Annotated in this window: 53 protein-coding genes and 1 pseudogene (2 of these 54 running past the window's edge); 40 read left to right on the top strand and 14 right to left on the bottom strand. The window is 67.0% G+C overall.

What is annotated here, in order from left to right:
• The 4 genes in view from shn_RS23940 to shn_RS23955 are tightly spaced (at most 2 nt apart) and all read left to right on the top strand, a layout consistent with a single transcriptional unit that may run on beyond the window.
• Positions 1-368: the end of a carbohydrate ABC transporter permease gene (locus tag shn_RS23940; RefSeq protein ID WP_064333020.1), read on the top strand. Its footprint begins 478 nt before the window's first position; the window shows 368 of its 846 coding nt (coding positions 479-846); its start codon lies off the left edge, out of view; the stop codon is at positions 366-368.
• A 2-nt stretch (positions 369-370) separates the two neighbouring features.
• A complete protein-coding gene (locus tag shn_RS23945) occupies positions 371-1387 on the top strand; it encodes an SIS domain-containing protein (RefSeq protein ID WP_145926046.1) in 1017 nt (338 codons plus the stop codon).
• Complete coding sequence (locus shn_RS23950) at positions 1388-2311, top strand: carbohydrate kinase family protein (RefSeq protein ID WP_064333022.1); 924 nt, start codon at positions 1388-1390, stop codon at positions 2309-2311.
• On the top strand, positions 2308-3372 hold the full coding sequence (locus shn_RS23955; RefSeq protein WP_064333023.1) for an ABC transporter ATP-binding protein: 1065 nt from the start codon (positions 2308-2310) through the stop codon (positions 3370-3372). Before shn_RS23950 ends, shn_RS23955 begins: the two co-directional genes overlap by 4 nt.
• 59 nt (positions 3373-3431) lie before the next feature.
• Here shn_RS23955 and shn_RS23960 read toward each other — a convergent pair whose 3' ends face one another.
• The 3 genes from shn_RS23960 to shn_RS23970 all read right to left on the bottom strand — a co-directional run bounded on the left by shn_RS23960 (position 3432) and on the right by shn_RS23970 (position 7532).
• Positions 3432-5741: a TonB-dependent receptor gene (locus tag shn_RS23960; protein WP_245337432.1), complete on the bottom strand. Its 2310-nt coding sequence runs from the start codon at positions 5739-5741 to the stop codon at positions 3432-3434.
• A 132-nt stretch (positions 5742-5873) separates the two neighbouring features.
• Positions 5874-6854: a FecR family protein gene (locus shn_RS23965; RefSeq protein WP_168168962.1), complete on the bottom strand. Its 981-nt coding sequence runs from the start codon at positions 6852-6854 to the stop codon at positions 5874-5876.
• A 93-nt stretch (positions 6855-6947) separates the two neighbouring features.
• On the bottom strand, positions 6948-7532 hold the full coding sequence (locus shn_RS23970) for an RNA polymerase sigma factor (RefSeq protein ID WP_084438414.1): 585 nt from the start codon (positions 7530-7532) through the stop codon (positions 6948-6950).
• 364 nt (positions 7533-7896) lie between these two features.
• On the opposite strand from shn_RS23970, the gene shn_RS23975 reads away from it, so the two are divergent.
• From shn_RS23975 to shn_RS24045, 15 genes are all read left to right on the top strand, one after another.
• Complete coding sequence (locus shn_RS23975; protein ID WP_064333024.1) at positions 7897-8196, top strand: DUF2218 domain-containing protein; 300 nt, start codon at positions 7897-7899, stop codon at positions 8194-8196.
• Positions 8197-8229: 33 nt separating this feature from the next.
• Positions 8230-9132 (top strand): siderophore ABC transporter substrate-binding protein, encoded by a 903-nt coding sequence (locus shn_RS23980; RefSeq protein ID WP_064333025.1) that lies wholly within the window; start codon positions 8230-8232, stop codon positions 9130-9132.
• Entirely contained in the window at positions 9129-10106 is a 978-nt protein-coding gene (locus shn_RS23985) for an ABC transporter permease (protein ID WP_064333026.1), read from the top strand. The genes shn_RS23980 and shn_RS23985 overlap by 4 nt, the downstream gene beginning before the upstream one ends.
• Positions 10099-11040 carry an iron chelate uptake ABC transporter family permease subunit gene (locus shn_RS23990; protein ID WP_064333282.1) on the top strand — a complete coding sequence of 314 codons (942 nt, stop codon included), beginning with the start codon at positions 10099-10101 and terminating at the stop codon, positions 11038-11040. Before shn_RS23985 ends, shn_RS23990 begins: the two co-directional genes overlap by 8 nt.
• A complete protein-coding gene (locus shn_RS23995) occupies positions 11037-11795 on the top strand; it encodes an ABC transporter ATP-binding protein (protein WP_064333027.1) in 759 nt (252 codons plus the stop codon). The genes shn_RS23990 and shn_RS23995 overlap by 4 nt, the downstream gene beginning before the upstream one ends.
• A 203-nt stretch (positions 11796-11998) precedes the next feature.
• Positions 11999-12772 carry an SDR family NAD(P)-dependent oxidoreductase gene (locus tag shn_RS24000; protein WP_064333028.1) on the top strand — a complete coding sequence of 258 codons (774 nt, stop codon included), beginning with the start codon at positions 11999-12001 and terminating at the stop codon, positions 12770-12772.
• 10 nt (positions 12773-12782) lie between these two features.
• On the top strand, positions 12783-13532 hold the full coding sequence (locus shn_RS24005) for an SDR family NAD(P)-dependent oxidoreductase (protein WP_064333029.1): 750 nt from the start codon (positions 12783-12785) through the stop codon (positions 13530-13532).
• A gap of 109 nt (positions 13533-13641) precedes the next feature.
• A complete protein-coding gene (locus shn_RS24010) occupies positions 13642-14730 on the top strand; it encodes a D-TA family PLP-dependent enzyme (protein WP_064333030.1) in 1089 nt (362 codons plus the stop codon).
• Positions 14731-14804: 74 nt separating this feature from the next.
• Positions 14805-15197 (top strand): RidA family protein, encoded by a 393-nt coding sequence (locus shn_RS24015; RefSeq protein WP_064333031.1) that lies wholly within the window; start codon positions 14805-14807, stop codon positions 15195-15197.
• 199 nt (positions 15198-15396) lie between these two features.
• Entirely contained in the window at positions 15397-15936 is a 540-nt protein-coding gene (locus tag shn_RS24020; protein WP_064333032.1) for a flavin reductase family protein, read from the top strand.
• A gap of 124 nt (positions 15937-16060) precedes the next feature.
• Complete coding sequence (locus tag shn_RS24025) at positions 16061-17413, top strand: LLM class flavin-dependent oxidoreductase (RefSeq protein ID WP_064333033.1); 1353 nt, start codon at positions 16061-16063, stop codon at positions 17411-17413.
• A 9-nt stretch (positions 17414-17422) separates the two neighbouring features.
• Positions 17423-18274: an ABC transporter permease gene (locus shn_RS24030; protein WP_064333034.1), complete on the top strand. Its 852-nt coding sequence runs from the start codon at positions 17423-17425 to the stop codon at positions 18272-18274.
• 32 nt (positions 18275-18306) lie between these two features.
• Positions 18307-19281: an ABC transporter substrate-binding protein gene (locus shn_RS24035; protein ID WP_064333035.1), complete on the top strand. Its 975-nt coding sequence runs from the start codon at positions 18307-18309 to the stop codon at positions 19279-19281.
• A gap of 8 nt (positions 19282-19289) precedes the next feature.
• Complete coding sequence (locus tag shn_RS24040; RefSeq protein ID WP_064333036.1) at positions 19290-20060, top strand: ABC transporter ATP-binding protein; 771 nt, start codon at positions 19290-19292, stop codon at positions 20058-20060.
• Between the two features lie 129 nt (positions 20061-20189).
• Complete coding sequence (locus shn_RS24045) at positions 20190-21506, top strand: replication-associated recombination protein A (RefSeq protein ID WP_064333037.1); 1317 nt, start codon at positions 20190-20192, stop codon at positions 21504-21506.
• Positions 21507-21509: 3 nt separating this feature from the next.
• Here the strand turns inward: shn_RS24045 and shn_RS24050 are convergent, their stop codons facing one another.
• On the bottom strand, positions 21510-22106 hold the full coding sequence (locus shn_RS24050; RefSeq protein ID WP_064333038.1) for a CDP-alcohol phosphatidyltransferase family protein: 597 nt from the start codon (positions 22104-22106) through the stop codon (positions 21510-21512).
• A 119-nt stretch (positions 22107-22225) separates the two neighbouring features.
• On the opposite strand from shn_RS24050, the gene shn_RS24055 reads away from it, so the two are divergent.
• Genes shn_RS24055 through shn_RS24080 form a run of 7 tightly spaced genes read left to right on the top strand, consistent with a single transcriptional unit; the run spans position 22226 to position 27853 of the window.
• Positions 22226-23962 carry a bifunctional alpha/beta hydrolase/class I SAM-dependent methyltransferase gene (locus shn_RS24055; protein ID WP_064333039.1) on the top strand — a complete coding sequence of 579 codons (1737 nt, stop codon included), beginning with the start codon at positions 22226-22228 and terminating at the stop codon, positions 23960-23962.
• A 7-nt stretch (positions 23963-23969) separates the two neighbouring features.
• Entirely contained in the window at positions 23970-25304 is a 1335-nt protein-coding gene (locus shn_RS24060; protein WP_064333040.1) for a phosphatase PAP2/dual specificity phosphatase family protein, read from the top strand.
• Positions 25301-25738, top strand: coding sequence for a hypothetical protein (locus tag shn_RS24065; protein ID WP_064333041.1), 438 nt, complete (start codon positions 25301-25303; stop codon positions 25736-25738). The genes shn_RS24060 and shn_RS24065 overlap by 4 nt, the downstream gene beginning before the upstream one ends.
• A complete protein-coding gene (locus tag shn_RS24070) occupies positions 25735-26388 on the top strand; it encodes a lysophospholipid acyltransferase family protein (protein WP_064333042.1) in 654 nt (217 codons plus the stop codon). The genes shn_RS24065 and shn_RS24070 overlap by 4 nt, the downstream gene beginning before the upstream one ends.
• Positions 26388-27317 (top strand): phosphatidate cytidylyltransferase, encoded by a 930-nt coding sequence (locus tag shn_RS24075; RefSeq protein WP_064333043.1) that lies wholly within the window; start codon positions 26388-26390, stop codon positions 27315-27317. Before shn_RS24070 ends, shn_RS24075 begins: the two co-directional genes overlap by 1 nt.
• Before the next feature lie 49 nt (positions 27318-27366).
• The gene (locus tag shn_RS37470) at positions 27367-27492 is read left to right on the top strand and encodes a hypothetical protein (RefSeq protein ID WP_256388522.1); all 126 of its coding nucleotides are present in this window, start codon (positions 27367-27369) and stop codon (positions 27490-27492) included.
• Between the two features lie 22 nt (positions 27493-27514).
• Positions 27515-27853 carry a RidA family protein gene (locus shn_RS24080; protein ID WP_064333044.1) on the top strand — a complete coding sequence of 113 codons (339 nt, stop codon included), beginning with the start codon at positions 27515-27517 and terminating at the stop codon, positions 27851-27853.
• Between the two features lie 54 nt (positions 27854-27907).
• Here the strand turns inward: shn_RS24080 and shn_RS24085 are convergent, their stop codons facing one another.
• Positions 27908-29224: an aspartate aminotransferase family protein gene (locus shn_RS24085; RefSeq protein ID WP_064333045.1), complete on the bottom strand. Its 1317-nt coding sequence runs from the start codon at positions 29222-29224 to the stop codon at positions 27908-27910.
• Positions 29225-29226: 2 nt separating this feature from the next.
• Positions 29227-30276, bottom strand: a complete 1050-nt coding sequence (locus shn_RS24090) for a phosphotransferase enzyme family protein (RefSeq protein ID WP_064333283.1) — start codon at positions 30274-30276, stop codon at positions 29227-29229.
• A 282-nt stretch (positions 30277-30558) separates the two neighbouring features.
• On the opposite strand from shn_RS24090, the gene shn_RS24095 reads away from it, so the two are divergent.
• The 6 genes from shn_RS24095 (at position 30559) to shn_RS24120 (ending at position 36569) form a co-directional block, all read left to right on the top strand.
• Positions 30559-31239: a GntR family transcriptional regulator gene (locus shn_RS24095; protein WP_064333046.1), complete on the top strand. Its 681-nt coding sequence runs from the start codon at positions 30559-30561 to the stop codon at positions 31237-31239.
• A 72-nt stretch (positions 31240-31311) separates the two neighbouring features.
• Positions 31312-32052 carry an SDR family NAD(P)-dependent oxidoreductase gene (locus shn_RS24100; RefSeq protein WP_064333047.1) on the top strand — a complete coding sequence of 247 codons (741 nt, stop codon included), beginning with the start codon at positions 31312-31314 and terminating at the stop codon, positions 32050-32052.
• A 235-nt stretch (positions 32053-32287) separates the two neighbouring features.
• Positions 32288-33316, top strand: a complete 1029-nt coding sequence (locus tag shn_RS24105) for an ABC transporter substrate-binding protein (protein ID WP_064333048.1) — start codon at positions 32288-32290, stop codon at positions 33314-33316.
• Between the two features lie 218 nt (positions 33317-33534).
• Complete coding sequence (locus shn_RS24110) at positions 33535-34608, top strand: ABC transporter ATP-binding protein (protein WP_064333049.1); 1074 nt, start codon at positions 33535-33537, stop codon at positions 34606-34608.
• Positions 34605-35783: an ABC transporter permease gene (locus tag shn_RS24115; protein ID WP_064333050.1), complete on the top strand. Its 1179-nt coding sequence runs from the start codon at positions 34605-34607 to the stop codon at positions 35781-35783. Before shn_RS24110 ends, shn_RS24115 begins: the two co-directional genes overlap by 4 nt.
• 3 nt (positions 35784-35786) lie before the next feature.
• Positions 35787-36569 carry an ABC transporter permease gene (locus tag shn_RS24120; protein WP_064333051.1) on the top strand — a complete coding sequence of 261 codons (783 nt, stop codon included), beginning with the start codon at positions 35787-35789 and terminating at the stop codon, positions 36567-36569.
• Here the strand turns inward: shn_RS24120 and shn_RS24125 are convergent.
• Positions 36566-37960, bottom strand: a complete 1395-nt coding sequence (locus shn_RS24125; RefSeq protein ID WP_064333284.1) for a PLP-dependent aminotransferase family protein — start codon at positions 37958-37960, stop codon at positions 36566-36568. The two genes, shn_RS24120 and shn_RS24125, sit on opposite strands and share 4 nt — an antisense overlap.
• 339 nt (positions 37961-38299) lie before the next feature.
• On the opposite strand from shn_RS24125, the gene shn_RS24130 reads away from it, so the two are divergent.
• The 3 genes from shn_RS24130 (at position 38300) to shn_RS24140 (ending at position 40758) form a co-directional block, all read left to right on the top strand.
• Positions 38300-39163: a DMT family transporter gene (locus tag shn_RS24130; RefSeq protein WP_064333052.1), complete on the top strand. Its 864-nt coding sequence runs from the start codon at positions 38300-38302 to the stop codon at positions 39161-39163.
• A 177-nt stretch (positions 39164-39340) separates the two neighbouring features.
• The gene (locus shn_RS24135; RefSeq protein WP_064333285.1) at positions 39341-40360 is read left to right on the top strand and encodes a GlxA family transcriptional regulator; all 1020 of its coding nucleotides are present in this window, start codon (positions 39341-39343) and stop codon (positions 40358-40360) included.
• Positions 40361-40434: 74 nt separating this feature from the next.
• Entirely contained in the window at positions 40435-40758 is a 324-nt protein-coding gene (locus shn_RS24140) for a hypothetical protein (protein WP_064333053.1), read from the top strand.
• Between the two features lie 113 nt (positions 40759-40871).
• Here the strand turns inward: shn_RS24140 and shn_RS24145 are convergent, their stop codons facing one another.
• Complete coding sequence (locus tag shn_RS24145; RefSeq protein ID WP_064333054.1) at positions 40872-41177, bottom strand: hypothetical protein; 306 nt, start codon at positions 41175-41177, stop codon at positions 40872-40874.
• A gap of 174 nt (positions 41178-41351) precedes the next feature.
• Here shn_RS24145 and shn_RS24150 point away from each other — a divergent pair, with 174 nt between their 5' ends.
• Genes shn_RS24150 through shn_RS24160 form a run of 3 tightly spaced genes read left to right on the top strand, consistent with a single transcriptional unit; the run spans position 41352 to position 46742 of the window.
• Positions 41352-42113 carry an ImuA family protein gene (locus shn_RS24150; protein WP_064333055.1) on the top strand — a complete coding sequence of 254 codons (762 nt, stop codon included), beginning with the start codon at positions 41352-41354 and terminating at the stop codon, positions 42111-42113.
• On the top strand, positions 42025-43548 hold the full coding sequence (locus shn_RS24155) for a DUF6504 family protein (protein WP_064333056.1): 1524 nt from the start codon (positions 42025-42027) through the stop codon (positions 43546-43548). Before shn_RS24150 ends, shn_RS24155 begins: the two co-directional genes overlap by 89 nt.
• The gene (locus shn_RS24160) at positions 43545-46742 is read left to right on the top strand and encodes an error-prone DNA polymerase (RefSeq protein ID WP_064333057.1); all 3198 of its coding nucleotides are present in this window, start codon (positions 43545-43547) and stop codon (positions 46740-46742) included. The genes shn_RS24155 and shn_RS24160 overlap by 4 nt, the downstream gene beginning before the upstream one ends.
• A 161-nt stretch (positions 46743-46903) precedes the next feature.
• On the opposite strand, the gene shn_RS24165 is transcribed toward shn_RS24160, so the two are convergent.
• A complete protein-coding gene (locus shn_RS24165) occupies positions 46904-48901 on the bottom strand; it encodes a CocE/NonD family hydrolase (RefSeq protein WP_064333286.1) in 1998 nt (665 codons plus the stop codon).
• 92 nt (positions 48902-48993) lie between these two features.
• A pseudogene (locus shn_RS35195) lies at positions 48994-50560 on the bottom strand (ABC transporter substrate-binding protein).
• A 141-nt stretch (positions 50561-50701) separates the two neighbouring features.
• On the opposite strand from shn_RS35195, the gene shn_RS24170 reads away from it, so the two are divergent.
• Together shn_RS24170 and shn_RS35200 are read left to right on the top strand one after the other, a co-directional pair.
• On the top strand, positions 50702-51496 hold the full coding sequence (locus shn_RS24170) for a helix-turn-helix transcriptional regulator (protein ID WP_064333058.1): 795 nt from the start codon (positions 50702-50704) through the stop codon (positions 51494-51496).
• A gap of 357 nt (positions 51497-51853) precedes the next feature.
• Positions 51854-52105, top strand: coding sequence for a hypothetical protein (locus shn_RS35200; RefSeq protein WP_084438418.1), 252 nt, complete (start codon positions 51854-51856; stop codon positions 52103-52105).
• 127 nt (positions 52106-52232) lie between these two features.
• Here the strand turns inward: shn_RS35200 and shn_RS24175 are convergent, their stop codons facing one another.
• The 4 genes in view from shn_RS24175 to shn_RS24190 are tightly spaced (at most 1 nt apart) and all read right to left on the bottom strand, a layout consistent with a single transcriptional unit that may run on beyond the window.
• A complete protein-coding gene (locus tag shn_RS24175) occupies positions 52233-53531 on the bottom strand; it encodes a hypothetical protein (protein WP_064333059.1) in 1299 nt (432 codons plus the stop codon).
• Positions 53521-54282: an ABC transporter ATP-binding protein gene (locus tag shn_RS24180; protein WP_064333060.1), complete on the bottom strand. Its 762-nt coding sequence runs from the start codon at positions 54280-54282 to the stop codon at positions 53521-53523. The genes shn_RS24175 and shn_RS24180 overlap by 11 nt, the downstream gene beginning before the upstream one ends.
• Positions 54275-55324: an iron ABC transporter permease gene (locus shn_RS24185; RefSeq protein WP_064333061.1), complete on the bottom strand. Its 1050-nt coding sequence runs from the start codon at positions 55322-55324 to the stop codon at positions 54275-54277. Before shn_RS24185 ends, shn_RS24180 begins: the two co-directional genes overlap by 8 nt.
• Before the next feature lies 1 nt (position 55325).
• Positions 55326-56218 carry the 3' portion of an ABC transporter substrate-binding protein gene (locus shn_RS24190; RefSeq protein WP_245337433.1) on the bottom strand. The gene runs 121 nt beyond the window's last position, so 893 of the gene's 1014 nt are visible here — the last part of the coding sequence; the start codon falls outside the window, past its right edge; it ends in the stop codon at positions 55326-55328.

Consider the following 56218-nt stretch of genomic DNA (forward strand, 5'->3'; position numbering starts at 1 on the left):
GGCTGATGAAGTCCGGCTTCGACGGCATTCCGCGCGAGATCGAGCAGGCGGCGATGATGGACGGGGCGAGCCTTCTTGCCACGCTGCGCATTATCACCCTGCCGCTCGCCATGCCGATCGTCGCCACCGCGGCGCTCTTCGCCTTCCTGCTCGGCTGGGACGAGTTCTTCTATGCGCTGCTCTTCACCTCGGACCAGCGCGCCCGCACGCTGACGGTCGCAATCGCCGATCTCGCGGGCGGCCGGGTTTCCGACTACGGGCTGATCGCGACGGCTGGCGTGCTTGCCGCGCTACCGCCGGTCCTTGTCGGCCTCATCATGCAACGGGCCCTGATCTCGGGCCTTACCAGCGGCGGTGTGAAAGGATGACGATGAACACGACTGCATCCCGGCCGGAAGGCCTCAGGGCGATCGATCGGGAAATGGCGCGCCAGCATGCCGATGCGCTCGCCTCCTTCCGCAACAACGGCGCGATGGCCGAAAGGGCCGCCGCCAGCCTGAAACGCACCGGCCGGCTGCTGCTGCTCGGCATGGGCGGCTCGCAGGCCGTCGGCCGCGCCGTCGAGCCGCTCTACCGCCGCCTCGGCATCGAGGCGATTGCCCTGCCGCTCTCCGAGCAGCTCGGCGCGCCGCTCGCCCTCGACGGGCGCACGGTCTTCGTCACCTCGCAGTCCGGGGAAAGCGCCGAGGTGCTGCGCTGGTTCGAGGAGACCGGCGGCAATGACGAAACCTTCGGCTTCACGCTCGAAGGCGGCTCCTTCCTTGCCCGCACCGCACCCTGCCTCATCGGCCATGGCGGCACGGAGCAGGCCTTCGCCGCGACCCGCAGCCTGACGGTGAGCTTCTCGCTGCATCTGGCGATCCTCGCCGCCCTCGGCGAAGACGTCGCGCAGGCGATCCATGCCCTGGAGAACCCGCGGGAACCGGCCATCGACGCGGCGCTGGCCGAACTTTCCGGTGTGCGCTCCGTCGTGACGTCCGGGCGGCGGCTGCAGGGGCTCGCCGAGGCCATCGCGCTCGGCTTCACGGAACTGTCGCGCCTGCCGTGCTTCTCGCTGGAGGGCGGCCAGTTGCGCCACGGGCCGATGGAAATGCTCTCGCCCGATGTGGGCGTGGTTCTCTTCCGCAGCGACGACGCGACGACGGATCTCGTGACGGCGATGGCGACCTCCGTGGTCGAGGCGGGTGCGAAGCTCGTCATGTTCGATGCGTCCGGCCGCCCGCCGGTCGAGGGCGCGGCGACGATCGCCTTCCCGCCGCTGACCGGGCTTGCCGCCGTCTTCGCCATGCTGCCGACGGCGCAGCGGCTGATGATCGCCTTCGCCGCCGCGCGCGTCGCCGATGCCGGCACGCCGGTGCGCTCGACGAAGATTACCCGGAGTGAATGAGTGAAGCCGCTTGCCGTCGTCGGAAACGTCAATATCGACCTGATCATGGGCCCGGCCGCGCCCTGGCCGCAGCCGGGCACGGAAAGCATCGTCGACCATGACGAGCTGCGCGTCGGCGGTTCGGCGGGCAATGCCGCGCTCGCCTGGATGGCGCTCGGCACGCCCTTCGAGATCGCCGCCAGCATCGGCCGCGACCAGTTCGGCCGCTGGCTCGCGGAAAGTTTCGGCGCGCGCGCAAGCACCTGGCCGGTGCACGGCGACAGCACGACGCTCTCCGTCGGCATCACCCATCCGGACGGCGAGCGCACCTTCTTCACGACGCGCGGGCACCTGCCGCTGTTCAGCCTGGAGGATGTCTTCGCGGTGCTCGACGGGCCGCGGCTTGCCGGCGGCATCGTGCTCCTGTGCGGCTCCTTCCTGACGGAGAAGCTGGTGGAGGATTACGACCGGTTCTTCGACTGGGCGGATCGCCACGACATTACCGTCGCCCTTGATACCGGCTGGCCGCTGGACGGCTGGACGGGAGCGAACAGGCGGGCGGCGAAAGGCTGGCTGTCGCGCTGCCGGATCGCGCTGTTCAACGAGGTGGAGACGACCAGCCTGGCCGGCGTTGCCGATCCCGCCGAGGCGGGGCGCATCCTGCGGCAGGGCATGCCGGACGGAAGCATCGTCGTCGTCAAGTGCGGCCCGAAGGGGGCGATCGCCGTGGATGCCGACGACCAGGTTGTCCGCGCTGCGGCGCCTTCCGTGCGGGTCGTCGATACGATCGGCGCGGGCGACGTCTTCAACGCCACCTTCCTCGCCGCCCATGCGGCCGGGGAGGCGCTGCAGGCGAGCCTTGCCGCCGGCACGGCGGTGGCCTCGCGCGCCATTTCCACCCATCCCCGAAGCTACGCACCGACCGCGCAGGACGTTCCGGCATGAGCACGCTGACCATTGACGCCATCCGCAAGAGCTACGGCGCCGTCGAGACGCTGAAGGGCATCGACATCGCGCTCGAAAGCGGGGAATTCCTCGTGCTGCTCGGCGCCTCCGGCTGCGGCAAGTCCACGCTGCTCAACATCATCGCCGGCCTTGCCGAGCCGACGAGCGGCGACATCCGCATCGACGACCGCTCCATTGTCGGCGTGCATCCAAAGGACAGGGACATCGCCATGGTGTTCCAGTCCTACGCGCTCTATCCCAATCTCACCGTGCACCGGAACATCGGTTTCGGCCTCGAAATGCGCAAGGTGGACAGGGCGGAACGCGACCGGGCCGTGCGCGAGACGGCGAAGCTGCTGCAGATCGAAAACCTGCTGGAGCGCAAGCCCGGCCAGCTTTCCGGCGGCCAGCGCCAGCGCGTGGCGATCGGCCGGGCGCTGGTGCGCAACCCGAAGATCTTCCTGTTCGACGAGCCGCTGTCCAATCTCGATGCGAAGCTGCGCATGGAAATGCGCACCGAGCTGAAGCGCCTGCACCAGATGACGAGGACGACCGTCGTCTATGTCACGCATGACCAGATCGAGGCGATGACGCTCGCCACCCGCATCGCCGTCATGCGTGGCGGCCGGATCGAACAGCTCGACACGCCGGAGAACATCTACAACCGGCCGGCGACGCTCTACGTCGCCACCTTCGTCGGCGCGCCGCCGATGAACCTTCTGGCCGCGACGGCGGGCGAGGGCGGCTTGCGGATCGACGGCACTGACATCATCGTGCCCGTGCCTGATCTGGACGGTATCGCGCCGGGCCGCCGGCTCGTCCTCGGCATCCGGCCGGAGGCGATCGAACGGTCGGGTGCGGGCGTGCCGCTCACGGCGCGCTGCGAGGTCGCGGAGCTGACCGGGCCGGAGCTGGTCGTCACGGCGGCGATGGGCAGCCAACGCCTCGTCGCCGCCCTGCCGGCGACCGCCCGCATCGCGGCTGGCGACGAGATCGCCCTTGCCGTCGCGCCCGCCGCCTTCCACGTCTTCGACGCGGAGACGGAGCAGCGCCTGAACTGACACACTCGGGCGGAATCGCCCGAGTGTGGAATGCTCCGGGTGCCGCCCGCGCCGTGTCGTCAGAACGTGGCGCGTACGCTCAGCAGGAACGCGCGGCCCGGCTGGTAGAGCGGCTTCACCTCGCCGAATTCCTGGCCGTAGGTGGCGCGGTCGGCATAGGTCTCGTTGAAGATGTTCTTCACCTCGGCGCGCAGCGTCAGGTTCTGGTGGCTCGGCGGCTTGTATTCGACGAAGCTGTTGACGACCTGGTAGGCCTTGAAGGCGGGGCTGCCCTCCGGGACCTTGTCGTATTTCGGCGCGATCTCGATATCGCCGCCGACGGTGAGGCCCCAGTCGGCGAAGGTATGGGCGGCGGAGACCGTGATGATCTCGCCGACCGGCGTCGTGAGGTAGGTGCCGGTATCGGAATCGGCCGGCTTGCCGTCGATCAGCGTGTCGATATTGGCGTATTTCACACGGATGTAGCCGTCGGTCCAGTCATAGCCGGCGCCGATCGAAAAACCCTCCGATTCCACATGCCGCCTCTCGAAGGCATATTTGTAGCGCGCCGCGCGGGCATTCTCCATTTCCGTGCGGAACACCGAGCCCTCCAGCGAGAAGCCGGCATATTTCGCGACGAGGCCGACCGTGTAGTTGTCGGACGTCGTCGGCTTCGGCTCGGGCGAATAGACCCAGGCGGGGTTCATGATGAAGTTCTCGGCGAGCGGGATGCCGGCCCAGACATGGGAGTAGCCGGCCTTGGCGGTCAGGAAATCCGCGATGAGGTCGTATTCGCCGGAAATGTTGCCGCTGAGACCGGAATTGTCCCATTCCTCGCTGGTGGTGCCGGTGAACCATTGCCGGTCCGCACGACCGCCGAAGGAGAGGCGCGCCCGCTCGAAGGGCTCCAGCCGCGCCTGCACATAGGCGCCGACATTGCGCGCCTTCTCGGTAGCGGGTTCGTAGAGGTCTTCCACTTCCGCCTTGTCGCTGTAGAAGTCGACGCCGGCCGTCACCGTGCCGAGGTCGAAATGGAAGCGGTTCTCGAACTTGCCGTTGAACGTGCCGGTGATGCCGGTGACCGGATAGGTTTCCGGCGTGCTGCCGGGCTTGAGATAGACGGTCGTGCCGACCTCCGTCTGGCCATAGGCGAGCACCAGCTTCGGATCCCACCAGCCCTCGGGCGTCGCGTCCGTGTAGGTGAAGACCGTGTTGGTGCGGTTGAGTTCATAGTCGCGCACCAGCGGCTCCCAGGGTTTTGCCCCGGTCGTCGTGCCCATATTGGCGCGGAACGGGCGCGGCGCATTGTCCTTGATCGCCTCGTGGCTCAGCTCGATGCGATCGCCGCTCTCGAATTCATAGGCGATTTTGCCGAGGCCGCTCTGGAAATGCGTGCGCGTGCCGAGCACCTCGTCGCCATTGCCGGCGGAAAACTCCTGGCCGCGGCCGATGTTGAAATAGCCGAGATATTCGAAACCGTCCTGCTTGCCGAAGGTCGAAAGGCCCGTGGTGAAGATGTTGCCGTTGGTGTTGAAGCCGGAATTGACGAAACCGCCGTAACCGTTGCCGTCGAGGAAATCGCCGACATCCTTGGTTTCGTAGACGATGGAGCCCGCAAGCGCGCCCGGGCCGGCATCGGCCGGCGCCACGCCCTCGTCGACGCTGACGGCCTTCAGCAGCGTCGGGTCGATCAGCGTCGTCGCATTGTGGTGGAAGACCTTGTTGTTCTGGCGGCTGCCATCGATGGAGATCGCAAGATTGGTCTCCTCGATGCCGTTGACATAGACCTTCTGCGACATGGGCAGAGAGGAGCCCACCTTGACGCTCGGCTCCTCACGGAAGACGTCCTGGATGGTGGCGGGGTTCTTGCGTTCCAGGTCCCTGGCGGAAATGTTCAGCTCGCTGACGTCGCCATCGCCGACCTTTTCGCCCTCGACCGTGATCCGGTCGAGCGTCGTCGATCCGTCTTCCACGGAACCGGTGACGAGCGGGGAGAGATGCGCGGCGGTGACGATCGCCGTGCCGTCGGTGGTGACCGAATGGCGCGTGTCGGTGCCTTCGAGAAGGCGGGAGAGCGCCTCCTGTGGCGTGAACGTGCCCTTGACCGGCCGGGATGTCAGCCCGCGCGAGGTGGCGGCGGCAAGCGAGACCTGCAGGCCGGATTGCCGGCCGAAGGCGTTGAGCGCGCCCGCCAGCGGCTGCGCGGGAATATCGAATACCATGGTGCCGACGCGGGCGGATTTCGCCTGGGCGGCTGCCGGCTGCAGGACCGCCTGCGGCAGGCTGAAGACGAGCGCGGCCGCGGTGGAGACCATCAGCCTGGCCATGAAGACGGTGCGCGTGCGCGCCCCGGCGCGCGACGTGGTCGATCGATCGATATGCAAACGCATTTTACCCCCGGTATATCCTCGGGATGCGCCGCCCCTGAAGCGCGCATTCCCGGTGCAGAGACGATCGCCTCGGGAATCTTTTTCACGCTCCCGGCAAATTTCCTGAATTTTTTGGAAAACTTTTCGAAAGGCTCAATAACGGGAGACGATCCGCGCGTAGGGGGAGACCGAGCGCACCTTGCCGCCATAGGGTTTGACGAGCGCCTTCAGCGCCCGGTCGGGATCGCGGAGGTCGTAGAGGCCGGTCACGCGCTGGCGGCCGAGCGTGCGATCCGGCACGCTGATCCAGGCGGAATGGTAGCGTTGCAGGCGCGCGACGACGCTGTCGACGGTGACGTCGTTGACGAAGAGCAGGCCGCTTCGCCAGGCGCCGATCTCCTCCAGCGGAACCGTCGCGCGGGTGATCGCGCCGGTCGCGCCATCGACCGTCGCCATGTCGCCCGGCGCCATTTCGGCGACGGACTGCCCGTCACCCTCGCCGGAAATGCCGACCACGCCGCGGGCGAGCTGCACCGTCGTCGCGGCATCGTCGAGCGCCACGTCGAAGGCCGTGCCGAGCACGACCACGCGGGCATTGCCGGCCTCCACGGTGAAGGGGCGCTGGCCGTCATGCGCCACGTCGAAGAAGGCCTGGCCGGAGAGAAGGCGCACATGGCGGCCCTCGGGCGTCAGCTCGACATCGATGGCGCTGTCGGCGGAAAGGTTGACGGTGCTGCCATCGGCGAGCGTCACCACCCGGCTTTCGCCGGTGCCGGTGCGGAAATCGGCCTGGAGCCAGATCATCAGGGCAGGGGCGGCGAGCATGAAGAGGAGCACGGCGGCGAGGGCAAGCGCGGCGCCCGTCGCAAAGGCCCTGCGGCTGCGGCGGCGGGGCGGGGCGGCCACCGCGACCGGGCGGGGCGGCCACAGGTCCGCGTGGCGCGGGGGCACTTCGCCGAGAGCCTCCCATGCCTTGAGCGCGTCGCGCCAGGCGGTGCGGTTGCTTTCTGCGCGTGCGAGCCAGTGCTCGATGTCCCGCGCGACCTGCGGACAATCGGGGTCGGCCTTCAGCCGCAACAGCCAGTCCATCGCCTCTTCGAGCGTGCGGCGCTTTTCGTTGTCGTCCTGGATCAAGTTCTTACCCGTGCCCCGGCTGCCCATGCCGCGCATGGCGTTCTAGCCGAATATCAAATTGCTGCGTAGGGACGATTTGCGCGCGGATTTTTTTCACGGGGCATCATTGCCGAGCCGAAGCGCGATCTCCACAAGCGCGGCGCGCACATGGCGGTGGGCGGTGGCGACGGAAATGCCGAGATGGGTCGCGACCTCCTCCAGAGTGTAGCCGCCGAAGCGGTGCATCTCCACCGCCACGCGCACATCCAGTGGAAACCGGTCGAGCACTTCGGTGATCGCCCGCACCTCGTCGGAGACGAGCACGGTCTCCTCCGGCGTCTCGACGGCGCGGGGCATCGACCAGAACGGCGGCTCGCCGTCCTGCTCCCTCATCTCGATCCTGCGCCGCTTGATGAGGTCGAGGCAGAGATTGCGCACGATGCGGTAGAGATAGGCGAGCGTCTGGCTGGCGGAGGCGCCATAGGTGTTGGCCGGCGAAAAGCGCAGGAAGGCATCCTGCACGATGTCCTCTGCCGCCTCGCGCGAGCCGAGGATCCGCGTCGCATAGCGGACGAGGGCAGGGCGGTGGGCGGCGTAGAGCAGCGAGGTGGCATCTCCCTCCTTCACGGCGCGGCCTTTTCGATGCAGCTCCTGCGGCAAGCCGTGGGCGAGGTACGACCCCGGCGCATCAGGCCGCATGCCAGAACCTCTCCCGTCCGCTTTTCGGCATCGCCGCGCGTCGCCGCCATTTCCAACCCTTCAGAATCGCCGTGCCCCAGGCGGCGGCCGTGTATTCATGAGACATAGCTTAACATGATTTATCGGGTCAAGTTTAACGGCGAAACGTGACCGTCTGCCACGCCTGTTCCCTGTCGCGGTCCTGCCGGCAGCCGCGACGATCTGGTCCGGCGGGGCGCCATCCCGGACGGGTTGATTGCGCTTTTCGGCGGGGACCGGCTGTGACAGCCGGCTTCCCTTGTCAGAAAAACATGAGTAAGGACGTTATGTTTTCGGTGCTGCCGGCAGGCAGGCCGGTCGCCGAACAAGGATGAAAGGGAAGGCCATGCTCGAATCCGTCGCCTATCTGGAGACCGCTCACGGCCGGAAATACCTGGCCCAACTGTGCAAGCATTTCGCGCACAAGATCGAGGTCACCGCGTCGGAAAACCACGGCGAGTGCCGGTTCGCCTGCGGCCTCGGCATTCTGGATGCCGATGACGATGGCCTGCGCATGACCGCTCGGGCCGGGAACGGCGAGGACCTTGCCCAGACCCAATCGGTCATCGAATCGCATCTTGCACGCTTCGCCTTCCGCGAGGCGCTTCAGCCGCTCGACTGGCAGTGGCAGAACAAGGCCGTCTGAGCTTTCGCATCCCATCAGCATGACAGGTAGACCATGAAACAGTTCCATCCGCTCGCGGCCTTCGCCGCCCTTGCCCTTTCCATCCTGCCGGCCAGCGCCATGGACGTGGCGACGGCGCAGGGAACGGTCGCGGTCGACGGCGTGCCGAAGACCATTGCCGTCTACGACATGGCCGCGCTCGACACGCTCGACCGGCTCGGCATCCGTCCGGCGGGTGTGCCGGACAAGCTCTACGTTCCCGAGCTGGAGCCGATCAAGGCGGGCGCGACGGTGGTCGGCACGTTGTTCGAGCCTGACCTTGAGGCGCTGAGCGCGCTCGGTCCCGATCTTGTCATCGTCGGCGGCCGGTCCGCCGCCAAGGCGGACGTCACGGTCAAGGTCGCGCCGACCATCGACATGACGATCGACGGCGACGACCTGTTCGGGCAGGCGAAGCTGCGTCTTGAGACCTATGGCGACCTGTTCGGCAAGGTGGAAGAGGCAAAGGCGATTGCCGGCGAGCTCGACGCGAAGCTTGCGGCCGCCAGGGCCGCGGTCGCCGGCAAGGGCAAGGCGCTGATCGTCATGACCAACGGGCCGAAGGTCTCCTCCTACGGTCCCGGCTCGCGCTTCGGCTGGGTGCATGCGGCGCTCGGCCTGCCGCCGGCGATCGCCGAGATCGAGACGGCGACCCATGGCGAGGCGGTGTCCTTCGAGTTCATCCGCGAGGCGAACCCGGACTGGCTGCTGGTCCTCGACCGCGCCGCCGCCATCGGCTCCAGCGAACAGGCCGCGAAGGTGACGCTCGACAACGAGCTCGTCGCGGCGACGACGGCATGGAAGAAGGGCCAGGTCGTCTACCTGCCGGCTCCGGATTTCTACATCGCGGCCGGCGGCGTGCAGTCGCTCGAACGCGTGCTGGCGACGATCACGGAGGCCTTCTCCGCCGCGAAATGAGCGCCAGCGTCCTGCACCCCTCCTTGCGGACCGGAACGATCGCGGGCCTCGGGCTCGCGGTCCTTTTCGTGCTGAGCCTTGCCGTCGGCGTCAGCCCGCTGCCGCTCGGCCGGGTGCTGAGCGATCCCGAAGCACTCCAGCTTCTCCTCGTCAGCCGCCTGCCGCGCACGCTCGCCGCGATCCTCAGCGGCGCCGGGCTGGCGATCGCCGGCCTCATCATGCAGACGCTGGCGCGCAACCGCTTCGTCGAGCCCGCGACCGCCGGCACGGCGCAGAGTGCCGAACTCGGCATCCTCCTCGTCACGCTGCTCTTTCCCGCCGCCGCCCTGCCGGTGAAGACGCTCGTTGCCGGCGGCGCGGCCCTGCTCGGCACCTCGATCTTCCTGGCGACCGCCCATCGCCTGCCGCCCGCCCAGCCCTTCCTCGTGCCGCTCTTCGGCATCGTCTATGGCGGGGTCATCGGTGCGGCGGCGACCTATGCGGCCTGGCAGGCGGATCTCCTGCAGTTCCTCGCCGTCTGGACCAACGGCGACTTCTCCGGCGTGCTGCGCGGGCGCTACGAACTGCTGTGGATCTCGGCCGTGATGGTCGCCATCGCCTGGTTCGTCGCCGACCGGCTGACCATCATGGCGCTCGGGCGCGAGGCGAGCATCGGGCTCGGCATCGACTATGCCCGCATGATGCAGATCGGCCTCGTCCTCGTCTCCGTCATCACGGCGCTGGCCGTCGCGGTCGTCGGCATGATCCCCTTCGTCGGCCTTGCCGTGCCCAACATCGTCTCGCGCCTGATGGGCGACAATGTGCGCGGCACGCTGGGCTGGGTCGCCGCCGGCGGGGCGGGGCTGGTTCTCGCCTGCGACATCGTCGGGCGCCTCATCCGCTACCCTTACGAAATCCCCGTCGGCACGGTGATGGGCGTGGTCGGCGGCGCGATCTTCCTCTGGCTGCTCTTCCGGCGTGGCGCCCATGCCTGACCGTCGTCTTCTCGGCCTTGCCGCCGCGGCCCTGGCCGCTGCCGTCGCGTTCCTGGCGATCGGCCTCAAGGGCAATATCGCCTTCGTGCTGGAATTGCGGCTGCTGAAGCTTGCGGCGCTGGTGCAGGTGGGCGTGGCGATCGCCATTTCCACCGTGATCTTCCAGACCGTCACCGGCAACCGCATCCTGACGCCGTCGATCATGGGGCTCGATGCGCTTTATCTCTTCGGCCAGATGCTGATGGTCTTCCTGCTCGGCGGGGTCGGTTACGTGGCGCTCGATCCGCAGCTGAAGTTCGGCCTGGAGGTGCTGGTGCTGATGGCGCTCGCCTCTGCGCTGCTGCTGCCCATGCTGAAGAGCCGCCTCGACATGGGGCTGATGCTGCTGGCCGGCGTCGTCTTCGGCGTCCTGTTCCGCAGCCTGCATTCGCTGCTCGCCCGCCTCATCGACCCCAACGAATTCTCCGTCGTGCAATCGGCGAGCTTCGCCAATTTCAATGCCGTGCGCACCGACCTCCTGGTCTTCGCCGCCATCGTCACGGTCATCGCCGCCGTCATCGCCTGGCGGGCGCGCCACGTGCTCGACGTCGTCTCGCTTGGGCCGGATACGGCAACGGGCCTCGGTGTCGGCTGGGCGGGCACGGTGACGGGCCTGCTGCTGCTCGTCTCCGCTCTGGTCGCCGTCTCCACGGCGCTCGTCGGGCCGGTCGCCTTCTTCGGGCTTCTCGTGGCGGCGCTGGCCGAGCGCATCGTCGATACCCGCCGCCACGGCGTGCTGCTGCCGGCGGCCGCCCTTGCGGGCATCGTCGTGCTCGTCGGCGGGCAGACGCTGTTCCAGCACGCGCTCGGAAACGCGACCGCGCTCGGCGTCGTCATCGAATTCGTCGGCGGGCTCGTCTTCCTCCTGCTGCTGGTCCTCGGGAGCCGCAAATGATCCGGATAGAAAACGTCTCCTTCAAGCATCGAACGACGCCGATCCTCACGGATGTCAGCCTGACGATCCCGAAGGGCGGCGTCGTGGCGCTGATCGGGCCGAACGGCGCGGGCAAGTCCTCGCTTCTTTCGCTCGTCGCACGGCTGCAGCAGCTCCAGGCGGGCGCCATCGACATCGACGGCCTGCCGGTGGATACCACGCCCGGCCGGGAGCTTGCCCGCGTCATCGCCATCCTGCGGCAGGACACGACGGTGGCAAGCCGTCTCAAGGTGCGCGAGCTCGTCGGCTTCGGCCGTTTTCCCCATGGCCGCGGCCGCCTCACCGAGGCCGACCACGCCATCATCGATGCGGCCATCGCCCAGTTCGACCTCGCCGATCTCGCCGACCGCTTCATCGAGACGCTGTCCGGCGGCCAGCGCCAGCGCGCGCTGGTCGCCATGGCCTTCGCGCAGGGCACGGATTACCTGCTGCTCGACGAACCGCTGAACAATCTCGACATGTATTACGCCCGCGAACTGATGCGCTCGCTGCGCAGCGTCGCCGACGGCAAGGGCAAGACGGTCGTCATCGTGCTGCACGACATCAACCAGGCAAGCGCCCATGCAGACCGCATCGTCGCGATGAAGGGCGGCCGTGTCGTCGCTGATGGCACGCCGGCGGAGATACTGACGCCGGAAACATTGGAGGCCGTCTTCGGCTTCCGCATGCGGGTGGAAACGATCGCGGACAAACCCTTCGTGCTGCATCAGCTCTGACGCTTGTCGCGCAAGAATGTGCGGCGGTTTCGCGATAGCGACATGCGTGGAACCAGGAACCCGGAGAGCGTGTGGCCGGCGGCCTAGCGGAGCTGGCGGCGGCGGTCGCCATTGAGCGGTGGGTTGTCTGAATTGCGGTGTTGACTATCGTCGCCGCGGCCCCTCCTCTTCGAAGAGGACATCGCATCGAGGCAGAGGCAACCATGACCGACCAGATCCGAGTAGCGCTCATTGCCGGCGGGGCCGGCGGCATGGGCGCGGCGATCGCCGTACGGCTTTCCGCCGATGGCTATGCCGTCGTTCTCGCGGACCTCGAATCCGAACGTCTGACGGCGGCGGTGGAGGCGGTGCGGGCCAGGGGCGGCGCGGCGCTTGCGGTGCCGCTCGACATGCGCAAGGTCGCTTCCTGTGCTTTTGCGGTGGAGGAGGCGCTTGCCTGGCATGGGCGCCTCGACGTGGTCGTCAATGCCGCAGGCGTCTGGCGCGAGGGCGCGGCCGAGGCGATGACGGAAGAGGACTGGGACATCGTCCTCGACGTCAATCTCAAGGGGGCGTTCTTTCTGATCCAGGCCGCCATTCCGCATCTGGAAAACGGTGCCTCCATCGTCAACATCGCCTCGGACGCCGGCCTCGTCGGCAACAACGGCGCTTCGATCTACTGTGCCTCGAAGGGTGGGCTGGTGCTGCTGACCAAGGCGCTGGCGCTGGAACTCGCTCCGCGCCGGATCCGCGTCAACGCCGTGTGCCCCGGCGATGTCGCGACGCCGATGATCGAGTTCCAGGCCGAGCGCTATGGCGGCGGAGACCCGGACGGTTACAAGGCGAAACTCCTGTCCAACTATCCCCAGCAGGCGGCGGCGCGCTTCATCCGGCCGGAGGAGATCGCCCGCATGGTCGCCTATCTCTGCGAGCCGGATGCCGCGGCCATCACCGGGGCCGCGCTTTCCATCGATTTCGGCGTGACGGCCGGTTATTGAGGAGGGACGGATGCAGCGCAAGACGGCGATCATCACCGGAGCAGGGGCCGAGGACGGCATCGGCTTCGCCTGCGCGCGGAGCCTGGCGGAGGAAGGTCATGCCGTCCACCTCGTGGCGACGAGCGAACGGATCTTTGCCCGCGCGGAGGAATTGAGGCGCGCCGGGTTTTCCGCGACCGGCCATGTCTGCGACCTTACCGTCAAGGCCGAAGTCGAGCGCTTGCGGCAGGCGACGGGACCGGCCGCGGTGCTCGTCAACAATGCCGGCATGGGCAGCCTCGCGCAGCCGGCGCTGCAGCGGGATTTCGCGATGCTGGAGGAGGCGGATTGGGACCGCGGCATCTCCGTCACGCTCAAGACGACGTTCCTTTCGACCCGCCTCTATCTGCCGGACATGCTGGCGGACGGCTACGGCCGCATCGTCAATGTGGCATCGGTGACGGGACCCTATGTCGCCAATCCCGGCGAGACGGCCTATTCCGCCGCCAAGGCCGGCATGGTGGGCCTGACGCATGCGCTCGCCCTCGAAGCCGGTCCGCATGGCGTTACCATCAATGCCGTGGCGCCTGGCTGGATCGACACCGGTGCCTCCACGGAGGAGGAGCGCCGCGCCGCCAGGGCGACGCCCTGCGGCCGCGCGGGCCGGCCGGACGAGGTCGCCGCGGCCGTCGCCTTCCTCGCCTCGCAGAAGGCGAGCTATATCAACGGTGCGGTGCTGGTGGTCGACGGCGGCAACATCCTCCAGGAGCGCAAGGCCTGAACCCCGCCGAGGACGGGCGCGGGATTTTCGGTTTCACCGCGCCGCCATTTTGACCATAGTGACCGCACCCCCAACGGGCGCCGCAGGCGCCAAGACTGGAAGGTTTTCCATGACATATCCCTGGCCCGACGCCGGCACGCCGCTCGAAGACGTCATCACCCCCATGCCTGTGATCGATGAGGACCGGCTGGCCGCCAACATCGCCCGCGCGCAGGCCTATTTCGACGGGCTCGGCAAGGCCTTCCGTCCGCACATCAAGACCCACAAGATCGTCGCGGTCGCCGAGGCGCAGCGCGCGGCGGGCGCCGTCGGCCTCAACTGCCAGAAGATCAGCGAGGCCGAGGTTTTCGCCGATGCCGGTTTCGAGGACATCCTGATCACCTACAACATTCTCGGCGCGGTAAAGCTCAAGCGCCTGCGCGCGCTGCACGAGCGGGTGCCGCGCCTTGCTGTGGTCGCCGACAGCGCCGCGACCGTGGACGGCCTTGCCGGCGCCTTCGACGCCGCCCGTCCGCTGACCGTGCTCGTGGAATGCGATACGGGCGGGCGCCGCTGCGGCGTGCAGACGCCCGAGGCGGCGGCGGAACTGGCGGCCCGGATCGCCGCTGCGCCCGCCCTCCGCTTCGGCGGCATCCTCACCTATCCGGCAACCGGCGGGGCGAGCGCCGTTGAGGCCTTCATGGCCGGGACCATGGCCCTGCTTTCGGCCCGTGGCCTCGATTGCCCGGTGCGCTCCAGTGGCGGTTCGCCGGACCTGTGGAAGGCCCATCTCGTGCCCTCCGCCACCGAGCACCGCGCGGGAACCTATGTCTACAACGACCGCAGCATGGTGCGCGCGGGCCATTGCACGCGGCAGGATCTTGCCATGCACATCCTTGCGACCGTCGTCTCGCGCCCGGCGGAGGATCGCGCGGTGCTGGATGCCGGCTCCAAGGCGCTGACCTCCGACCTGCTCGGTTTCAGCGACTATGGCGAGATCGAGGGCCACGAGGGCGCCCGCATCGTCTCGCTCTCGGAGGAGCATGCGGTCGTCGACCTCAAGGATTGCCGGGACGAATTCCCCGCCATCGGCAGCGTGGTGCGCATCGTGCCGAACCACACCTGCGTCGTCAGCAACCTGTTCGACCGCATGGTCTTCCACCGCGGCGGCGTCGTCACCCGCGTGGAGGACGTCGCCGCGCGCGGCACGGTCTGGTGAGGCGGGATTTCGGTTGACGGCGCGCGGCAAAGCCGCTCGTGCTGAAAGGCAAACGCATTCAAGGAGAATCGGCCATGGCTGAAAACGACGCCCCCTTCTTCATCGAGGACACCGACGAGACGGAGATCTCCTCCGACACCGCCGGCCTCGGCAACCTTCTCGTCACCACGCATATCCCGCTGCGCGCCGACGGATCGCTGGAGACCGGCGATATCAAGACGCAGAGCGTGGCGACGCTGGAAAGCCTGAAGGCCTCGCTGGAAAAGGCCGGCAGCAGCCTTGCCGACGTGATCCACCTGACGATCTACCTCACCGACATGGCCGAGCGCCCGGCCTTCAACGAGGTCTACTGCGCCTATTTCAAGAAGCCTTATCCGGTGCGCTGCGCCGTGGGCGTCGCCGCGCTCGCCGATCCCGGCATGCGCGTCGAGGTGACGGCGATGGCGGCGCGGCGCAGGCGCGCCTGAGCTCATGCCGGACGCACCGTCCTGCTTCCTGGTGCGTCCGGCTGCCTTTTCGCCCGTCGGCAAATGCTCCTGCAGGCGCCGGGCAATCCAAATTCATATTTTCTATAAAAATAGTGAAATAAGAAATGGCGTGCCTGCTGTCTCCGACTTTCGCTTGTTATCCCTATCACCATCAAGGGTCTCAAGCGGAGCGGGAACGATGAATGCCCATGTCGAAAACACGCATTTCAACCTTCACGGCACGTCGGTGATCGAGCAGCCTGCCGATGCCGACACGTTGAAGGCGGCGCTGCGCACCCTCGGCGGCGGCGTCAGCATCATCACGGCCGGCGAGGGCGAGGCCCGCACCGGCGCCACCGTCACCTCGGCGACGGCGCTTTCCGTCGAGCCGGCGCGCATGCTGGTATCCCTCAACCGCTCCTCCTCCACCTGGCCCGTCGTCGAGCGCTACGGCCATCTCGGCATCAACATCGTCGGCAGCACCCATGAGGCGCTCGCCAACCAGTTCGCCGGCCGCGGCGGCCTTCGCGGCGCCGATCGCTATCGCGGCGCGGAGTGGACCACCGCCGTCAGCGGCGCGCCGCTCCTGGTCGATGCCGTGGCGGCGATCGATTGCGTCGTGGAGGAAGCCATCGAACGGCACAGCCACGTCATCGTCATCGGCAAGGTTCTGGCGATCCGCCTCGGCGCCGGCCATTCGCTGCTCTACCAGGACGGCCGCTACCATGCCCTGTCCTGACGCATGCTGAGCGGCGCCCCGCCGCACCGACTTCCCCATCCATGCACTGCCATCCCCCGCCGCGGGCGGGATCGAGACCCCGTGGCCGACGCGGCCCTTTCCAGATGCGATGAAAGGAAACACGATGACACGCAAGATCAGGCTTGGCGCATTCCTTCCCGGCGGCGGCCAGCACGTCGCTTCCTGGCGCCACCCGGACCAGCCGGCGGACGGCGCCACCAGCTTCGAGTTCCACAAGCAGCTCGCCCAGACCGCCGAACGCGGCCTGTTCGACGCCTATTTCCTGGCGGATAACCTTGCCATCGGCTTCGGTGGGGCGCGGGAAGGGGGCAATGCCCGCGTTGCCGGTTTCGAGCCGGTGACGCTGTTTTCTGCGCTCGCACCCTTCACCAAGAATCTCGGTTTCATCGCCACCGCCTCGACGACCTACGAGGAGCCCTATAACACGGCGCGCAAGTTCGCTTCGCTCGACCTCATTTCCGGCGGCCGTGCCGGCTGGAACGTCGTCACCACGACGGGCGATCCGACCGCGCAGAACTTCAACCGCGAGACCCAACTGCCCCACGCCGCGCGCTACCGCCGTGCCGCCGAGCATGTCGAGGTGGTCAAGAAGCTCTGGGACAGTTTCGAAGACGACGCCTTCCTGCGCGACAAGGAGCGCGGCGTCTTCTACGATCCGGAAAAGCTGCATGAGAGTGACCACCGCGGCGAGCATTTCCAGGTGCGCGGACCGCTCAACGTCTCCCGCTCGCCGCAGGGCCATCCGGTCATCGTGCAGGCCGGCCAGTCGGATGACGGCCGCGGGCTTGCCGCCGCCACGGCGGAAGTGATCTTCACCGCCCACCAGCATATCGGGACGGCGCAGGAGTTCTACCGTGACATCAAGGCGCGCGCCCGCGGCCTCGGCCGCAATCCGGACCATATCCTCGTCATGCCCGGCGTCTCGCCCTTCGTCGGCCGCACGCTGGAGGAGGCGCGTGAGAAATACGACCGCCTGACCGCGCTGATCGTCGAAGAGGACGGCATCGGTCTCCTCAACGGGCTCACCGGAGGCACGCTGGACCTCAGGGGCTACGACCTCGACGGCCCGCTGCCGCCCGCCCCGCCGACCGAGGGTATGAAGAGCCGCCAGGCGCTGATCCGCCAGATCGCCGACGAGAACAACTTCACCATCCGCCAGCTCTACCAGTGGATCGCCTCCGCCCGCGGCCACTACACAATCGTCGGCACGCCCGAGACGATCGTCGACACGCTGCAGGAATGGTTCGAGAACGAGGCGGCCGACGGCTTCAACATCCTGCCGCCGTGGCTGCCCACCGCGCTCGACGATTTCGTCGACCTGGTCATTCCCGAGCTCCAGCGCCGCGGCCTGTTCCGCACCGCCTACGAGGGCACGACGCTGCGTGAAAACCTCGGCCTGCCGTTTCCCGTCAACCGCTGGGCCGGCGCACGCGCCGCCGTCCAGGCCGCCGAATAGGAGACGACCATGTCCTATGAGAACGTCAACTCTACCCTCGGCGCGGATTTTCGCCTGGCCAGCCGGCCACCGGCGGCGCCAAGGGTGACGTCGCGGCTGAATGCGCTTTTGCCATCGTTCCTCGCCCGCTATGGCCTGGTTCTGGCCTTCCTGGCGCTCTGGCAGATTTCGAGCACGCAGGGCTGGGTCAACCCTGCCGTCTTCCCGCCGCTCCACACCATCGTCGTGGCCCTCTGGGACAGCCTTGCCAGCGGCGCGCTGCTCGATGACATCGCCATCAGCCTCCAGCGCTCCGGCATCGCCTTTGCCGCCGCCGTCGCGATCGGCATCCCGCTCGGCCTCGTCATGGGACAGGCCAAGATCGTCGAGCAGGCGCTCGACCCGCTGCTGCAGTTCTTCCGCCAGACCTCGGCGCTCGCGCTCTATCCCGTCTTTATCCTGCTGCTCGGGCTCGGCGAAACCTCGAAGGTCTTCGTCATCTTCTGGGCGACGCTCTTCCCGATCCTGCTCGCCACGATCGGCGGCGTGAAGGAGGTTGACGGCAAGCTTGTCGAGATGGCGCGGACCTATGGCGCAGGGCGGCTGACGATCTTCCGCCGCGTCATCCTGCCGGCCTCGGTTCCCGCGATCTTCGTCGGCCTGCGCCTCTCGGCCACCACGGCGCTGCTGCTCCTCATCGCCGCCGAGATGATCGGCGCCAACAAGGGCATCGGCTTCCAGGTGATGAACGCCCAGTACAATTTCCAGATCCCGCTGATGTTCGCCGCCATCCTGCTTCTCGCCCTGCTCGGCCTCATCGCCAATGCGGTGCTGGTCCTCCTCCAGAAGAAACTCTGCCGCTGGTCGCAGCCCAACGCCTGAATTCCTCATTCTCTTTGTCAAAGGACACCGTCATGACCTTCCATTCGAAGAAGCTTCTCCTCTCCGCCGCCTTCGTGCTCGGCCTTGCCGGCGCGGCTTCCGCGGAAGACGTCAACCTGCGTTACCTCGCCAGCCAGGGCGGCCTGACCGCCCATGAGCTTGCCGCCGAACTCGGCTATTTCGAGGGAACCGGCATCACGCTGGAAAATGTCGGTTACGCGGCCGGCGGCCCGGCCTCGCTGATCGCGCTCGCCTCCGGCGACGTGGAGCTCGGCAGCGCGGCCACCTCCGCCGTGCTGAACTCGATCATCAGCGGCAACGACTTCGTCGCCGCCTATCCCTCGAACGGCATCAATGCCGAGGTCCAGTCGATCTTCTACGTGCTGGAGGACAGCCCGATCAAGGAGATCAAGGACATTGCCGGCAAGAGCATCGCCGTCAACACGCTCGGCGCCCATCTCGACTACACGATCCGCGAGGCGCTGCATTCGGCCGGCCTGCCGACGGATGCGGCCAACCAGGTCGTCGTGCCCGGCCCGCAGCTCGAGCAGGTTCTGCGCTCCGGCCAGGTCGACATCTCGGCCTTCGGCTACTGGCAGACGACCTTCGAGGGCGCGGCCAGCAAGAACGGCGGCCTGCGCGCGATCTTCGGCGATACGGACGTGCTCGGCGAGATCGCCGGCGGCTTCGTGGTGCTGCGCCGCGATTTCGTCAAGGCGCATCCCGAGGCGGCGAAGACCTTCGTGGAACAGTCCGCCCGCGCGCTCGACTATGCCCGCGAACATCCCGAGGAAACCCGCAAGATCCTGGCAAAGGCCTTGCAGGAGCGCGGCGAGAACCCTGACATCGCACAGTATTTCCGTGGTTACGGCGTTCGTGCCGGCGGTCTCCCGGTCGAGCGCGACGTGCAGTTCTGGATCGACGTGCTGGTGCGCGAAGGCAAGCTGAAGGAAGGCCAGCTCGCGGCCAAGGACGTGCTCTATTCGCCCGACGCGGCGACGAACTGAGGCCCACAATGAGCCTTGCCCCCGCGACGATCCGTGGAGAGGTGACGATCCGTCACCTCTCGAAATCCTACACCCTCGATGGCCGGCCGCTGCCGGTTCTCGACAACATCAACCTGAAGATCCGCTCGGGCGAGAGCCTCGCCATCGTCGGCGCCAGCGGCTCCGGCAAGACGACGCTGCTGCGCATCCTCGCCGGGCTGGAGGATGCCGACGGCGGCGAGGTGCTGATCGACGGCAAGGCCGTCTCGGGCGTCGGCGCGGAACGGGCGGTCATCTTCCAGGAGCCGCGCCTGCTGCCCTGGCTGACGGTGCTCGAAAACGTCGCCTTCGGCCTCGATACGCGCGGTGTTTCCCGCGAGGAGGCGAAAGCCCGCGCGCGGCGCTATGTCCAGCTCGTCGGCCTGCAATCCTTCGAGAACGCCTATCCGCGCCAGCTTTCCGGAGGCATGGCGCAGCGTGTCGGCATTGCCCGGGCGCTTGCCGTCCAGCCGGAGATCCTGCTGCTCGACGAACCGCTCGGCGCGCTCGACGCCATGACGAAGATCGGCATGCAGCAGGAGCTGACGCGCATCTGGCGCGACGAGGACGTGACGACCATCCTCGTGACGCACGACCTGGAGGAGGCGATCTACCTTGCCGACCGCATCCTCATCCTGCCGCGCGAGAAGAACGCCGCGCCCCGGCTGATCGAGATCGACCTGCCGCGCCCGCGCGACCGCAGCGCGCCGGAATTCGTGCGCCATCGCGAGGAACTGCTGACCCTCTTCGGCCTGCACTGACCGCGATCGTGCACGATTGCCTTTGACCCCGCCTGCTCCGGCCGATAGACGAACGTCATCCGGCCGGGCAGGCGGGCTTTTGCGTCAGGCCGCCGGGTTGGACAGGACCGTTCAAGACCGGAGGATGCCATGACCGATCTTTTCGACGCCGCGCCGCGCCCCGGCGCCATGCCGCTCGCCGCGGAGCTGCGCCCGGCGAGCCTGGACGACGTGATCGGCCAGGAGAAGATCATCGGCGAGGGCACCATGCTGCGCCGGCGCATCGCGGCCGGACGGCTCGGCAGCATCGTGCTCTACGGCCCGCCCGGCCTCGGCAAGACGTCGATCGCGCGCGCCATCGGCAACATGCTCGGCAAGAACTTTCGCCCGCTGCACGCCGCGCACAACAACGTGGCCGACATCCGCAAGATCGCCGACGAGGCGCGCATGCGGCCGACCCTGCTCTTCGCGGACGAGGTGCATCGCTTCAGCGCGACGCAGCAGGACCATCTCCTTGCGCTCTGCGAGGAGGGCGTCGCCGACTTCATCGGCGCAACGACCGGCAATCCCTACCACACGCTGACGCCCGCGCTCATCTCCCGTTCGACCATCCTGAAGCTGGAGCCGCTGACGCTGGAAGAGATGGAGGAGGTGGTGCGGCGGGGGCTTCGCCATCTGGCGGCGCGGGGCATCGCGGTGGAACTGGAGCCCGCCCAGTTGCGCCGCATCGCGGGCCGCTCCGGCGGCGACGCGCGGCGGGCGCTGACGGTTCTCGAAAGCCTTGCCGTCGGGCACGCGCCGGGAAAACCCGTCATCATCACCGAGGCGATGGTCGAGGAGGCCTATGCAGCCGCGCCCGTCAACCACGACCGGTCGGGCGATGCGCATTACGACGTGGTCTCGGCCTTCGTGAAATCGATGCGCGGCTCCGATCCCGATGCGACGCTCTACTGGCTTGCCCGGCTGATCCATGGCGGCGAGGACCCGCGCTACATCGCGCGCCGCATCATGATCCATGCCTCCGAGGATGTCGGCCTTGCCGACAACACGGCGCTGCAGACGGCGGTGGCCGCGCTGCATGCGGTGGAGAAGATCGGCTATCCCGAGGCGCAGATCATCCTTGCCCATGCCGCCCTGCACGTCGCCCGGGCGCCGAAGTCGAACTCCGCCTGCCGCGGCATTTCGCTGGCGCTCGCCCATGTGGCGAATGAGGCGCCGTCGGCGGTGCCGATGCATCTGCGCGATGCGCATTACAAGGGCGCGGCGGCGCTCGGCCATGTCGGCTATGCCTTCCCGCATGACGACGGGCGGGGCTGGAGCGAGCAGGTCTACGCGCCGGACGTGCCGCGCGGCGCCTTCTACCAGAGCGACGCCCGAGAGGCGGGGACCTTCGAGCGGCGGGCCGACGAGCACTGGGACCAGGTCACCGGCCGGCCGACGCCGCGCCGCTTCGGCGAGAAGCGCTGACGGCTACGGCCCGGCAAGGCCCGCCCGCACCCGGTTGGCGACCGTCCAGGCGAGCAGCACGCAGGCGATCGGCTGGATATGCCATGTCCAGGCCGGCAGCGCGCCGAAACCGGCGACGAGGGCGCCGAGCGCGCCGAAGAGGAGGGCCCGGTCGCTCTTGCCCATCGGCCCCTCGTAGCTGCGGCCGTTGCCATGGGCGACGCCGAGCACGCCGGCGAACTCCGTCAGCGCCGCGAGGAAGACGATGGCGGTGAACCACGGCAGGGAAAAGGGCGCCACCAGCGCGAAGGGCAGGTAGAGCGCGGCATCGGAGACGACATCGGTGATCTCGTTGAGATAGCCGCCAAGCGGGCTCTTCTGGCCGTGTTCGCGGGCGAGCATGCCGTCGATGGCGTTGAGCCCCATGCGCAGCAGCATCCAGACAGGCACGAGCGCGAAGAGGGCGGGCGCCGGATTGACGAGGAGCAGCGCGCCGATCCCCACCGAGACGAGCGCGGCGATCAGCGTCACCTGGTTGGCCGTGACGCCCATGGCCGCCAGCCGTCCCACCAGGGGGCGAAGCAGGTTCTGGAAGGACGATTTCAGTTTATAGATCGACATGTCAGCTCGAATCCGCTCGATTGCGTGCAACAAAAGAGGATGCAATCGACATGAAATCAACTGCAAACATGCGTCCTCATCCGTATAGGTGCTGAGGTTTCCGCAGGAGAGATGACAGCATGATCGAATCCGCCTTTGCGAGCCATGACGGCGTGGAGCTTTTCTACCGTGCCTGGCCCGCCCGGTCCGGCGCGGCGAAAGGCGCGGTCGTTCTGCTGCACCGAGGCCATGAGCACAGCGGCCGGGTGGCGCATATCGCCGAGGAACTCGGGCTCGACGACTTCGCCTTCTACGCCTGGGATGCGCGCGGCCATGGCCGGTCGCCCGGCGAGCGCGGCCATTCGCCGTCCTTCGCCCATTCGGTGCGCGATCTCGACTGCTTCGTCCGCCATATAAGCGAGACCGGCGGCTTTTCCATGGACCAGGTCGCCGTCGTCGCCCAGAGCGTCGGCGCCGTGCTGGCCTCCACCTGGGTGCATGACTATGCGCCGGATATCCGTGCGCTGGTGCTGGCCTCGCCCGCCTTCGACGTGAAGCTCTACGTGCCCTTCGCCAGGGAGGGCATTGCGCTCTGGCAGAAGCTCAAGGGCACGTTCTTCGTCAATTCCTACGTCAAGGCCCGTTTCCTGACGCATGATCCGGAGCGCATCGCCTCCTTCGAGGCCGATCCGCTGATCACCCGCCCCATCGTCTCCAACATCCTCCTGGAACTCTACGAGGCGGCGGACCGGGTGGTCGCCGATGCACGCGCCATCACGGTGCCGACGCAGCTTCTTGTCTCCGGCAGCGATTTCGTCGTGCGCCATGCGCCGCAGCACCGCTTCTTCGAAAATCTCGGCAGCACGATCAAGGAGCGCCATGTGCTGCCCGGCTTCTACCATGACACGCTCGGCGAGCGGGACCGGGCGAAGGCGCTCGAAAAGGTGCGGAGCTTCCTCCTTGAGCGTTTCGCCGAGCCGCCCGTCGTGGCGGACCTGCGGCGCGCGCATCTTTCCGGCCATACCCGCGACGAGGCCGACCGGCTGGCGACGCCGCTGTCGCTGCTCTCCCCGCGCGGGCTCTACTGGGCGCTGACGCGCGCCTCGATCCGCCTCGGCGGCCTCTTCTCCGGGGGCATCGAGACGGGTTTGCGCACCGGCTTCGATTCCGGCTCGACGCTCGACTATGTCTATGAGGACGAGGCCCGCGGCCTCGGCCCCGGCGGACGGCTGATCGACCGGCAGTTCCTCGACGCGATCGGCTGGCGCGGCATCCGCCAGCGCAAGGTCCATCTGGAGGAACTGATCGGCAAGGCGCTGGCACGCCTGAAGGCCGAGGGACGGCCGCTGCGCGTGCTCGACATCGCCGCCGGCCACGGGCGCTACGTGCTCGATGCGGTCGCGGCGTCCGAGGCGAAGCCGGAGAGCATCCGCCTGCAGGACTATTCGCCGATCAACGTGGAGAAGGGCACGGCGCTGATCGCCGGGCGCGGCCTCTCGGCCGTGGCGGAATTCCACCGGGCGGACGCCTTCGACACGGAGGGACTTGCCGCGATCACCCCGCGGCCGACGCTCGCCATCGTCTCCGGCCTCTACGAGCTCTTCCCGGACAATGCCCTGATCGAGGCCTCGCTGGCCGGCCTCGCGCGGGCGATGGAGCCGGGGGCGCTGCTCCTCTATACCGGCCAGCCCTGGCATCCGCAGCTCGAAATGATCGCCCGGGCGCTGACCTCGCATCGTGACGGCGAGGCCTGGATCATGCGCCGGCGCAGCCAGCAGGAGATGGACCAGCTCGTGGCGGCCGCCGGCTTCCGCAAGGTCGAGCAGCGCATCGACAAATGGGGCATCTTCACTGTCTCGCTGGCCGAGCGCATCTGAGGCGGCCATGGGGGAGGGCGTCGCATCTGTCCTTGCCGTCGATCGCCGCGCGGTTTTTCGCGCCGCGGCGCTGTGGCTCGTCTTCCTGGCGCCGTTCTTCTACCTGACCTACGGCTTTTCCAACTGGCTGGCCGCGCAGCGGGCGGACGTGGCCAATCTTGCCTTCGGCTGGGAGCGGCACATCCCCTTCCTCGCCTGGACGATCCTGCCCTACTGGTCGATCAACGCCTTCTATGCGCTCTCGCTCTTCGTCAACGAGACGCCGGCGGAGGTCGGCCGGCTGGCGCGGCGCTACCTCACGGCGCAGGTCGTCGCCGTCCTCTGCTTCATCGCCTTTCCGTTGCAGGCGATCTTCGTGCGGCCGGAGACGCAAGGGCTGCCGGGTTTCCTGTTCGACGTGCTCGGCGGCTTCGACAAGCCGTTCAACCAGGCCCCTTCGCTGCATGTCGCCCTGCTGGTGATCATCTGGGATCACTGGCGCGGGCGGCTACGGGGAACGATGCTGGCGGTCTGGCATGTCTGGTGCGTCCTGATCGGCGTCTCCGTCCTCACCACCTGGCAGCATCACGGCATCGATATCCCGACCGGCGCGCTGCTCGGCCTCTTCGCCCTCTGGCTGTTCCCGGCCGGCCGGCCGTCGCCGCTGGCAGGGTTCCGCCTGACGGTCGATCGGAAGGCGCGGCGGCTCGCCCTCTATTATGCCGCCGGTGCGCTGGTCTTCCTGTTCCTTACGGTGTGGACGACGTTCGGCTCCGGGGCGGGGTTGCTGCTGCTCTGGCCGGCGCTTGCCCTCGCCATCGTCGCGCTCGCCTATGCCGGTGTCGGGCCGGATGTGTTCCAGAAACAGGGCGATGGCCGCATCAGCCTCGCAAGCCGCTGGCTGCTGATGCCCTACAGGCTGGGGGCGCGGGTGAATGCCTGGTGGTGGACGCGGCGCCTGCCTGATGCCGTCGAGATCGCCGACGGCGTCTTCCTCGGCCGGGTGCCGACGCGGCGTGCCCTTTCGACCTATGCCGCCGTCATCGACATGACGGCGGAACTGCCGGGCCTTGCCGTTCCCGGCCTTTCCTGGCGCGCCTTCCCGACGCTCGATCTGCTGCCACTCTCCGCCGCCCGCATCCGCGACGCGGCGCTTGCCGCCGAGGAAGCGGGACGGCATGGGCCGGTCCTCGTCTGCTGCGCGCTCGGCTTCCAGCGCAGCGCGCTCGTCGCCGCCTGCGTCCTGATGCGGACGGGGCTTGCGGCCAGTGCCGCCGCGGCCGTCGCCCAGATCCGGGCGAAGGGGCGGCCGGTGTATCTTGCGCTGGAAACCTATGCCGCGATCGAGGAGGCGGCGCGATGACCGACTGGCGGACGATCGTCGCGGATGCCATCCGGCGCCTGAAGCGCAACGGCCTTGCCGGCGGGGCGGCGGCGCTGCTGATCCTCGCCGCGGCGCCGCCGACGGCCGGCGCCGATGGTTTTTCCGGGCCGCTCGCCTGGGGGCTGCTGCTCGCCTTCTGCCTCGTGCCGCTGGCGCTTTCGCTGCATCTCCTGTTCGATGCCGCGCTCTTCCGGCTCGCGGCCTCCCATGACGGGGAAGCGGCGGGGCTTGCGGCCATCGATGACGTTCTGGCGCGCATGGGACTTCGCGCCATGGGCGCCGTTTCGGCAACGCTGCCGGAACGCCTCCGGGGATGCCGGCGGCTGCTCTGGCTGCAGCGGATCGCATTGGCGGTCGCCGTCGTGCTCTACCTCATCCTGCTCCTCGACGGGATGGAGGGAGGCGGGGCATGAGCGCGAACGGCGCATCCTTGTTGCAGACGGTATCCGGCGCAGTGCTCGCCGGCCTTTCGCGCGCCGTCACCGGCGTGCGGCCGATCTGGGCCGGCTCGGCGCCCTACGGCCGGCAACGCATCTATTTCGCCAACCATGCGAGCCATGGCGATTTCATCCTGGTTTCCACCTGCCTGCCCTTCGCCGAACGCCGCCGCACGGCCGCCGTCGCGGGGGCGGACTACTGGAATGCCGGCCCGATTCGCCGCTTCATTTCCGGCAGGATGCTGCACACGGTGCTCGTCGAGCGCAACTGGGTGGAGCGCACCGCCGATCCGATGCAGGTGATGCTGGCCGCGCTCGATGCAGGCCAGTCCCTGATCTTCTTTCCCGAGGGCACGCGCAACATGACGGAGGAGCCGCTCCTGCGCTTCCGCTCCGGCCTCTACAATCTCGCGGCGCTTCGCCCGGATGTCGAGCTGGTGCCCTGCTGGATCGAGAACATGTCGCGCGTCCTGCCGAAGGGGGCTCTCTTGCCGGTCCCGCTGCTCTGCCGCGTCGTCTTCGGCGCCCCGCTGGTGCTGGAGGAAGGGGAGGAGCGAAAAGCCTTCCTCGAGCGCGCCCGCGCGGCGCTTCTCGCCCTTGCGCCCCGAAAGGATGGAACCCGCTGATGAGCGACGACACGCGTCTTTTCCTCGGCCTCGCCTCGGTGCTCGTCATCGCGAGCCTCGTTGCCGGCGTGATCTCCTGGCGCAGCGAGAAACCGCTGCCGGCAACGCTCGAAAACCTGAATGCCCGCATCAAGGCCTGGTGGATCATGGTGGCGGGCATCAGCCTCGCCTTCCTGTTCGGCGCGGGCGGCGTGATCCTGCTCTTCGCCTTCGTTTCCTTCGCGGCGCTGCGCGAATACGTCACCCTCACCAACACGCGCCATGCCGACCGCTGGACGCTGCTCGGCATGTTCCTGATCATCGTTCCGGCGCAGTACTACCTGATCTGGATCGACTGGTACGGGCTCTATTCGATCTTCATCCCCGTCTACTGTTTCCTCGCCATGCCGGCGCTGACGGCCATGCGCGGCGACACGTCCCGCTTCCTCGAACGGGTCAGCGAGCAGCAGTGGGGCATCATGTTGTCGGTCTATTGCATCAGCCATGTGCCGGCGCTGGTGACGCTGCCCATTCCCGGCAACGAGGGGCGGGGCCTGCTGCTCATCGCCTTCCTCATCGCCACCGTGCAGGGCAGCGACGTGCTGCAGTACATTTTCGGAAAGCTCTTCGGCAGGCACAAGGTCGCGCCGAGCATCTCGCCGTCGAAGACCTGGGAGGGGCTGATCGGCGGCATTGCCAGCGCCTCGCTGCTCGGTGCCGGGCTCTACTGGCTGACGCCGTTCTCGCCGCTCGAAGCCGGCGCGCTTGCGGCGCTCGCCTGCATCATGGGCTTCTTCGGCGGTCTCGTCGCCTCCGCCATCAAGCGCGACCGCGGGGTGAAGGACTGGGGCCACATGATCGAGGGCCATGGCGGCATGCTCGACCGCGCCGACAGCCTCGTCTTCGCCGCCCCCGTCTTCTTTCACATCGTGCGTTATGCCTGGACGTAGTGTCTGGCCGCTGGTGGCAGGGCGGCGCGAGCCTTTGCTAGCTCTGGAAATGGCGAGGCTCAGCGGCAAGTTGCGCTCGCCCGGCGTTTCGGGCATTGATGCCGCGCTGCCATCGCCGATCGGCGCGGAATGCGCCGGCTTCATCCCGTTGGCTTTCGGCAAAACCAATCTGTGATCAACACCATGGGAGATTTTTCATGATCCAGCGTATCAAGCCCGGCAAGCGCTTCTGCCAGGCCGTCGTCGTCAACGGCGTCGTCACCACGGCCGGCGTCACCGGCAGCGGTGCCGACACGGTCGCCCAGACCCGCGACATCCTGGCCACGATCGACAGCCTTCTGGCCGAGGCCGGCACTTCCAAGGCCAAGCTGATCAGCGCCAACATCTGGCTGCGCGACATCGCCCATTTCGCCCAGATGAACGACGTCTGGGACCAGTGGGTCGATCCGGACAACCTGCCGGTCCGCGCAACGGTCGAGGCCCGCCTCGCCGCGCCGGAACTGCTGGTCGAAATCCAGGTCACCGCGCTCGTCTGAGCCTTGTGACGAAAAGTGAAAGCCGGGGCTGCCGACGCAGTCCCGGCTTTTTCGTTACAGCGTCTTCAGGGTGTCGCCCAGAGCGTCCACCAGCATGTCGGCATTCTCGCGGGAGAAGACAAGGGGCGGACGGATTTTCAGGATGTTGGCGTTGGGGCCGGAGGCACTGATCAGGACGCGGCGCTCGCGCAGGCCGTTGACGATGCGGGTTGTCAGGGCGGCGTCGGGCTGTTTCGTCGCGGGGTCGGCGACGATCTCGACGCCGATGAAGAGGCCGGAGCCGCGGATGTCGCCGAGGGCCGGGTGGAGGCGGGCGAGGCCTTTCAGACCGTCCATCAGGTACTGGCCGACCTCCAGGGCGTTCTGCTGCAGGCCTTCCGTCCGGATCGTGTCGAGCACGGCCTTGCCGGCGGCGGCGGCGACCGGGTTGCCGCCGAAGGTGTTGAAGTAGCGGGCGCGGGGGCCGAACTCGGCGACCACGTCCGGGCGCAGCACGATGCCGGCCATCGGGTAGCCGTTGCCCATCGGCTTGCCGATCGTCACCATGTCGGGGGAGACGCCGTGGCGCTCGAAGCCCCACATGGCCTCGCCGGTGCGGCCGAAGCCGGGCTGCACCTCGTCGGCGACGAAGAGGCCGCCTGCGGCATGGATCGCATCCACCGCCGGCTTCAGGAAGCCTTTCGGACCGGCGAAGATACCGTCGCTGGAAAAGATCGTGTCGGTGATCAGCATGGCCGGCTTGATGCCGTGGCGCTTCAGGTCGGCGATGGCGGCGCTGACGTCGCGGCCGAATTTCTCCATCATCTCTTCCGGCGAATGGCGGTAGCTGTCCGGCGCCGGCACGGTGCGCACATGGGCTCCGAGCGTCACGGCCTCGCCGAGCGAGGGCGAGAATTCGGCGACCGCGCTCGTCAGGCCGTGATAGGCGAGTTCCGTCGCGATGATGCCGGTGCCGCCGGTGACGAAGCGGGCGATGCGCACGGCAAGGTCGTTCGCCTCGCTGCCCGTACAGGTGAACATGGCCTGGCTGAGGTCGCCGGGGAAGGTGGCGGTCAGCGCCTCGGCATAGTCGACGATGCCTTCGTGCAGGTAGCGCGTATGGGTGTTGAGCACGGCGGTCTGGCGGGTGATCGCCTCCACGACGCGTGGATGGCAATGGCCGACCGAGGCGACGTTGTTATAGGCGTCGAGGTATCTTTCGCCCGCAGCGTCATAGAGGAAGACGCCTTCGCCGCGCACGAGGTGCAGCGGCTTTTCGTAGAAGAGGCGATAGGCGGGGCCGAGCACCTTTTCCCGGCGGGCGATCAGCGCCCGTTCGGCCTCGCTGAGCCGTTCGAAATCCTCGCGCGAAAATGCATTCACCATCGACATGATCAGGCCTCGGAAAAGTTGGGCACGAGCCTCTTCAGCCCGGCGGGGGTGAGATCGCCTATGTTCTGCAGGCCGCGCCAGGCGGTGGCGTGGTTGCGCATGATGTAGTCCCGGTTTTCCGGGAAGCGGGCGGAGCGCCATTCGGCGATGATGACCGACATGGCCAGCCGGCTGCGCGTCAGGAGCGGCAGCAGCTCGATCTCGCCGGGCTCCAGCGCGCGCGCCGACAGGAAGCCGGCGAGGAAGGCGCCGGTGCGCGCCGCCCAGTTGTCCGTCGCCAGGTGATAGGAGAGGGCGACGGCGATGTCGTTGACCAAAGGCGCATGCACCATGTCGCCGAAATCGATGATGCCCACCACCCGTGTCGGCTCCGCCGGATCGAGCAGGATGTTGTGCGGGTTGAAGTCGTTGTGGATGATCTGCCGCCGCGTGAGGCCGGTGATGGCGGGAAGGGCGCGCTCGAATTCGGCAAGCACGGTTTCCACCTGCGCCCGCCGTTCGGGCGCGACATGGTCGACGACCGCGCAAAGATCGAGCGTGTGGGAAATGTCCCACATCAGCTTTCCGGCCGGCGGGCGGCCGTCGTAGTTCGCGAGGCCGAGACCGAGTTCGGCGAGCGCGCGGCCGACATTGCGGCTCTGCGCCTCGGAGACGGGCGTGCGGTACTGCAACTCGCCGTCGAGGAAGGTGAGGAGGCGCATGATGCGCGGGCCGTCGGCGGTGGCAAACGTATGGCTCGGCTCGCCCACCTTCGTGGGGACGAGCCGCGGCACGGGCACGGCCGGGGCGGCGGCGGCAAGGTGCAGCAGCGCACCGTCCTGGAATTCCAGCGCCGCGGGGTCCTCCGCCGGGTTGGCGATCTTCAGGACGAAGTCCGTGCCGTCCGCCCTTGTGAAGAGGAACGTCTCGTCCCGTTCGCTGGAAAGCCGTTTCACCGCGCCGGAGAGCCCATAGACCGCGGCGACGGCGGCCTCGGCATCGGGAAGTGCCGTCGCGTTCCAGGTCGCCGACATCGAATCCGTCTTCTTGGTTGCCGGCGCTGGCTGCGTCATGCTTGCTCCCTGGAGCATTTCCGCCTTTCTTCGAATCGCGAAAATGCTCTGTTTGTTCTACGCAACTCCAGACGCAAAACCGCTTCGCACTTTTGCTGGAATTGCTCCGGGCGCGGTTTCCCGCTGGTTTTGCCGCTCCTTCCGCGTCGCCTGCCGATGGTCGCGCCGGTGACATTGCCCCCGTACGGCGTTTGGCGGATGATGCTCGCGGCAGGAGATACTTGAAACACGTCAAAAAAGATGCATCAAGTATCTTATTACTCGATTTTGCGGATCAGTTCCATGGCTGAATTCACGACACTGGAACACGAAAACCTCAACAGGGTCGTCTATGGCGCGCTGTGCGACGCGCTGATGCAGGGCAGGTTCCAGCCCGGCGACCGGCTGAAGATCCGCGATCTCGCCGAGCAGTTCGGCACCAGCGTCACGCCGATCCGCGACGCCATCCTGCGGCTGGCCAATGACGAGGCGATCACCTTCCGCTCGCCGCGCGACATCCGCATTCCGGGCCTCAGCGAAAGCCGCTACCGGGAGATCCGGGCGATCCGCATCCGTCTGGAGGGGCTGGCGGCGGAAACCGCCGCGCAGGTGGCGACCAGCGCGGATATCCAGGCGCTGGAGCAGATCCTGCGGGAAAACGAGCAGGCAATCGCGGCCGGGGACCGGTTGAAGGGCACGCAGCTCAACCAGGCCTTTCACTTCCTGCTGCCGCAGATCGCCGGGCTTCCGGTGCTGACCACCATCCTGCGGCGGCTCTGGCTGCAGATGGGGCCACACATTTCCGACGCCTACATCGCCGGCGGCCGGGCAATGATCGATCATCACTATCCGGTCGTGGAAGCGCTGAAGCGCCACGATCCGGCGGCAGCCTCGATGGCGATCGTCGACGATATCCTGCTCGGCGGCAAGCCGATCCTGGAGCGAATCGAGGGGGTCGGGGAGCGGGAGGCGCGCCGGGCATAGCCTTTCACGCGGGAGGGCTTGCAATTCGAAAATGGCCTATTACGATGTATCAAGCATCAATGGAGATCGCGCATGACCGAAGAACGCCGCTACATGCTGCTGACGGGAGCGAGCCGCGGCATCGGCCATGCGACGGTCAAACTCTTCCAGGCGAAGGGCTGGCGCATCCTGACCGTCTCCCGCCAGCCCTTTTCCGAGGAATGCGCCTGGCCGTCCGCCCGTGAAAGCCATATCCAGGCGGACCTTGCCGACCTTTCGCAGATCGACCGGCTGGCCGCGACGGTGCGCGAGCGGCTGCCGAACGGCCGGCTGCACGCGCTCGTCAACAATGCCGGCATTTCGCCCAAGGGGCCGGGCAGGAGCCGCCTCGGCGTGCTCGATACGGATGCCGACGTCTGGACCCAGGTGCTCAATGTCAACCTCGTCTCGACGGCGCTGATCGCCCGTGCGCTGATGCCGGAGCTGGAAGCGGCGAAGGGCTCGATCGTCAATGTCACCTCGATCGCCGGTTCCCGCGTGCATCCCTTCGCGGGCGTCGCCTATGCCGCCTCCAAGGCGGCGCTGGCCTCGCTGACGCGCGAGATGGCGCATGAATTCGGCCGCCGCGGCGTGCGGGCCAATGCGATTGCGCCGGGGGAGATCGAGACCTCGATCCTCTCGCCGGGAACCGACGAACTGGTTGCGGCGGAAGTGCCGATGGGACGGCTGGGCGAACCGCGCGAAGTCGCGGAAACCATCTATTTCCTCTGCACCGAGCCGTCCTCCTACATCAACGGCGCGGAAATCCACATCAACGGAGGGCAGCACGTCTGACGACCGTCAAGCGGGGAAAATATCCCGTTGACCGGGAAGACCCGGAATGCATCAATCGGCCGTAACGCCCAGGGGAAAGGGTGCGACGACCGGAGAGGCTGCAAGCAGCGCCGACAGGCCAAAGGCCGGGGCGGGCCGGCAGTCCGAGAAAGGATCGTCATCGGGGACCGGGCCATCCGGCTCCTTCACAAACGAAGAAAAGGGGAGTGCAATGAAGACTGTCTTTCAATCCGGAATGCTCACGGCCGCGGCCATCGTGCTGTCGGCAGGCCTTGCCGCGCCGTCGCTCGCGCGCGACCTCACCATCGTCTCCTGGGGCGGCAACTACCAGGACGCGCAGCGCGACATCTACTTCAAGCCCTTCGCCGAAAAGTCCGGCAAGCCGGTGCTCGACGAAGCCTGGGACGGCGGCATCGGCGTCATCCAGTCGAAGGTCAAGGCCGGCGCGCCGAACTGGGATGCCGTGCAGGTCGAGGCGGAGGAACTGGCACTCGGCTGTGCCGACGGCCTCTACGAGAAGATCGACTGGGACAAGATGGGCGGCAAGGACAGGTTCCTCGACAGCGCGGTCAATGACTGTGGCGTCGGCGCGATCGTCTGGTCCACGGCGATCGCCTATGACGGCGACAAGCTGGCGGAAGGCCCGGCGTCCTGGGCGGACTTCTGGAACGTCGAAAAGTTCCCGGGCAAGCGCTCGCTGCGCAAGGGGCCGAAATACACGCTCGAATTCGCGCTGCTCGCCGACGGCGTCTCCAAGGACGAGCTCTATGACGTGCTCGGCACGGAAGAGGGCGTCGAACGCGCCTTCAAGAAGCTCGACGAATTGAAGGCGAACATCGTCTGGTGGGAATCGGGCGCCCAGCCGCTGCAGTTCCTCGCCTCCGGCGAAGTGGCGATGACGTCGGCCTATAACGGCCGCATCACCGGCATCAACCGCACGGAAGGCAAGAACTTCAAGGTCGTCTTCCCGGGCAGCATCTACGCCGTCGACAGTTGGGTCGTGCTGAAGGACGCGGAGAACAAGGACGCCGCGCAGGACTTCATCGCCTTTGCCAGCGAGCCCGACAACCAGGCGAAGCTGCCGGAATTCGTGGCCTACGGCCTGCCGGTCAAGGAAGCGGCGGCCAAGGTTCCGGCCGAGTTCGCCAAGGACCTGCCGACCGATCCGGCCAACCTGACGGACTCGATCGCCCTCGATGTCGATTTCTGGATCGACAATGCGGAAACGCTGACCCAGCGCTTCAACGCCTGGCTGGCACAGTAAGGCTGCTGCTTGCGGGGCGGAACGGCCCCTCATCCCGTTGCCGCGACCTTCTCCCCGCAGACGGGGAGAAGGCAATCCCGGCAAGGATCGGGCACAAACAGACCTGCAGGCATATGTTGAGGAAAACGGTGCAACACCCCGTCTCTCCGCCTGCGGGGAGACGGTGCCGGCGGGCGGATGAGGGGCGCTTGCCCGCCAGCGACCGTTCCGATGGAGTCATGATCTTGGCCGAATTCATCCGTTTCGACCGCATCACCAAATTCTACGGCCCGCTCTGCGTGGTCGAAAATCTCGATCTCGGCATCGACAAGGGCGAGTTCGTCAGCCTGCTCGGCCCGTCCGGTTCCGGCAAGACGACGCTCCTGATGATGCTCGCCGGTTTCGAGCAGCCGACATCGGGCAACATCCTGCTCGACGGCACCGCGATCAACGACGTGCCGACCCACAGGCGGGACATGGGCGTCGTCTTCCAGAGCTATGCGCTCTTCCCGCACATGTCGGTCGGCGAGAACGTCGCCTTTCCGCTGCAGATGCGCGGCATGGGCAGGGCGGAGATCGAGGGGCGCGTCAAGCGGGCGCTGGACATGGTGCAGCTTTCGGCCTTCGCCGACCGGCGTCCCTCGCAGCTTTCCGGCGGCCAGCAGCAGCGCGTGGCGCTGTCGCGCGCGCTGGTCTTCGAGCCGCGCGTCGTCTTGATGGACGAGCCGCTCGGCGCGCTCGACAAACAATTGCGCGAGCAGATGCAGCTCGATATCCGCGACCTGCACCGCCGCCTCGGCCTGACGATCGTCTTCGTCACGCACGACCAGTCGGAGGCGCTGACCATGTCGGATCGCGTCGCCGTCTTCAACAAGGGCAAGATCGAGCAGATCGGCACGCCCCGGCAGGTCTATGACGAGCCGGCGACGCGCTTCGTCGCCGAGTTCATCGGCGAGACCAACCTGGTCGAGGGCGTGGTCGAGGCGGTCGAGGGGGAGGAGGCGACCGTACGCCTGCCGTCCGGGGCGCAGATCGTCTCGGCGGTTTCCGGCAGCGTCTCCTCCGGCCAGCCCGTCTTCCTTTCCATCCGGCCGGAGCGGGTCGACCTCAGCGAGACGCGGGGCGATGCGCGCAACTGCCTGGAGACGGAGGTCACCGACAGCGTCTATCAGGGCGATCACCTGCGCGTGCAATTGCAGAACGCCGCCCATCCGCTGATCGCCAAGCTCGGCCGCCGGTCGCGTGAATTCCCGCCGGGCACGCGGGTCTATGCGGGCTTTTCGGCCGGTGACTGCCGGGTCATCGCGCCATGAGCGCGGGCGCCTCCCGGACCGGCCGGTCGCTCCTCCTGCTGGCGCCGCTGCTTCTCTTCCTCGTCGGCTTCTTCGTCTGGCCGCTGATCAGCATGATGTCGCAAGCCGTGTCGGATCCGGCCGTGCTGCGCCTCCTGCCGCGCAGCGCCGCGGTGCTGGCCGACTGGGATCGCGCCTCGCCGCCGACCATGCCCATGCAGGCCGCGCTGATCGAAGACCTCAAGGCCGTCGACGACGACCAGGCGCTCGGCGACATGGTGCGCCGCCTCAACAGCGCCCGCTCCGGCTTCCGCACGCTGATGGCGAAGACGACGAGCGCGCTTGCAGACACGGCCAATCCGCCCGCCGACCTCGTCTCCATCGACCAGCGCTGGGAGCGGCCGGAATTCTGGCTGGCGATCGCCGATGCGCTCTCGCCCTATACCGACCGCAACCTGCTCGCTGCCGTCGATCTCGGCCGCAATGCCGCGGGCAGCATCGAGCACCTGCCGGCCGACCAGTCCGTCAACCGGGTGATCCTCGTGCGGACCTTCTGGATCGCCGCGCTCGTCACCTTCGCCTGCGCCTGCATCGGCTTTCCCTATGCGATCATCGCCGCCTCGCTGACCGGCTGGAAGCGCGACCTGATGCTCGGCGCCGTGCTGTTGCCGCTGTGGACCTCGCTCCTGGTGCGCACCGCCGCCTGGTTCATCCTCCTGCAGGAACAGGGGCTGATCAACGATCTCCTGCGCTGGCTGCGTATCATCGACGCGCCGCTGCCGCTGATCTTCAATCGCACCGGCGTCATCATCGCCATGACCCATGTGCTGCTGCCCTTCATGGTGCTGCCGATCTACTCCGTGCTGATCACCATTCCGAAGAACCTGATGCCGGCCGCCGCCTCGCTCGGCGCGCCGCCCTGGCGGGCGTTCCTGCGCGTGCTTCTGCCGCTCAGCCTGCGCGGCGTCGCCTCCGGCAGCCTGCTCGTCTTCATTTCGGCGATCGGCTACTACATCACGCCGGCGCTGATCGGCGGGCCGGGCGACCAGATGATCTCGTCCATCATCGCCTTCTACGCCACGGGCTCGGCGAACTGGGGCATGGCCGGCGCGCTCGGCGTCGTGCTGCTCGTCGCGACGCTGCTGCTCTACAGTGTCTATGCGCGGCTCTCCGCCGATGAACCGGGGAGGCGATAGGCCATGCCGATGAAGCTCGCCAGGACCGCCTTCGCCGCGCTGACGATCCTGTTCCTCGTCGCGCCGCTCATCGCCATCCTGCCGCTCGCCTTCACCTCGAGCGTCATCCTCACCTATCCGGTCCCCTCCTGGTCGCTGCGCTGGTTCGAGGAGCTGTTCACCGCCGATGCCTGGCGGCGGGCGATCGTCAACAGCCTGATCATCGGCACCGGCACGACGCTGCTGGCCACGGTGCTCGGCACGGCCTCCTCGCTGGGTCTGCGCAACCGGCTCCTCTTCTTCCGCGGCTCCATGCGCACGCTCTTCCTGCTGCCGATGGTGGTGCCGGCGGTCGTGCTCGGCGTCGGCATGCAGGTGCTGCTCGCCGGCTTCGGCCTGACGAACAGCTATGCCGGCGTGATCATCGCCCATACGGTCGTGGCCGTGCCCTTCGTGGTGGTCAGCGTCACCGGGGCGCTCGCCGGCATCGACGAGCGGGTGGAGCTTGCGGCCCAAAGCCTCGGCGCACCGCCCGCCACGGTCTTCCGGCGCGTGACGCTGCCGCTCGCCATGCCGGGCGTGCTCTCGGGCGCTGTGCTCGCCTTCGCCACGTCGCTCGACGAGGTGGTGCTGACGCTCTTCGTCGCCGGCCCCAACCAGCGCACGCTCGCCCGGCAGATGTTTTCCAGCATCCGCGAGAACATCAGCCCCGCCATCGCCGCCGCCGCCTTCCTCTTCATCGTCGCGACGGTCGTGATCGGCCTCATCGTGGTGCTGTCGCGCTCCATGCTGGCGAAGCGGCGCTAGGCTGTTCGCTTCAGCGCATCGGCGAGGACCTGGTAGACGCGCGGTTCCAGCATGTGCGCCACGTTGAAGCGCATGAAGCCGGCCGCACTCTGCGACACACTGAAGACGTTGCCGGGGGCGAGCACGAGGCCTTCGGCAAGGGCGGCCTGCGCGACCTCGCCGGAATCCAGCCCCTCCGGCAGCCGGCACCAGAGATTGAAGCCGCCGCGTGGCTGGAGCCAGGGCGTGATGCCGAGCCGAAAAAGCCGCTCCGCCACCTCGCGCCGCGCGCGCACCAGCTTGCGGCGCAGCTCCTCCATGTGCTTGCGGTAGCCGCCGCCGGCGAGCATATGGGCGATGATCTCGCTGGAGATCGGGCTCGGCCCGCCGAAATTGGTGGCGATCTGCAGGTCGACCAGCCCGTCGACCCAATCCGGCCGCGCGGCGATATAGCCGCAGCGCGCGGAGGCGGAGAGCGTCTTGGAGAAACTGCCGATGCGGATGACGCGGTCGAGCCCGTCGAGTGCGGCAAGCCGGGTGGAGGGCTCCGGCTCGAAATCGGCAAAGATGTCATCCTCGACGATGATCGTCTCGCTGCCGGCGGCCGCGTTGAGCAGGCGGTGCGCCACCTGCGGCGACAGGGTCGCGCCCGTCGGGTTGTGGATGGCCGAATTGGTCACGTAGAGCCTCGGACGCTCTGCCGCGAGCACGGTCTCGAAGGCCGCGATGTCGGGGCCGGACGGCGTATAGGGCACGCCGACGACCGTCACCTGATGCGCCTTCAGTAGCGCCTGGAAATTGAAGTAGCAGGGATCGTCCACCAGCACCGTGTCGCCGGGGCGCAGCAGGAAGCGGCCGATCAGGTCGAGCGCCTGCGTGCCCGTGCTCGTCAGCATCAGGTGCTCCGGCGCGGCCGAAATGCCTTCCTCCGTGAGGCGACCGAGCAGCAGCCGCCGCAGGAACGAGGAGCCGCGCGTGCTGCCGTAATAGGACAGGAGGTCGCCGTCGCTCTTCGCCAGGCTGCGCATCGCGCGGCGCAGCGCCGCGTCCGGCATCCAGTCCGCCGGCAGCCAGCCGCAGCCGGGTTTCAGCACTGCGGCATCGGCGTCGAGCGACTGGCGCGACACCCAGAACGGATCGACCGCCCGCGCCTTCGGCGTCTCCGCCTCGGCAAGCTTCAGCGGGGGCAGGGCGGTTTGCGAGACATAGAAGCCGGAGCCGCGTTGCGCCCGGATCAGCCCCTCCGCCGCAAGCCGGTCATAGGCCTCCACCACCGTGGAGGGCGAAACGCCCATGGCGGCGGCGAAGCGGCGGATGGAGGGCAGCCGGTCGCCGGGCGCGAGCGCCCGGCCGGCGATGCGGCCGTTGATCGCCGCCATGACCTCGGAAATTCGGCTCGTGCTTTCGGTCATGTCCTCGCTCTTCGTATTCGGCATTCTTCCCTGGAAGGGGCGGTAGGCGGGCTGATGAAGCGCTTGTCCCTCTCATCCGGCCTGCCGGCCACCTTCTCCCCGCAAGCGGGGCGAAGGGGATATGCCGTGCCGTTTTCCTCAAACAATGGCCGTTCATGAGGCACGTCCCCTCTCCCCGCTTGCGGGGAGAGGGTTAGGGTGAGGGGCGGCCGCCTTGCCCATGGAGAATTGCCCAATCTGTATTGTATATTGAACCAGTACAGTTCTTTTCAATTGTATCGCTCCTCCCCTGTCTTCGCCAGCCCTCCTGGCGTAAAAAGGGGATGAATGCGAGGACCAATGAAAACATCCATGGAAGGCTGGGGCAGCGGGCTTGCCGGCGTCATCATTTTCAGCGGCTCGCTGCCGGCGACCCGCGTGGCGGTGGCGGATTTCTCGCCGCTGTTCCTGACGTCGGCCCGCGCGGTCATCGCCGCGCTGCTGGGCGCGGCGCTGCTCCTTGCCCTGCGCCAGCCGAGGCCGTCGCGCGATACGCTTCTTTCGCTGGCGATCGTCGCGCTCGGCGTCGTCGTCGGCTTTCCCCTGCTGACGGCGCTGGCGCTGCAATACGTCACCTCGGCCCATTCCATCGTCTTTGTCGGCCTTCTGCCGCTGGCGACCGCCATCTTCGGCGTGCTGCGCGGCGGGGAGCGGCCGAAGCCGCTGTTCTGGCTGTTCTCCGGCATCGGCAGCGCAACGGTGGTGGGCTTCGCGCTGAATTCGGGCGGCGAAGTCTCGCTCTTCGGCGATCTCCTGATGGTCGTGGCCATCGTCGCCTGCGGCCTTGGTTATGCGGAAGGCGCCAAGCTCTCGCGCACGCTCGGCGGCTGGCAGGTCATTTCCTGGGCGCTGATCCTCTCCCTGCCGCTGATGGCGATCATCGCGCTCGTCTCGCTGCCCGGGACCTTCGCCGGCATCGATGGCGGCGCCTGGGCGGGGCTCGCCTATGTCTCGGTCTTCAGCATGCTGATCGGCTTCGTCTTCTGGTATCGGGGCCTGGCGCTCGGCGGCATCGCGGCGGTGGGCCAGTTGCAACTGCTCCAGCCCTTCTTCGGCCTCCTGCTCGCCGCCGTCCTGCTGCATGAGCGCGTGAGCCCGCTGATGCTGGTCACGACGCTCGCCATCGTGCTTTGCGTGGCCGGCGCCCGCAAGTTTGCCCGCTAAAGCAATTCCAGCAAAAGTGTGAAGCGGTTTTGCGGAAGGCAATTCCGGCCGACCTGCGCAGGACCGGCAGCCGGCGGCGTTCGGGGAATGGAGACGGCGCGCGAAATCTGCTATGGCTCTTGCCAGCGGTTCGTGCCTTCGACGATAGTGTCCGGCGGAACGGCCTGGGAGAGCTGGATGGCGGCAGATGTTCGCACGTCGAAGGAGATGAACGGGGCCCTTGCGCCGAAGGCGCTGCGCGTCGGCTTCATCCTGTCGAAAAGTTTCACGCTGTCGGCCTTCGCGCTGTTCGTCGATACGCTGCGGCTGGCCAGCGACAGCGAGGACCGTTCGCGCCGCGTCCACTGCGACTGGGACGTGCTGAGCAGCACGCGCAACTTCATCACGTCGTCGAGCGGCATCCAGGTCGCCCCGACCGCTCCCTTCGCCGATCCCGCCTGTTTCGACTACATCGCCGTCGTCGGCGGCCTCCTGTCGGTGGAGGAACCCATCGACAGCTATGCCCAGGCCTATCTGCGCAAGGCCGCCCAGGCCGGCGTCGGCCTGATCGGCCTCTGTACGGGCAGCTTCATCCTGGCCGAGGCGGGCCTTCTGAAGGGGCACACGGCCTGCGTAAGCTGGCTGCACCACCGCGATTTCCGCGGCCGTTTTCCCGATATCGAGGCGACGTCGGAACAGATCTTCCGCTTCGACGGCAAGGTCGCCACCTGTGCCGGCGGCAGCAGCGTCGCCGATCTCGCCGCGACGCTCGTGCGCCACCATGTCGGCGAGGCGGCCGAGCGCAACGCGCTGGAAATCCTGCAGATCCGCCACCGGCGCGATGCGACCGACGTACAGCCGCGCAACCCGCTCGGCCTCGAGGCCCGCGACCGCCGCGTGCACCTCGCCATCATGATGATGGAACAGCACACCGAGGACCTCCTGTCGATCGACAGCATCGCCACCATGACGGGCGTCTCGCGCCGCCAGCTCGAGCGGCTGTTCGAGGGCGACATGGGCGCCTCGCCGAGCGCGATCTACATGAAGATCCGCATGGCCGCGGCGCTCACCATGGTGATGCGTACCAACAAGCCGCTGATCGAGATCGCGCTGGAGACCGGTTTCGAGAGCCTGTCGCACTTCACCCGCCGCTTCCGTGCCGCTTTCGGCGATACGCCCTCGCAGATCCGCCGCGACGGCCGCCGCCAGGCCGGCTGAGGGCAAATCGCCCGGCCCCGGGAACCAAGCCGCGCGAAAACCGTTCGGTCTCCATTGCTGACAAGGAGACCGCAATGGCAAGCAACGACGTCCAATCCCAGATTTCCGCCCTGCGCGCAGAGATCGCCCAGCTCCAGAAGGATCTTGGCGAACGCGGCAGCGAGGCCTACGAGGCCATCCGCGATCGCGCCGGCAATGCCGTGGAGGCTGCCGGGCCGGCCGTCCGCTCGGCAACGAAATATGTGCGCAACGAAGGCGCCGCCGTCGCCCAGGCCGCGCGCGAGCATCCCGCGGCACTTTCTACGGTCGTCTTGACCGCAGGTCTTGCCGGCGTCGTCATCGGATACCTGCTCGGCTCGCTCGAAAGCGAACCGCCCCGCCGCCAGCGCTGGTTCTGAGCAAACGAAAGCCCGGCATTGCCGGGCTTTTTCATGCTGTGAGGAAACGGATGCAAGATGCAGGTTTCCTTGATTTTCTCCGTATCCCCGGGCCTGGCCCGGGGATGCGCATGTCACCGGTGGCGAAGGCCGAACAGATAGCCGATGAAGGCGGCGCCGGCCAGCGCGGCGAGCGGGTTGGCCTGGATCGTCTGGCGTACCTCGTCACGCAGCGATTCCGCCTTGGCGACCGCCAGTTGGCCGGTGCCTTCGGCGATCAGCCCCGCGGATTCCTTCAGCCGGCTGATTTCCGCCTTCAGCGCCTCGATCTGTTCGCTCACCGTTGCTTCTGCCGCCGCAGCGCTGGCATCTTCCGAAATGCTGTCGCGCCCTTCAACGACGCCGAGCGTGCGTTTGCCGGTGCTCTTTTCGTCAGCCATGGACATGTCTCCTGGATTTGATGGAATGGCGAAAGGAGAACTTTCGCCGCGCCACTTGGTTCCCGCCGATGATTCAAACTGTGATCTTTCCGACGCGACCGGGCGATTGACTCTTGCGGAATTTGAGAACAAATAAAGAACATACTGTCTTTCAATAGGGAGTCCGCCAAGCCGATGTCCGCCTCCGTGCATGCCGTTGTCGCCGATCTGCGCGACCGCATCCGGCAGTTCGACGGCCGCGCCCAGCGCGACCGGGCGGTGCTGCCCTTCGGCGTGCCGGAGATCGACGAGCGGCTGCCGGGCGGCGGGCTGGCGCTGGCCAGCCTGCACGAGATCTGCGGCGGCGGCAACGATGCCGTCGAGGCCAGCGCCGCCATGCTCTTTGCCGCCGGCATCGCCGCGCGCACCAGGGGGCAGGTGCTCTGGTGCCTCACGCGGCCCGATCTTTTCGCGCCGGCGCTGGCGCAGGCGGGGCTTGCGCCCGGCCGCGTCCTCTATGTGGAGGCGGCCGACGAGAAGAGCCTGCTGCTCTGTTTCGAGGAGGGGCTGCGCCATGGCGGGCTCGGCGCCGTCGTCGCCGAGGTGGCGCGCCTGTCGACGACCGCCTCGCGCCGCCTGCAGCTCGCCGCGGAGGCCGGCGGCACGCTCGGCCTTGCCCTGCGCCGTTTCCGTCACCGCAAGGAGGCGGATGCCCTTGCGCAGCCCTCTGCCGCGGTGACGCGCTGGCGGGTCTCTGTGCGGCCCTCCGTTCCCCTTCCCGTGCCGGGTGTCGGCCGGGCGCAATGGCTGCTGGAACTGGCCCGCTGCCGGGCCGGCGAGGCGGCGGACTTTGACGTGGAGGCCACCGATGCCGAGGGTCGTATCGCTTTTTCTTCCCGGCTGGCCGATCGATCGCCTGCGGCGGGCGCTCGGCGCATCGGCGCCGCCGCCGGATAGCCGGCTCGTGCTCGTCGGCCGCGACGGCGCGCGTCGCATCCTGACGGCGGTGAGCCGGCCGGCCGAGCAGGCGGGCCTGCGCGTCGGCATGCCGCTCACCAAGGCCCATGCGCTGCTGCCGGGCGTCCTCACCATGCCCGCCGCCCCCGCGGCCGATGCCGCCGCCCTCGGCCGCCTCGCGCTCTGGGCCCTGCAGCACTATGCGCCCATCGTCGCCCCGGACCCGCCCGATGGCCTCGTCATCGACACGACCGGTGCCGATCACCTGCACGGCGGCGAGGCGCGCATGCTGACCGGCCTCGTCAACCGTCTTTCCGCCTCCGGCATCTTTGCCCGTGCCGCCATCGCCGACAGCTGGGGCGCGGCCCATGCCGCCGCCCGCTTCCTTGCCGATCCCGTATGCGTCCTCCCGCCGGGCAAGGCCGGCGAGGCCGTGTCGCCCCTGCCGGTCGCGGGATTGCGGATACCGCCGGAAACCGTGACGGGCCTTCATGTGCTCGGCTTCTCCACGATCGGCGATGTGCTGGCCGTGCCGCGCGCACCGCTCGTCCTGCGCTTCGGCCCGCTTCTCGGCCGCCGGCTCGCCCAGCTCCAGGGCAGGATTTCCGAACCCGTCGATCCGCTGCGCGACCCGGAGCTCGTCACGGTCCGCAAGGTTTTCGGCGAGCCGATCGGGGCCCCCGAGACCATCGCGCGCTACACGGCCGGCCTCGTGCACGATCTCTGCGCGGCGCTGGAAAAACGCGGCCTCGGCGCCCGCCGGCTCGATCTCCTCTTCCACCGTGTCGACAATTCCCTGCAGGCGATCCGCATCGGCACGGCGCGGCCTGCGCGCGACGAAAGACAGCTCATCCGGCTCCTGACGGACCGCATCGAGACGATCGATCCCGGCTTCGGCATCGAGATCATGGACCTGACCGCGACGCTGGCCGAACCGCTCGTCCTGCAGCAGGCCGCCTCCTCCCTGATCGAGGCGGAGGAAGCGGACCTTGCCGGTCTCGTCGACGTGATCGTCAACCGCATCGGTGCCGCGCGCCTCTATCGCATCGCCCCGGTCGAAAGCGACGTGCCGGAGCGCTCCTTCCGCCGCATTCCGCCGCTTTCGCCCGAGACGGGCACGACCTGGCCAAGCCGCTGGCCGCGTCCCGCCCGTCTCCTGGCCCGGCCGGAGCCGGTCGAGGTCATGGCCCTCCTGCCGGATCATCCGCCCGCCTCCTTCACCTGGCGCGGCGTGCGACGGCTGGTCAAGCGGGCCGATGGGCCGGAGCGTATCTTCGGCGAATGGTGGAAGCGCGATGCCGAGCTGGCGGCCGTGCGGGATTATTTCCAGGTCGAGGACGCCGAGGGGGAACGCTTCTGGCTCTTCCGTTCCGGCAATGAAGAGCAGGCGGCAAGCGGGGCCGGCCGCTGGTTCCTGCACGGGATTTTCGCATGAAACCGCGCTACGCCGAGCTTCAGGTGACGTCCCATTTCTCGTTCCTGCGCGGGGCGAGCAGCTGTGCGGACCTGTTCGCGCAGGCGAGCGCCCTTGGCATCGAGGCCCTTGCCGTCGTCGATCGCAACAGCCTTGCCGGCGTCGTCCAGGCCTTCAAGGCGTCGCGGGAGCTTCCGGAGGATGCCCCGTCGGTGCGGCTGGTGGTCGGCTGCCGGCTCGACCTTGTCGATGGCATGTCGCTGCTCGTCTATCCGACCGACCGCGCCGCCTATGGCCGTCTCTGCCGCCTGCTCACCGTCGGCAAGAAGAGGGCCGGCAAGGGCAGGTGCCATCTCGACTGGTCCGACGTCGTCGAATGGAGCGAGGGCCTTCTCGCCGTGCTGGTGCCCGACGAGGCGGACGAGACCGCCGTCTTCCAGTTGCGCCGCCTGCGCGAGCATTTCAAGGAGCGCTGCTATCTCGCCCTCACGCTCCGCCGCCGGCCAAACGACCAGTTGCGGCTGTTCGACCTCTCCAATCTCGCCGCCCGCCATGGCGTGCCCACCGTCGTCACCAACGACGTGCTCTACCATGCGCCCGCCCGGCGCATGCTGCAGGACATCGTCACCTGCATCCGTCACAACGTCGCCATCGACAATGCCGGCTTCCTGCGCGAACGCCACGCCGACCGCTACCTCAAGCCCCCGGAGGAAATGCACCGTCTCTTCGCGCGTTACCCGGAGGCGCTGCGGCGGACGCTGGAGATCGTCGAGCGCTGCCGGTTCTCGCTGGACGAGCTGAAGTATCAGTATCCGGACGAGAAGGAATATGCGCACCTCACGCCGCAGGAGGCGCTGGAGAAATATACGTGGGAGGGAGCGGCCAGGCGCTATCCCGGCGGCGTGCCCGAGGAGGTGCGCAGTAAGCTCGTTTACGAATTGCGGCTTATCGAGAAGATGAAATACGCGCCATATTTCCTCACCGTGAATTCCATTGTCCACCATGCCCGCAACCTGCCTGTCCCCATCCTCTGCCAGGGCAGGGGATCGGCGGCAAACAGCGCCGTCTGCTTTGTCCTTGAGATCACGGCGATCGACCCGATGGAGAATGGCAGCCTCCTCTTCGAGCGCTTCGTCTCGGAGCAGCGCGGCGAGCCGCCCGATATCGACGTGGATTTCGAGCATGAGCGCCGGGAGGAGGTGATCCAGTGGATCTACGAGACCTACGGCAAGGATCGTGCGGCACTCTGCGCCACCGTCATCCGCTATCGCTCGCGCGCGGCCATGCGGGATGTCGGACGTGCGCTCGGCATGCCGGAGGATGTGTTGAAGGCACTGTCCTCGCAGGTCTGGGGCTGGTCCAACGACGTTCCGCAAAGCCATGCGAACGCGGCCGGGCTCAATGTGGACGACCGCCGCATCCGGCTGCTGTTCGAGCTTGCCCGCCAGTTGATCAACGCCCCGCGTCATCTCTCGCAACACCCCGGCGGTTTCGTCTTGACGCGCGACCGGCTGGACGATCTCGTGCCGATCGAGCCGGCGGCGATGGACGACCGCCAGGTGATCGAATGGGACAAGGACGACATCGAGTACCTGAATTTCATGAAGGTCGACGTGCTGGCGCTCGGCATGCTCACCTGCATGCGCCGCGCCTTCGATTTCCTGCGGGAGCACAAGGGAGAGAGCCGTACGCTTGCCACTATCCCCCCGGGCGATGAGGCGACCTACGAGATGATCTCCAAGGCCGACACGATCGGCACCTTCCAGATCGAGAGCCGGGCGCAGATGTCCATGCTGCCGCGCCTCAAGCCGAAGGAGTTTTATGATATCGTCATCCAGGTGGCGATCGTCCGGCCGGGGCCGATCCAGGGCGACATGGTGCATCCCTATCTGCGGCGGCGGCAGGGATTGGAGAGTGTCGAATACCCCAAGCCTGCCTTCGAGAAGGTGCTGAAAAGGACCCTCGGCGTGCCACTGTTCCAGGAGCAGGCGATGCAGGTGGCGATCGACTGCGCAGGCTTCGAGCCGGGCCGGGCCGATCAGCTGCGCCGCGCCATGGCGACGTTCAAGCAGACCGGAGGGGTGGACAAGTTCCGGGACGAATTGACCGAGGGCATGGTTGGCGAAGGATATACCCGCGAATTTGCCGAACGCATCTGCCGCCAGCTCGAAGGGTTCGGCTCCTACGGTTTTCCGGAAAGCCACGCCTACAGTTTCGCGATCATCGCCTATGCCTCGGCCTGGATGAAATGCCATCACCCGGACGTCTTCTGCGCCGCCCTGCTCAATTCCCAGCCGATGGGGTTCTACGCCCCGGCACAGATCGTGCGCGATGCGCGCGAGCACGGGGTGGAGGTGCGGCCGGTCTGCATCAATGCCAGCCGCTGGGATTGCACGCTGGAGCCGACGGACGAGGAGGGACGGCTTGCCGTGCGGCTCGGGCTGCGGATGGTCAAGGGCCTCGACAACAAGGAGATGGGCGATTTTCTTGCAGCAAGGGGCGAGGCGCCGTTTGCCTCGGTCGATGACCTCTGGCGCCGCACGAAACTCGCATCCGACACGCTGGTGCGGCTTGCCGAGGCGGATGCCTTCCGGCCATCGCTCGGGCTCTCCCGCCGCGAGGCGCTATGGGCGATCCGCGGTTTGCGGGACGAGCCGCTGCCGCTGTTTTCCGCGGCGGCCGAGCGGGAAGCAGCGGCCCTGCCGGAATTGACGGAACCAGTGGTGGCATTGCGGCCCATGGCGACGGGCGGCGAGGTGGTGGAGGATTATGGCCGCGTCGGCCTGACGCTCCGGGCCCATCCGGTGAGCTTCCTGCGGGAGGGCCTCGCCCGCCGCCGCCTGCTTTCCTGCGCCGACGCGACGCGACTTCGCGATCGCCAGAAGGTCGAGACGGCCGGCATCGTGCTCGTCCGCCAGCAGCCGGGCTCGGCCAAGGGCGTCATCTTCGTGACGATCGAGGACGAGACGGGCATCGCCAACCTCGTCGTCTGGCGCAAGGTCTTCCTCGCCTATCGCCCCATCGTGATGGGCGCGCCGATGATCGGCGTCAAAGGCTATATCCAACGGGAGGGCGAGGTGGTGCATATCGTCGTGCAGCACCTCACCGATCTCTCCGCCGACTTCGCCACCATCGGCCGGCGCGGCGACGCCGCGCAGCCGGAAACCCGCGAGGCCGTGCAGACCATCCGCGTCAAATCCCGCGACTTCCATTAGAGCATTTCCGCTTTTCGTCGAATCGCGAAAACGCTCTGTCTGTTTGTTTTACGCAATTCCGGACGCAAAACCGCTTCGCACTTTTGCCGGAATTGCTTTAGGACCGTCGCGCAAATTCCTGGATCGCGCGGGATTTTTCCGCGCCGTACAGGCCGTTCCCTCTACATGAAGTCGCGCGGGACCGCTTTCTCGAACGTCTTCTCGAAGATCTGCACCTCGCCCTCGAAGGCGCGTATGCTGGCCGAGATCAGCCAGTCCGTCGCGGTGCAGGCGATGGTCGCGGTCGAGACGGTGCGCACGAACCAGCCGGGGCGCTGCATGTCGCAGGTCCAGACGGCGGTGCCGGTCATCGAGAGCGGATCGTTCCCGGCGATCGACCAGAGTTCGTCGCGCACCTGCCGGGTGGCAAGGCCCGTGCCGGGATGCTCGGTGAGGCCGGTGTCCTCGTAGATCGTGTATTCGGTGAGGCCGTTGGTGAGGTCGCGCTCGACGCCACGGGCGGTCTCGGCCGGGGCAAGCTCGGTGTATTTCGGCAGCGGGTCGGGATTGGCCGGCTCGGGGAGCGCGATGACCCGGTGTGCGCCGAGTTTCGGCAAGGCGAGGCCGAGCGAGGCGAGATCGATCGTCACGCCGGCATCCGTCGGCGGCGGCAGCACCATCGGCCAATAGGACGTCGAGAGCGACAGGCGGATGCGGTGGCCGGAGCGGAAGCGGTAGCCCATGGCGTCGAGCACGAGGCGGATGCGGACCTTCTCTCCCCTGGGCATCGCCTTCGGTTCGGCGTTGCCGTCGCGATGGGCGAGGTTGAGCACGCCGAAGGTGACGCGCGTCGCCGTGCCGTCCGGGTGCATATCGACGAGGCGGGCGCAGAGATTGCCGATTTCGGCGTCCGTCGCGATGTCCAGCTCCAGCACCGGCTGGCCGAGGAAGTCCTGGGCTTCCACGAGCGGCGCGGTCTCGATCACCAGCGAGCCGGCATCGTCGAGGCGCTGGTCGAGCGCCATTTCCGCGTCCGGCTTCAGCGTGAACCATTCGCCGGCCATGATGCCGGTGTCGAGCGGCGATTTGAGATAGCGGTCGTGGCCGCTGGCGCCGGCGATCGGCATGCCGGGCGCCAGCGCGCCATATTGCTCGACATAGAAGGTCGCCATGTCGGGCGCCTCCCAGCGATCCTTGGCGATCCAGAAGCCGGGATCGGCCTCGCGGCGCAGCGCCGGGCGGGCGGCGTCCTGGATATAGGCGCGCACCTGCGGCGTTGCCTCCGCGCCGTTCTCTTCGCCGCGCAGCCAGCGGTTCCACCAGGCGATGGCCTCGGCATGGAAATCCATGCGTGGCTTCGGCCAGGCGAAGTGTGGGTATTTGTGGACCCAGGGGCCGATCAGCGCCTTGGCCTTGTCGCCAAGGCCCTCGACGGCCTTGAGCGGCGTGCTGCGATAGCCGTCCGCCCAGCCGGCGATGATGAGGGCGGGTACGGGGAAGCCGGCGAAATCCTCGCAGATGGAGCCGTGTTTCCAGAAGGCGTCGCGGCGCTGGTGCTGCAGCCATTCTTCCATGAAGAAGGGTTCGTTCTCCAGCCGCTCCAGCCACATGGCCTTCCAGCGTTCGCCGACGATATCGGGGTCGGGCGAGCGGGACTGGTAGGCGAGCATGGTGGCGGCCCAGGAGAGCTGGGCGGAAAGGTGGGTGCCGTTCTTGTAGTGGATGTCGTCGTTGTAGCGGTCGACGGTTGAGGCGATGGATATGACCGCCTTCAGCGCCGGTGGCTTCAGCGCGGCGACCTGCAGGCAGTTGAAGCCACCCCAGGAGATGCCCATCATGCCGACCGACCCGTTCGACCAGGGCTGTGCCGCGATCCAGCCGATGAGCTCGCAGGCATTCGCCAGTTCCAGCGGCGTATATTCGCCGTCGATGACGCCGCCGGATTCGCCCGAGCCGCGGATATCGACGCGCACGCCGGCAATGCCGGCGGCGGCGAAGACGGGATAGGTCGATTCATCGCGCATGCACGTGCCGTCACGCTTGCGGTAGGGCAGGAATTCGAAGACGGCGGGCACGGGGTCTGCGTCGGCCCCGTCCGGCATCCAGATGCGGGCGGCAAGCCGCGTGCCGTCGGCAAGCGTGATCCACTGGTTTTCGATGACGGTGAAGGGGCGAGGCATGGCGGGCGTCCGTTTGGCGGGAGAGGCGGGTTCGACCGGGGGATGCAGCGCGCGGCGCTGCATCCCCCGGCCATGGACATAGAGGCATAAGGTCAGGCGTCGAGCCAGACCCGGCTTGCGACATAGCCGTTGGAGACGTCGTTGCCGATGTCGTGGACATAGCCCTTCACCTGCTTGGAGCAGGCGTTGAGGTAGTCGTTGAAGACCGGCAGGATCAGGCCGCCCTCGTCGCGCACGATGAGCGCCATGGTCTTGTAGAGCGCGCGGCGCTTGGTTTCGTCGAGTTCGGCTCTTGCCTGGAGAACGAGATTGTCGAAATCCGGCCGCTTGAAGCGCGTGTCGTTCCATTCGGCATTGGAGACATACGAGGTGGAATAGCGCGAATCCTGCGTCGGGCGACCGCCCCAGTAGGACGCGGAGAAGGGCTGGACGTTCCCCGTCATCCGGCTCGCGCTTGACGTCGATGGCGATGCCGGCCTTCTTGGCGCTCTCCTGGAAGAGCACGGCGGCATCGACCGCGCCGGGAAAGGCGGCTTCGGCGGTGCGCAGGAGGACCGGGCCGGAATGGCCGGATTTCTTGTAGTAGAAGGCGGCCTTGTCCGGGTCGAAGACGCGCTGCTCGATACCGTCAGGGGCGAGGGCATAGGCCGCATTGACCGGATAATCGTTGCCGAGCGTGCCGTAGCCGCTGAGCGCCCGGTCGAGGATCTCCTGGCGGTCGATGGCGTATTTCAGCGCGAGGCGCAGATCGTTGTTGTCGAACGGTGCCGTGTCGCAATGCATCAGGAAACTGTAGAAGCCCTTGCCGCCGGTCTGGAGGATTTCGACGATCGGCGCGCGCTTCAGGAGTTCGACGGTCTTGGGCTCCACCGCGCTGATGAAGTGGACCTGACCGGACGACAGCGCGGCGATGCGCGCGGTCGTGTCGTTCATGACGATGATCTCGACGCTGTCGACGAAGCCGCGGTCGGAGCGCCAGTCGTTCGCGTTCTTCTCGAAGGTCGTACGCACGCCCGCCTCGAAGGAGACCAGCTTGTAGGGGCCGGTGCCGATCGCCGCATTGGGGTTTTCCACGCCGCCGCCCGGCTGGATGATCAGGTGGTAGTCCGAGAGGATCAGCGGCAGGTCGGCATTGCCTTCGGCGAGCGTGATCACCAGGTCGCCCGCCTTGTCCTCGAAGGACCTGATCGAGCCGAGAAGCCCGAGCGCGCCCGACTTGGAGCCGGCATCGGAGTGCCGCTTCAGCGTGGCGAGCACGTCGGCGATGGTCATCGGGCTGCCGTCGTGGAACGTGACGCCCTTGCGGATCTTGAAGGTCCAGGTCGCGGCATCGGCGGAGGCTTCCCAGGATTCGGCAAGGGCCGGGACGGCAACGCCGGTATCGGGATGGGATTCGACCAGCGTATCGCCCCAGCAACGGCCCGTCACGAAGGCGACGCCGGCGCTGTAGCCTGCCGGATCAAGCGTATCCGTCGCAGCGCCGCCCTTCAGGCCGAGCTTCAGATGCCCGCCGCGCTTCGGCTCCTGCGCGAGCGCGCGCCCCGATGCAAGGGTCGCCGCTGTTGCGGCGAGCACGCCGAGGGCGGCTGCGCCGCCGAGGAACTCGCGGCGCTTGAGGCCGCCGGTGGAATTTACATCAGGCTTCCAGATGCGCGTCATGTCGTGGGTTCCCCATTTTGTGCGGCCCCGGACATCCACCGGAGCTTTCGAGGAAATCGTAGCGAAGATGGGGGCTGGTGAGAATTTCACGACTTGACGCGATTTTACGCTGCTTTACGCTCTTGTTTCCTGGAGTGAACCATGCAGCCGACGTCTTTCCCGATCAATCTCCGGCATGCCTGCAGCACCCGCAAGTCGGTGTCGGAAATCTGCCGCCAGCTCGGCGTCAACCGCCAGCAGTTCAACCGCTATGTGAACGGCGAGGCGGTTCCCTCGCCGCACAATCTGGCGCGGATCGCGGCCTTCTTCGGCGTCAGGCCGGCCGACTTTTCGCTCGACCCGGCCCAGTTCGAGCTGCGCCTCGTGAGCGCGGCCGGCGGGGCCTTCGGCACGGATGTGCTGCATACCTGCTTTCCCGGCAACCTGCCGTCGCTTCGCCGGCATCTCGGCTACTACCAGACCTATCACGTCTCGCTCTCGTGGCCGGGCATGATCGTCTGCTCTTGTGCCCGGCTGGACGAGCACGAAGGTGCGGTGCGCGTGAAATCCATCGAACGCATCCAGGACCGGCCGCATGAAATCCGCCAGTTCTCGAAATATGTCGGCCTCGCCTCGTTTCTCCGCAACCGCATCTTCGTCGTCGAGCGCAGCACCGGGCCTGAGCCGATGATCGCGCAGACGATCCTGACGCCCTTCGAAACGCACCAGCGCATCTATCTGAGGGGCATGACGATGGGTGTTTCCTGGCGGAAGCAGAACCTTCCCTATGCCTCGCGCGTCATCTGGCGCCACCTCGGCACGGATACCGACCGGCGCCAGCTGCTGTCCCGCTGCGGCGTGCTGCAGCCGGGCTCGCGGCAGCTTCCCCCGACGGTGCGCGAATTCCTCGACGCAAGCGAAAACCCCGCCATTTCCATTCCGTTCAATGAGGCATGAACTCCTTGAGCAGGGTGCGCGCTTCCTGTGGCGAACACGCTTGTAATGGTGAGGCTTGTGGCCGCAGGCTTGATCACGACAGTAGTGCCGCAGCAGAGCGCCTTGCACTTGAGCCAGACTGCCGAGGGGTGATCCCTTCGGTCTCGTTCCGGCGCGATGGCGCGAACATCACGAATCGACGAATCCACGAGGAGGAGGGCAGCATTTACCTCTCTTGGTGCTGTCGCCTGCCTCTTGACGACGCAAAGCGTTGACGTCGCGACGACCAACTCTATTGTGGGGAGAGAGGCAACATCCTCGCCGCCATGGTATCGGCTACCCTGGAACGGCAGGCCAACCTTGAGTGAAAGCGCAGCGATGCTGAAAACCGATACCCGCCAAGCAAATTGGCGTCGTGCCAATCCCGGCAAATACGACGCACACCTCGCCGTGCAGCGAGCGGTGAAGTCAGGCGAGCTGGCAAAGCAAACCTGCGAGGTTTGCGGGGCGGAAGCGGTCGATGCTCATCACGATCGATATGATGAGCCTTTGAAGGTTCGGTGGTTATGCCGCCGGCATCACACGAGACTTCACCACTATGGCGAAGACATGTTTCCTGTCAGAGGCTGACCTTTAAGCCCTGCGTCGATTGGCGCCGCAACCTTCCTTCGGCATTCGACCTTGTGCCATCCTCGTGATCCGACGATGATCAAAGCGGTTCCGTTCGGCCGGCAGCTCATTCCATCCGCGGAATGCTCTAAAACAGCAACTCCCCCAGTGAAAGCCGCCGAAGCGCGACAGCGATGTTTGCCACAAGCGCCTCCTTTTTGGGTCCGTGGTCCGGATAGCGGGTCATGTTGTCGCCATTGTGCATGAAGACGAACCCACCGCGTCCCGCCGTCGTCGGATAGCGCCAGATCCAGTCCGCCGGTTTTGGGTCGTTTGGCGGGCCTACGTCCGTCAGCCAGATCGCCCCGGGAGGCGGGTCGGTCCAACCGCGGGCATACTGGCCGAAGACGCCCTGCCAACCGTCGAAATCCTCCCCGAGATCACCGAAGATGCCAAACCGGTCGTTGCGCACGCGGACCTTGATGTTGGTGAACGGCCGCGGCGAAACGGCGTGGAACGGCGCCATGAAGTCGAGCCAGGGCTGGCAGGGCTCCGCGCAGATGATGAGGTTGCCGCCGCCTGCCAGAAACGCCAGGAGATCGGCTGATCGGCGCTTGAGGAAGACCTCGTCATGGCTGCTGGGAATGTAGAGCGTGTCGGTTGTCTCCAAGAGGTCCGGACCGAGCCGGTCGAGCGGCGCGAAGGTGACTTCGAAGCCTGCCCGGCTTAGGCCATCCTCGATCCAGTCCGGACGCCATTCCGACGGAACATGCGAGCATTGCAGGTAGGTGAAGCGGTTTCTTGCCGGCCGCTCGATGCCAAGCTCGCGATTGAGCCAGGGGTAGAAGGATTGCAGAAAGCGCGTCGTCGCGGGCATGAAGCGCTGGCCGTTGTGCGAGTGCGGGTCCAGCGTCGCGAGCATCAGCCGACCGCCGCCGGCAAGCGATGGGAAGTCGAGGAAAAGGCTGCGTCCGGCGCCCTCGATCTCGACGATCGATCTTGCGCCGTCCGGTACATTGTAGGAGCCGCCCCAATGCCAGCTCATATGCGAGAGCGGCATGCTTTCGGTGATCGGGTGATGCGGGGTGGAAAGCGTCACCTCCAGCTTCTCGCCCTTCGTCCACCACAGCCAGTCGCGGCAGTTTCCGGGCTGCCAGGTCAGTTCCGGAATGTCGAGCCAGTCGGCATGGCCTTGCAGGCACACGATGAGGAAGCCGCCGCCCTGCAGATAGGCGTTCAATTGCCGCGCGTAGAGCCGCGGCGCCTCCGCGTCCATCGCATCCGGCATGATGACAGCCGCATAGGCCGAAAGGTCGACGGACGGCAGGTCGTGGATGTAGACGAGGTCGTCGATATAGTGATTGAAGTCCTGGAAGCTTCTCAACTGCCAGCTATTGCCCCAGTGAACATAGGCAATGCCCTTGCCGGTCGTGGTTTTATCCAGCATCGTGGTGTGCTCCATCATGACGGAACAGAGGCGCATAGGTGTGCTTGCCGACGCCGGCAAAATCCGCCCGCGCGATCGGCAGATCGTAGAGCACGGTGAGGTTCCCGGCGCTGAGCGCGTCAGCCGCCGGCCCACAGATATAGCTGCTTCCGCTCGTCATCAGCAGCACGTCGCTTGCGATTTCCACCGCATGCTGGGGCATGTGCGTCGAGAAGACGATCGTCATTCCATGGGCTTGCCTGAGATGTTCGAGGAGCCCAAGGACCTTGTCCTGGTTCTTGTAGTCGAGCGCCGCGCAGGGCTCGTCGAGCACCAGCAATTCGCACTCCGACGCCAGCGCCTGGGCGATCATGACGAGTTGCCGCTGGCCGCCGCTCAGCGAATTGAAGGCCTGCGGTTCCAGATGGTGAATGCCGAGGAGGCCAAGATAATGGCGTGTGATCTCGTAGTCTCGCCGCCCCGGCGCACCGAAAAGGCCAAGGTGGCGCGCCCGCCCCATCAGCGCGATGTCGAGCGCGGAGTAGGAGAAGGGTGCCTCGAAGAGCTGCGGCACGAAACCGACCTGCCCGCCGATCCGCAGCCTGCCGGACCTCGGCTTCAACACGCCGATCAGGGTGCTGATGAGGGTCGTCTTGCCGACGCCGTTGGCGCCGAGCACGGCGAGGGTTCGCCCGCGATCGAGCGTGATACTGTAATCCTGCAGGATGGTTCTGCCGCCACGTTCGACGGTGAGGTTGCTTGCCTCAATCACTGGACCAGCCTCCCCTGGCATGGAGGCGGCGCAGGATCACCGCGAAGACGGGAACGCCGATCAGTGCGGTAATGATGCCGAGCGGGATTTCCGCGGTCGTCACGGTGCGCGCGAGATCGTCGACAAGCAGAAGGTAGATGGCGCCCAGAACGCCGCAGACCGGCAGCAGGCGCTGGTGGGAGGCGCCGACAAGCGCACGGCCGACATGCGGAATGACCAGGCCCACCCAGCCGATGATGCCGGATGTGGCGACGACACCGGCCGAAATCAGGGCCGAGGCGACAAGGATGATCCATTGCACCAGCACGACCTTCGTTCCGAGCGCCCGTGCCTTCTCCTCGCCGAGCGAAAGGATGTTGATCTGGAAGCGCAGGAGGTAGATCGCGGCCGCGGATGGCCCGACTGCCGCGACCAGAAGCAGAACGTCGAGATAGTTGCTCGAGGCGATGCTGCCCATCAGCCAGTAGGTGATGGCGGGCAGTTTCTGGAAAGGATCGGCAAGGAGCTTGGCGATGGAGATCGCCGCCGAGAAGAAGGCCGAGATGACCACGCCGGCAAGGACGAGTGTCAGCATGCTTGTCCGGCCGCGGACGGTCGAGAGCAGCTTGACCAGAAGCACGCTGCCGATGCCGAAGAGAAAGGCCATGGCCAGCAGGATGTAGCCCTGCAATCCCATGAGAATTGCGAGCGTGCCGCCGAAACCCGCGCCCGACGTCACGCCGATGACGCCGGGATCGACGAGCGGATTGCGGAAGAGGCCCTGCAGGGCGGCGCCTGACACGGAAAGGCCAAAGCCGATGATGACGGCGGCCATGATGCGCGGCAGGCGTACCTGCTCGACCACGACTTCGTGCACCGGATCCCAGTAGGGAACGACCAGGGGATGAACGTTGTCGATCAGGATATAGGCGACATCGCGCACGGAGAGGTCGTAGCGCCCGATCGTCACCGAATAGAGGATCGCCGCGACGAGCAGACAGGTGAGGATCGAGAGAACGGAAACCGCGCCGAGATTCCGTCCTTTCGTTGCTGGCTGGGGCATTCTAGCCGAATATGTCGACATATTTGTCCGCGGGCGCGTTGCGTTCGGATTCGAGGATCGCCTTGACCTGATCGTCCGTCAACTTCGCCCCGTAGAGCAGTTCATAGACGCTTGCGATCTGCGTCTTGAAGTCGGGCGCGAAATCGGCACCGTGGGCGATGGCGGCGAGCCATTCGGAGGTCAGGAAGATTTCCGGCGCGTCGGGCGTGCGGGCGAAGACCGGCTGCTTGTAGACGCGCTTTTCCTTGACCGCCTTGAGGCTGGCCAGAACCGGATTGTCGAAGAAATCCCTCGGGTTGAGATCGTCGGCATAGGCCGGAATGACGATGATGTCGGGGTTCCAGACGAGCAGTTGCTCGAAATCCACCGTCCGCCACCATTCCCCGGTATTGTCGGCCGCGGGATTGGTCACGCCGCTAAGGGCCAGGTTCTGCGAGCCATTCGCGATGACCTGGATCTGGTCGGCCACCTTGTCGATGTGCAGCACCGTCGGGAGCTTGGCGGCATCGAGCTGCGCAACCTTGGCATCGAGCGATGCCAGCGTGTCGGACTGGGCCTTCAAAATGGCCTGCGCGCGGTCATCGCGACCGGTCATCTGGCCGGTCAGGGTGAGATAGTCGAGACGATCCTGCTCCGTGCAGCACTTCCAGGCCACGACGGTGAGGCCGACACGCTCCAGCGGCTCGATGATCTTTTCGTCATGCGCCCACTGGATAACGGCGTCGGGCTTCTGCGCAAGAATGGCCTCGACATTCGGCACGAAGCCATCCTGGGCGGCGCTGGTGTCGATCTTCGCCATTTCCGGAAGCAGCTCGGCGTAGATCCCCTTGGTGAAATAGCGCACCAGAGAATCCTTGTTCATGCCGATGATGTGATCCGCCTTCTCATCGATGG

This window comes from Shinella sp. HZN7 (genome assembly GCF_001652565.1).
Lineage (GTDB): Bacteria > Pseudomonadota > Alphaproteobacteria > Rhizobiales > Rhizobiaceae > Shinella > Shinella granuli.

Coding starts and splice junctions, on each gene's coding strand:
- shn_RS24135 (WP_064333285.1), top strand. CDS start 39,341: ATGGCGGCAGATGTTCGCACGTCGAAGGAGATGAACGGGGCCCTTGCG.
- shn_RS23960 (WP_245337432.1), bottom strand. CDS start 5,741: ATGCGTTTGCATATCGATCGATCGACCACGTCGCGCGCCGGGGCGCGC.
- shn_RS24140 (WP_064333053.1), top strand. CDS start 40,435: ATGGCAAGCAACGACGTCCAATCCCAGATTTCCGCCCTGCGCGCAGAG.
- shn_RS24100 (WP_064333047.1), top strand. CDS start 31,312: ATGACCGAAGAACGCCGCTACATGCTGCTGACGGGAGCGAGCCGCGGC.
- shn_RS24085 (WP_064333045.1), bottom strand. CDS start 29,224: ATGTCGATGGTGAATGCATTTTCGCGCGAGGATTTCGAACGGCTCAGC.
- shn_RS24125 (WP_064333284.1), bottom strand. CDS start 37,960: ATGACCGAAAGCACGAGCCGAATTTCCGAGGTCATGGCGGCGATCAAC.
- shn_RS23975 (WP_064333024.1), top strand. CDS start 7,897: ATGCTCGAATCCGTCGCCTATCTGGAGACCGCTCACGGCCGGAAATAC.
- shn_RS24005 (WP_064333029.1), top strand. CDS start 12,783: ATGCAGCGCAAGACGGCGATCATCACCGGAGCAGGGGCCGAGGACGGC.
- shn_RS24070 (WP_064333042.1), top strand. CDS start 25,735: ATGAGCGCGAACGGCGCATCCTTGTTGCAGACGGTATCCGGCGCAGTG.
- shn_RS24035 (WP_064333035.1), top strand. CDS start 18,307: ATGACCTTCCATTCGAAGAAGCTTCTCCTCTCCGCCGCCTTCGTGCTC.
- shn_RS24050 (WP_064333038.1), bottom strand. CDS start 22,106: ATGTCGATCTATAAACTGAAATCGTCCTTCCAGAACCTGCTTCGCCCC.
- shn_RS24040 (WP_064333036.1), top strand. CDS start 19,290: ATGAGCCTTGCCCCCGCGACGATCCGTGGAGAGGTGACGATCCGTCAC.
- shn_RS24080 (WP_064333044.1), top strand. CDS start 27,515: ATGATCCAGCGTATCAAGCCCGGCAAGCGCTTCTGCCAGGCCGTCGTC.
- shn_RS24165 (WP_064333286.1), bottom strand. CDS start 48,901: ATGCCTCGCCCCTTCACCGTCATCGAAAACCAGTGGATCACGCTTGCC.
- shn_RS24030 (WP_064333034.1), top strand. CDS start 17,423: ATGTCCTATGAGAACGTCAACTCTACCCTCGGCGCGGATTTTCGCCTG.
- shn_RS24095 (WP_064333046.1), top strand. CDS start 30,559: ATGGCTGAATTCACGACACTGGAACACGAAAACCTCAACAGGGTCGTC.
- shn_RS24130 (WP_064333052.1), top strand. CDS start 38,300: ATGAAAACATCCATGGAAGGCTGGGGCAGCGGGCTTGCCGGCGTCATC.
- shn_RS24065 (WP_064333041.1), top strand. CDS start 25,301: ATGACCGACTGGCGGACGATCGTCGCGGATGCCATCCGGCGCCTGAAG.
- shn_RS24020 (WP_064333032.1), top strand. CDS start 15,397: ATGAATGCCCATGTCGAAAACACGCATTTCAACCTTCACGGCACGTCG.
- shn_RS24090 (WP_064333283.1), bottom strand. CDS start 30,276: ATGACGCAGCCAGCGCCGGCAACCAAGAAGACGGATTCGATGTCGGCG.
- shn_RS23945 (WP_145926046.1), top strand. CDS start 371: ATGAACACGACTGCATCCCGGCCGGAAGGCCTCAGGGCGATCGATCGG.
- shn_RS24025 (WP_064333033.1), top strand. CDS start 16,061: ATGACACGCAAGATCAGGCTTGGCGCATTCCTTCCCGGCGGCGGCCAG.
- shn_RS24045 (WP_064333037.1), top strand. CDS start 20,190: ATGACCGATCTTTTCGACGCCGCGCCGCGCCCCGGCGCCATGCCGCTC.
- shn_RS24055 (WP_064333039.1), top strand. CDS start 22,226: ATGATCGAATCCGCCTTTGCGAGCCATGACGGCGTGGAGCTTTTCTAC.
- shn_RS24010 (WP_064333030.1), top strand. CDS start 13,642: ATGACATATCCCTGGCCCGACGCCGGCACGCCGCTCGAAGACGTCATC.
- shn_RS24155 (WP_064333056.1), top strand. CDS start 42,025: ATGCCGAGGGTCGTATCGCTTTTTCTTCCCGGCTGGCCGATCGATCGC.
- shn_RS24075 (WP_064333043.1), top strand. CDS start 26,388: ATGAGCGACGACACGCGTCTTTTCCTCGGCCTCGCCTCGGTGCTCGTC.
- shn_RS24115 (WP_064333050.1), top strand. CDS start 34,605: ATGAGCGCGGGCGCCTCCCGGACCGGCCGGTCGCTCCTCCTGCTGGCG.
- shn_RS35200 (WP_084438418.1), top strand. CDS start 51,854: ATGCTGAAAACCGATACCCGCCAAGCAAATTGGCGTCGTGCCAATCCC.
- shn_RS24145 (WP_064333054.1), bottom strand. CDS start 41,177: ATGGCTGACGAAAAGAGCACCGGCAAACGCACGCTCGGCGTCGTTGAA.
- shn_RS24110 (WP_064333049.1), top strand. CDS start 33,535: ATGATCTTGGCCGAATTCATCCGTTTCGACCGCATCACCAAATTCTAC.
- shn_RS24060 (WP_064333040.1), top strand. CDS start 23,970: ATGGGGGAGGGCGTCGCATCTGTCCTTGCCGTCGATCGCCGCGCGGTT.
- shn_RS23995 (WP_064333027.1), top strand. CDS start 11,037: ATGATCCGGATAGAAAACGTCTCCTTCAAGCATCGAACGACGCCGATC.
- shn_RS24015 (WP_064333031.1), top strand. CDS start 14,805: ATGGCTGAAAACGACGCCCCCTTCTTCATCGAGGACACCGACGAGACG.
- shn_RS24000 (WP_064333028.1), top strand. CDS start 11,999: ATGACCGACCAGATCCGAGTAGCGCTCATTGCCGGCGGGGCCGGCGGC.
- shn_RS24150 (WP_064333055.1), top strand. CDS start 41,352: ATGTCCGCCTCCGTGCATGCCGTTGTCGCCGATCTGCGCGACCGCATC.
- shn_RS24175 (WP_064333059.1), bottom strand. CDS start 53,531: ATGCTGGATAAAACCACGACCGGCAAGGGCATTGCCTATGTTCACTGG.
- shn_RS37470 (WP_256388522.1), top strand. CDS start 27,367: ATGGCGAGGCTCAGCGGCAAGTTGCGCTCGCCCGGCGTTTCGGGCATT.
- shn_RS24120 (WP_064333051.1), top strand. CDS start 35,787: ATGCCGATGAAGCTCGCCAGGACCGCCTTCGCCGCGCTGACGATCCTG.
- shn_RS24170 (WP_064333058.1), top strand. CDS start 50,702: ATGCAGCCGACGTCTTTCCCGATCAATCTCCGGCATGCCTGCAGCACC.
- shn_RS24185 (WP_064333061.1), bottom strand. CDS start 55,324: ATGCCCCAGCCAGCAACGAAAGGACGGAATCTCGGCGCGGTTTCCGTT.
- shn_RS23985 (WP_064333026.1), top strand. CDS start 9,129: ATGAGCGCCAGCGTCCTGCACCCCTCCTTGCGGACCGGAACGATCGCG.
- shn_RS23980 (WP_064333025.1), top strand. CDS start 8,230: ATGAAACAGTTCCATCCGCTCGCGGCCTTCGCCGCCCTTGCCCTTTCC.
- shn_RS23990 (WP_064333282.1), top strand. CDS start 10,099: ATGCCTGACCGTCGTCTTCTCGGCCTTGCCGCCGCGGCCCTGGCCGCT.
- shn_RS24160 (WP_064333057.1), top strand. CDS start 43,545: ATGAAACCGCGCTACGCCGAGCTTCAGGTGACGTCCCATTTCTCGTTC.
- shn_RS24105 (WP_064333048.1), top strand. CDS start 32,288: ATGCTCACGGCCGCGGCCATCGTGCTGTCGGCAGGCCTTGCCGCGCCG.
- shn_RS23955 (WP_064333023.1), top strand. CDS start 2,308: ATGAGCACGCTGACCATTGACGCCATCCGCAAGAGCTACGGCGCCGTC.
- shn_RS23970 (WP_084438414.1), bottom strand. CDS start 7,532: ATGCGGCCTGATGCGCCGGGGTCGTACCTCGCCCACGGCTTGCCGCAG.